Genomic DNA, 55,545 nt, shown 5'->3' with positions numbered 1-55,545 from the left:
CGTTTGCAGCGGATCCTCCCACAGACTGGTGTAAATGGTCCATGTTTACTTCTTCATCGGCTCCAGCAAATCTGGAAACTCTGCTGATGAAGTCCAGGTTACAGGTTCCTAATACCGCCACATCCACGCCTTTGTACATGATAAACTCCGGATTTGAGTAGAATGAGAATTGGAAGAAATTAAGGAAAGAATAGGGTTTAAAGTAATCCGGACCTTGTTATTCTGGCAGCATACCCACAAATTTCTTGATACGGGTTAGGATGCTGCGTTTATCGGGCTCCACTGGCCGGTATTCTTTACCCAGGATATCAGCAGCCAGTTGCATTATGGAGTTGCTGGTGGGGGAGGAACTGTTTATCTCCACCACAGAACGTCCCAGGGCCAGGGCCCGGTCCATCTCCCGGTCGTAGGGTATGATGGAGATCATGGGAATTTCTAAGAGGGATTCAATCTCCTGGGGGGAGAGCAAGAAATTGTCCTCGTACCACATGTTCAGTACGAAGCCCAGAATATCAAGATTCAATTCATTTAACAGTATGCGCAACTTTAATGCATCCGCCACGGAGGGCATGGTAGAATTGGTTACCAGAATTATTTCTGAATCAGCGGGAAGGGCTTCTAAGATGTTAGAATCTATTCCGGCCGGTAAGTCCAGCACGAAGATGTTTCCATAATCGGCAATCTCGTTGATGATCTTGTTCCAGGAGATGTAGTTGGTGTTTATATTTTTTAGGGTTTCAAAGTGCATCCCGGTGGGAACCACCCTGATACCATAGTTCATTTCGTATACACAGTCTTCAATGGATTTGTCTCTGACTAAAACGTCGTGAAGGGTAACTTCGGGATTTAATAAGCCGGTGATGACGTCCATGTTGGCCATCACCAAATCCATATCCAACATTACCACTTCTTCGCCAAAAAGGCTCAGTGCCACTCCCAGGTTAAAGGCCAGGGAGGTTCTACCCACACCACCTTTACCAGAGGCCACTGCTATGAATCTTGCCATTCTAATCAGTACTTAATCTGTTAGTTAACGCCTTCTTCCCATTAATCCTTCCACTAATTTGGAGATAACGCCCTTCTTATCAGGTTCAATGGGCATGTACTCTTCACCAATAAGATCAGCACCTAACTGCATTATAGCATTGCTGGTAGGTGATTTAGGATTTTTAATTACCAGAGGCTCCCCGAATGCTGCGGCTCGGCTCACTTCCTGGTCTTCAGGGACCACCGATATAACCGGTACTTCCAGGATGGTTTCGATCTCGCTAATGGTTAGGAAGGTTTTATCATGCTGTTCCCGGTTTATAACCACTCCCACGATCTCCACGCCTAGTTTGTTGGCGATGATCTTGGTCTTCAGGGCATCACTGATGGATGGTACCTCCGGGGTGGTAACCAGGATCATTTCCTGGGCTGCGGCAATAGCGGCCAGAGCATCCTTCTCCAAACCAGCCGGAGCATCTATTAGGAGTATATCTGCATCTTCAATTAAAACTTCCAGAGCCTCTTCCAAACGGTCCAGTTTAACTTTACGGAGTCCTTCTAATGATATTCCAGCTGGAACAATCTTCACGCCTCCAGGGCCTTCATATATAGCTTCGTCGATGGTTGCTTCTCCAGATAACACATCCTGCAGGGTGACAGATTTTCCTTCCATCCCCAGTATGAGTTCCAGGTTAGCCATGGCCACATCAGCGTCCAGGACAATGACCTCTTCCCCATAGGTAGCCAGTGCCACCCCAAGATTAGCGGTAATAGTCGTTTTTCCTACTCCTCCCTTACCCGAAGCCACAGTTATAACTCTTGTCATCACATACCTCCTAGCTAATCTCTACATTAATTTCAAATTTATCCACCACTTCTGGATATTCTCGGAATATTTTTCTAATCTCCATATTACAAATACCTATTACTTGTCTTTTAAGATTATTAATTTCTTTCGACCCGCCCACGATTCGGGACAAAAATCCCTGGGACTGGTACTCCATGATCACATTAATGTTACCCCGAAGGTCGTTCCCGGCATTATCCAGGAATATCATCACTTCCGTGCCTTTAACTTTAGGCAATCCCATTATGGATTTTTTAATGCGGTTCATCAGGGTAAGTTCCACCTTTTCCACATCGTTATCCGAGAGATAACCACCAGTATAGGACTCCAGGACTTTTTCCACATCTTCCTCGTCAATGTCCTTGATACCGTATTTCTTCAACAGCTCGGAACGATCCATTGGTTCCTCATTTTCCGTTTCTGAAAATCCTTTCACTGTTGTTTCGCCAGGCTGAGCTTTATCCATGGAATCAGTGCCAGAATCATCCATATCTGAAGTTTCTGATAGGTTAGTATCTTCTGGATCGGTTTTAGCATCTTTCTCCATTTCGGGTTGAGAAATTTCAGTGCTGGGGGTGGAATTTTCGGTTAGCTCCTCCGATAATGATTCAACAGGTGTTTCTGGTGATGTTTCCATGGGGTTGGAAGTGCTCTCCGCCGGGGGAGTGGTTGTGGAGTTGCTGGGAGAGACCGGGGATTCCTCTCCTATTTTGTTTCCTATATCAGAAGAAGTTGTTTCATCCTCCACAGCTACTTCTTCGTTTAGGGCTTCCGAGGATGTTTCAGCCGTTACTGCCTTTTCAGCAGATTCCACAGCCGGGGATTCTTCAGCCGATGGGCCCTCTGAAGATTCCGGGACCGGATTATTCTCCGATGCTTCCTCAGTTTCAGGGGTTATGGGACGTTCATCTTCAGATCCCGTTTCCAGAGAAGGTTCTTCTGATTCTTTTGAAGCTTCTTCTTTTGCCGGTTCATTTTTATCCTTTTTGAGCTCTCCCAATACTTCCTCAATATCTGGAACCTTTTCCAGGAGATAGGGCTTGTTCAGGTCCATCAGATATGAAACCTGGGATGGTCGAATGTCGAAAACCTCCACCAGAGTTTTATAGTCTTCCATGGCCAGTTTTATTTTTTCAATAGCCTCTAATTTGGATAGGTTATCATAAGAAGCAGCAACCTGTTCTCCGTCCTTAAATAGCAGATATCCATCTTCAGATCCGGATGTTACCCTTATAAAGCCATTCTTTTTAGTCTGTGATAGTTCCTGTAAAAGCTGGGAAAATTCCAGCTGGTCAGCATAGGCCACCATAGATGGTTTGGTAATGGGCATGTCCATAGTTCTACTCTCCTTAATTTAAGTACGGGTCTTGCGGTTGTTAGTTTTTTACTTTCGGATTAGTTTAATCTCGGGAGGGGTGACGATGATCACACTTTTACCATTCTGACATAGGAGTATGGCTTCTCCACCCTTAGTATCTCTAAAAGACTTCAATTTTTCGGCTGCTATTTTAAAATCTTCTGGGTAATCCTTTTCCAGTAGGGTCATGTCCATGATTATGGGGTTCTTGGAATCAACCACTTGGGAAAGAGCATAGTCAAAGTCATCCAGATTGCTGGTTTTCATGAGGATAATCTCATAGAAAGAGTGTTCAGGGACAATTATAGTCTCATTTTCCTCTTTTTCCTCATCATTTTCTTCCATACCCAGGTTTTTCTTCAAAATGTCCATTACGTCCTTCATGTTTTTTCCCCTGTTTCATTAATAATCGCATCTAATAAACGTGACGCTCCCCTATTATAAACATCAGCGGTAGGGAGACCATATTCAGCCTCATATTCTGAAACCACTTCTTTATCTTCAACATTCCGCAAGTTCAGCGAGATTCCAACAACTCTGGTGGGTTCCATCGCCTCTATAGCCATGATCTCCTGTTTTATTCCCACAGGCTGGCGATAAGGATGGTTGGGCCGATGGCATACAATAGTGGCATCTGGTTGAGCCCCTACCAGTATGGCGGCTGAAAGTCCCCGGGGATGAGGGTTGCCCCTTTCTGTTAAACTGGACTGACCCTCCACCAATATGATATCAGGATTTTTTTGTTCTTCAAGTTTTCTCATGGCACCCATCACTGCCGATGCTACATCCATGACGGAAAGACTACCCGCCCGGAAGTTAAGATCTACTGGCTGTTCCAGACCCATTTCATCGGTAGATATGATTGCTGGATTCATTCCATTCTCTTTTGCGGTTTTACCAAGTAAACGGGTTGTGGTTCGTTTGCCACATTCCTGGGAGGTGCCACCCACAAAAATAACCGGCATCGTAGGCTTGTAAGTGAGTTTAGGAAGCGTTTCCGTGCAGCTCGGAGGTGAAGTTCCAAAAATACTATGTATAACATCCAGCCGGGGGCTGATCTCCATTATTTTAACGTTACGACTTTTGGCGAACTTCAGGAGGGCCTCGTTACGTTGCAGGGATAGTGATCGGAAGGAAGTTACCACATTCAGGCCCCGGTCAATGGCCTGCACCGCGTATTTCAACGCGGAGCCCTCGGCACCTATGGGCAGCATGATGGCCACACTTTTAGCCCCAGTTTCACTGGCCAGGGCCCCCAAATCTGATGCTATTATCTTGTTACAAAATTCCTGACCCTGTTTTTTGGGGTTATCATCAATAAAGCCCAGGGCGTTCACACCCTGGAAATTAGAAAATTTTTCGCCTCCGCCTCCACATCCTATTACTATGTACGGGTTGAGCTCCTGTAGTTCTTGAACAGAAGATACAAAATTCAAAAAATCACTCCTCTTATCTGGTGAACATGTGAATCATTACATTACCTATTTATTTAATAAATACTAAAGCAAGATATATATTTTGGTTAGCCTACTCAATTTATAGTGGAGGCATAGTATGATAGAAAGGATACTTAAAGACTTAGGCCGGATCAACGGGGTAAACGGATCACTAGTGGTTGGAAAAGATGGTCTGATTATTGAAAGTGAAGTACCATCAGATATAGACTCGGAACTGGTAGCAGCAATGGCATCCGCAGTGTTTGGTACTGCCGAACGTTCCGCTGAAGAGATGAAGCACGAGCCCCTTCAACAGGTAATGATTGAGGGAGAAAAAGGTAAAACTTTAATGATTGATTCTGGTGAAGGTATACTGGTAGTTATTACAGATATAAATATTAATTTAGGTTTAATCCGGATAGAAATGCGGCGTAGCGCCGAAAGAGTGGTGGACTTTTTAGGCTGATTAGTAGCCACCACTATCTGAAATAATACCCATTCTCTTTGAATAAGTTTCAAGATACTTTATAATCTCCTGGAGGAGGCTGCCTTGAGAAAGCCCTATGTAATCCTAATTGGAAGCGCATCCGGGATTGGTAAATCAACCATATCCTCAGAATTAGCCAAAGAGTTGGGTATTAAACACCTGATTGAAACCGATTTTATAAGAGAAATTGTGAGGGGTATCATTGGGCCGGAGTACGCCCCCGCCCTTCATAAATCCTCATTTGATGCCTACGTTACTCTGAAGGACAAACACCGTTATGAGGGTAATGGTGAGGCCCTGATCAGTGCTGGTTTTGAAGAACATGCTTCTTTTGTGATTCCCGCCATTGAAAAGGTTATTAAGAGGGCGGTCGATGATTTTGATGATGTGGTGATTGAGGGTGTGCATCTAGTTCCCGGGCTACTGAATATAAAGAAATTCCAGGAAGACGCTTCTATTCATTTTTTCATATTAACTGCCGACGAGGAAACCCACAAGGAGAGGTTTGTTAGAAGGGCTATGAAGATTAAAAGAGGCGGGAAACATCTGGAATACTTTAAAGAGAATCGTATAATCAATAATTATCTGGTGCAACAGGCTCGTGATCATCAGGTTCCGGTTATCAACAACCTGGATCTGGATAATACCAAAAAAAGGATGCTGACCATTATTCGTGAAAACTGCACCGAACTGGTGCTGCAGCACACCGTGGACCAATTGGAAGAGGTCACTAACATCGTACTTAATAAGTATGGCGGTCGGATCGTGGATGTTTCCTACTTTTTACCCGGCTTCGGAGAGCCCCTGAAGAGGAAGGTTAATGTGTACGATCCAGTGGAGGCGGAACGCTTCATAAACCTCATAAAGAAGAATCCAAAAAGGCGTAAAGACCTGCAGGGACTTTATGAGTTGTCAAATAACATTCATAGCAACCAGATCTGTGCCCCTGATGAGGAGAGTCTCCAGAACATTATAGTTGAACTGGAAGAGATGGGTCTGGTCTATCATCCCGAACCAAAAACTTAAGTTACAAGCTGTTAGACCTAATTTTCAACTTTAATCTATGGATATCTCAACTAGATTTATTTGAAAGGAGAGTTTGTATTTTGAATAAGATGATCTCAGATTGTCCCATCTGCGGTAATCTGAAATGTGTAGAGGTTACCACCAAAACCGATAATATTCCCTACTTTGGGGAGATAATGGAGTCCACACTACTGTGCCGGAAGTGTGGTTACAAGCACTCGGACACTATCTGTCTGGAACAGAAGGATCCGGTGCATTACACCCTAATAATAGGCAAGGAGGAGCTCAATACCCGGGTAATCAAGTCCCAATCAGCCACCCTCAGCATGCCAGAACTGGGACTTAAGGTGGAACCCGGCCCCAAATCACAGGGCTATGTTTCAAACGTGGAAGGGGTGTTGGAAAGGTTCGAAAAAGCCGTTGAAACCGCCCTGGCCTGGGCAGATGATCCTGTAGCCAGGGAAAATGCCCAGAGCATACTGGATGGCCTTCACCAGGTGAGATGCGGTGAAAGGCAGACTGAACTGGTGGTGGAGGATCCCTTCGGTCACAGCGCCATCCTACATCAGGATGCCAGAAAGAGAGGTTTAACCGAAGATGAGTTAAAAAATCTTAAAACGGGCTTTACTATTATTAATTCTAATTATGAGTAGAATTTATTCCAATTATGAGTAGAATTAAGTATTTTCTAGAATAGACTATTTTTTGAAATAAAAAAAAATGAAGGGATATTATTTGAAAATATCGTCTTCATCAGTGTCATCAGAGGCGTTAAGCCTTAGAGTCACCTTAACATCCATACTGAGAGCATCACAATCGGCTTTAATGGCGTCCAGATGTTTTAGGATTCTCTTCTTTTCCTCGTTGATCCTTTCTATGTTTTCGTAGGGGTAGATGGACTCTTTAAGCATTTCGTATTCAATGGTAGTGTAAGGGTACTGGTTGAGCTGGTCACAGACCTTCTTTAACACGTCTCCCAGGAACCGGTTCATCTCCACCTTCACCCGCTCCCGGATCATCTTATCGCTATCCAGGTTCTGCTTCATGAGACGTACCACTTCTGCCTTAGCGAAGGGCAGGCCTTCATCCTCTTCATCCCCTTCTATTTCTTCTTCTATTTCTTCTTCTAATTCTTGTTCATCTTGAAATTCTTCGGTAAATTCTTCGTTAAATTCATCTGCAGGTTCCTTGTTTTCTGTAACTTCCCTGGTAAATTCTTCTTCATTCTCTTGAAATTCTTCATTCCTTTCTGACTCATCCATCCTATCATTCTCCATGATACTACTCTGGAAATAACTTTATTTAAATACTGTGGTTAAAATGAAAGATTCAACTAAAAATTTTGATAGTTAATTCCCGTCCCATGATAATTATGATAGGTATCTATAAAATTTTAAAAATAGAATGCAAGATGCTCTTCAATGGAGTATGAGATAAGCAGAGTATCCTTAATTTCCATCGACTTCCAGGCTAAGGTTCAGGGAGGGGGCCGAGTGGGTAATGTATCCAGTGGATATAACGTCCGCTTCCAGCTTTGCATAGGCCAGTATGTTATTCGGATTTATTCCCCCGGAAACTTCCACTAGAACTTTATCCCGCAGATTGTTATCTTTAAGAGCAGATAAAACTGTTTCCACCTCTTCCGGAGACATGTTATCCAGTAAAACAATGTCGGCTCCGGCCTGAGCAGCTTCAAAAGCCTGATCTAGAGTGTCTGCTTCTACTTCTATCTTCTTGGTGAAACTGGCATGTTTACGGGCTCTTTCCACCGCCTCAGTTACGCTACCCACCAGGGCCAGGTGATTGTCCTTGATGAGTACCTGATCATCCAGACGATAGCGATGGGTGTCTCCTCCACCAACCCTTATGGCACTTTTTTCATAAAATTGGAGTCCAGGGGTAGTTTTACGGGTCCCAGCAACTATTATGGTGGGATTTACTTCCCGGACTACTCTAATTATACGGTCAGTTAGGGTGGCGATGCCAGACATGCGCATCAGCAGGTTAAGAACCGTTCTCTCCACGCTTAATATGGAACGGGCTTCACCCTCAAACTCCATTAAAACATCCTGGGGAGCTATCCGATCTCCATCCTGTTTTTTCAGGAAGGTTTGGACGGAAAACTCCTTGAAGATGGAAAGGGCCAGATCCAGGCCGGCAACTACACCCTCTTCCCGGGCAAGGATACGACCTTTAACTCTCATAGAGGAGGGTATCAGGGCCTGGGTGGTGAGGTCCTCGAATCCCATATCTTCATATACCAGACGGGCCAGGTCTTGTCGCATGATCATCCACACCAGTCATTATATTTTGTATAAAATCTCTAACTATTCTTCGCTCTATGTGTTTGAAGGTATTTGTACATCATAAATATCATTAAATACTATTTTTAGAGAATACCTTACAAACTTCTTAACTAATTTTATTTAAGCAAAAACTAATATTAAACTTTAATTTAAAAAAGCTGAATTTGGATAGTTATCAAACGCCACCATCATTAGAGCTTTATTAAGGAGGTCTTTTTTTGAATTGCGCTTTATGCTCAAAAAAAGATTGTTTGAGTGGAAAAGATTGTCTGGAAAATAAACAAGAAATAAAAAACCTTTATCAAGAACATGAAATTTCTGTTATTAAAACAGCGGCCCGCATAGAGGCCGAATATTACATGAAAAAAACACGGATAGAGGAAACAATTCTTTTCTCCATGAAGATGAATTATAAAAAAATAGGACTCGCATTCTGCGTTGGCTTAGAAAAAGAATCCAAAGAAATCTATAACATCTTCAGAGAATATTTTAAGGTATACTCTGCCTGTTGCAAAATCTGCGGTATTGATAAAACAGAATTCGAGTTAGAGAAAATTGATAAAAAGCGTGAAGAGGCCATGTGCAACCCTATGGGTCAGGCATCATTTTTTAACGAGAAAAAAACTGACCTTAATATTATTATCGGGCTTTGTATAGGTCATGACATATTATTCACCGAGTATTCCAATGCACCAGTAACTACTCTAGCCGTAAAAGACCGAATACTTGCCCATAATCCTTTAGGAGCAATATATTCCAATTACTATCGGGATAGATTTTAAATAATCCTTAACTATCCTTTGAAATTTCCAAAGGAATAATATTATAAAATTAATCCATATCACTAGTTAGCTGTTGGATACTTTAAAATAAGCGTGGCTTGGGTACTAAATAAAAACCCCTTTAGTCAATATCATACAATTCTAATCCTATACAGTGCAATATTAAATAGACTCAATAAGACGGGAATATATAATATAATAAGGAATATAAATTTTAAAGGCATAAAAGATGCAATATTTTCATAGCATCAAAAACCAGGTTTTATAGAGTTATCTTATAAATAACCAAACAAGGTGTTCATATCATGGAACTAGTCTTTCTGGGAACCTCATCAGCCATACCCACCAACTACCGCAACCACTCAGCCTTGGCCCTCAAGGCCTTTGGGGAGTTAATGCTCTTTGACTGCGGGGAGGGGACCCAGAGACAGATGACCCGTATCCGAATGAGTCCCATGAAGGTTAAACGCATATTTATCACCCACCTCCATGGTGACCACTTCCTGGGACTCCCGGGACTGATACAGTCCATGGCCTTCCGGGGACGTGAAAACCCCCTCTACATTTACGGCCCAGATGGTCTCAGAGACGTGGTGGAGAGTATTAAAAAACTGGGATATTTTGCCCTTTCCTTTCCCATCATCACCCAAGAACTGCAGACAGGAATTTTCCTGGAGGAGGAGGGCTACCGGATAAGTTGCTGTCCCGTGCAGCACTCGGTCTTAAACTTGGCCTACGCCGTTGAGGAAAAAAGATCCCCCAAGTTTATGCGGGATAAAGCCCTGGAACTGGGACTGACACCTGGGCCCGACTTTGGTAAACTGCAAAGAGGAACACCGGTTAAGGTGGGTGATCGTACCATTCAACCAGAAGAAGTGCTGGGAGAAGAACGTGAAGGCCGTAAAATAGTCTACTCCGGAGACACCCGGGCCTGTGTGGAGATGGTTAACCTGGCAAAAGAGGCGGATATGCTCATCCATGAGTCTACCTTTGACGGCAGCCAGGAAGAAAAGGCCCTAACCACTGGACATTCCACCTCCAGGAGTGCCGCCCGGGTGGCAGCTTTGGCCCAGGTAAAGAAGCTGATCTTAACCCATCTGAGCACCAGATACCGTGACGCCGATTTGTTGAAAAAAGAGGCCGCTGAAATATTTCCGGAAGTGATGGTGGCCGAAGATCTGATGAGTGTGCAGGTGAAGCGCCGTGCAGATTGATCCGCTATTACAGAAAGTGATCATCAGTGCCGTCACCCTGATCGGATCCTATATAATATATGAGATAATTTCCCACTTTTTGAAAAGGATTGGAAAACGTCTTGATACTGATTTAACGGTTATACAGGTTTTAAAGGAGATATTCAAGTACACCATCATTGCCCTGGCCATAACCCTAATTTTAAAGGTATGGGGACTTGATGTAGGCCCATTAATTCTCAGTTTGGGTATTGTGGGTATTGCGGTGGGTTTTGCTGCCAGGGATACCCTGTCCAACTTCATATCCGGAATGTTCATCCTGGCCGAGAAAAGCTTCCGGGTGGGGGATACCATCGAAATCTCAGGCCAGAGGGGTAAGATACAGAAGATGGGCTTCCGGGTCACCACCATGACCACCCCCGACAACAAGGTCATCACCGTACCTAACTCCGCCTTTTCAAAAACTCCCTACCTTAACTTCACCACCATGGACACCAGGAGGGTGGATTTGAAAATAAACATCTCCTACCCACTGGATCTGGAACAAATTACCCCCGCACTCTTAAAGGCGGCAGGAAGCCTTTCCTGGGCTCGTTCCAATCCTAAACCAAAGATTCTTATAAAAGAACTTAGTGATGTGGGTGTAAAGGCCACCCTAAGCGTTTGGACAAACAAACCTCAAAAAGTAGCTGAATATAGAACTCAGCTGGCAGAGAGGGTGAAAGGAATCCTGGTTGAAGGACTAGAAGATTCAGAAAATATTTAAATCTCCAAAATGATGTCCTGGTGAGTTAATGAAAAGGTACAGCATCTACTCCTTTTTGATCATAGTAGCCTGCGTGGTTCTATCGGTAGGAATAGTTATGGCAGCTTATAGCCAGTACCAGGAGCTTCAAACTGCCCAGAAAAGTATAAAGGACTATAAGGAAAGGATGAGTAACCCGGTTAACGCCCTGGATCCTACCTCCTCAGTGGCGGGGTATTTAAACTATGATCTCATCATTCCCAAACTGGGGATAAGCTGCAATATCCGGGGAGATACCGTAAACGCATACAACGCAGTTTATCATTATCCTGAGAGTGTTATGCCAGGTAAACCAGGAGAATGCGGATTTTTGGGTCACAGAACCACTTACTCCGGGCTTTTCACAAATATAAGTTCACTTAAAGTGGGTGATGAAGTTATAATTCGTGATTATATCCTGCAGAAGAAATACGTCTATCAGGTGACTTCCAATGGTGATGATATTCGCTGGAACTACAGGAGCAATCCGGTTCGATTTGCCCAGGAAGGTGAACCACGACTACTAATTATAACCTGTTATCCACCCGGCAAAAAACAAGCCGCCTACATAATGCACTGCAAGATGACTTCCATTAGTAGTCTGAATTAATTTTTCAATCCCTGTTTAAAGTGATTACATAGCACCTTTTTTTATTAATCCTAAAAATTTTTGTTGTCAATAGAAGACAATATATATAAGAAGAAACATTATTTTGGTGTGATGATAGTCCACTTTCTAGAATCTAACGAAAGACCCCATAGACTACACGAAGAAAATGGCATTATACACTTAATTCCCCAGTGTGAAAAACTGGATCATTATTCAAAGCCACGTGAATCTCTGAAAACATTTTTTTAATACGAGAAGGTGGGTGGGGTATCAACATCATCATATAAGTACTATGAATATCAAAATATTAAGAAATAATATCCACTGACACTTAGGGAGTGATTTTAAAAAATCTTTCCCGGAAACAGAAAAATAAAAATATACCTAGGGGATTTAAAATGGTGGAAATTGAAATCGACGAAGATGCATGTGTAGGGTGTGGTTCCTGTGTTGACGACTGCCCCAATGACGTGTATAAAATGAATGAGGAAACATGGAAAACCACAGTGGTTAATGCCGATGACTGTATGGCTTGCCTCTCCTGCCACGAGATCTGTCCATCCCAGGCCATGACCCACCGAAACATACATGTTGCCAAAAGACTGTACATTGACCGCAAGGTAAACGATGTCCTGGAGAAAATAATCTGAGGGGATCACCATGGATATGGAAATCGAAGAAATAAGGGGAACATTCAAACCAGAAATCATCCCCAAAGAAACTGGAGGCGACATTGGAGACTACGAAGAAGCACTACACGTGCTTATGAAGTTCGTAGGTTCCATGTCAAGTGCCCTGGAACAAGTGTCCGGAAGGGGGGCCAACGCCATTGTTTACCAGGCTGGAAAACGTATGGGCCATGATGCGGCCAAAATGATGGAAAAAACCGACGACTTGGAACAGGCCTTAAACGAAATGGGCGAAGTTTTAGGGGTGGAATTCTACTTTGAAATGTGGAAACCTGCGGGACAGGAAGGTTACACCATCGAAAAAGGAAATGAAACTGTGGTAAAAGTCCTGTTCATGGACTGCGTAGTAAGACAAACCCTGCGAAGAACCGGTCTACCTCAGAAAGGACCACTATGTTATCTGCTCTACGGATACATGGTTGGAGCGGTGGAAGAAGTGATGAGCATCAAGGGCAAACTGGATATAGACCATGTGGGTCCTAACGCCTGTCTTAAAACCCTGACCATCAAATGGGGTGGTAAATAATGGTAACCATTGCCTTAGAAACACTGGCCAGTTGTTCTGGCTGTGAAATATCAATTTTAGATTTACACGAAGACTTACCAAAACTTCTGGAGAAAGCCGAACTGGTTTACGCACCGGTTTTAATGGATGCCAAGGAATTACCGGATAATATCGACATCGCCATTGTATCCGGTTCAGTAAGGAACGTGGAAAACAAGGAAAGATTGGAGGAATTAAGAGCAAAATCTGACATCCTAATTGCCTACGGTACCTGCGCCTGCTATGGTGGGATAACCGGGATGGCTGACCTTTACACCCAGGATGAGGTAACTTCCCGTACCTATTCAGACAATCCCAGTACTGAATCCGCACCTTTACCCAATGAAGTGGTGCCGGAACTGTTAAGCATCGTCCACCCCGCTGCGGACTTCACTGAAATAGATGGATTCATACCCGGCTGTCCCCCCAAGGAACAATTAACCGGAGATATCCTGATACCACTCATCAATAATGAGGCACCTGATGTTCCTAAAAAGAGTGTTTGCGCCGACTGTCACCGGGAAATGGAACATGTGGAATACGATAAGATCCACCGTCGGGTGGAAGGATCACCCGAGGATGGTAAATGTTTCCTATCACAGGGATACGTCTGTTTGGGTTCAGTTACCCTGGGACGTTGCGGCGGACTATGTACCGATGCAGGTGTTCCCTGCCATGGTTGTGGGGGCCCTTCCTTGGATGTGCTAAGAGAACCCAGCCATGACATCTACAACGGAGTAATTAAGAGGATTGCTCACCTTTCCAAGATGCCCGAAAAGGACGTTGAAAAACAGATGTACGATTTGGGACACGTGGTATACGGATTTGTTATTGGAAGTACCATCATGGAGGATAAGCTGGTTTCAAAGATCCCCCAGCTTGTGAAAAAGTAGGTGATGATCATGAAGAATATAGAAATAAGTCCGGTTACACGTATTGAAGGACACGCCAAAATCACCGTGCAAGTGGATGACGGTGGAAATGTGGCTGATGCCCACTTCCACGTTATGGAGATCCGTGGATTTGAAAAGTTTCTGGAAGGTGCCGCTGTTGAAGAAGCACCACGTATCACTCCCCGTATCTGCGGTATATGCCAGACCGCCCACCACTTGACTGCCGCCAAAGCCACTGACCAGATATTTGGTCTGGAACCACCAGAGACTGCTAAAAAGTTAAGGGAACTGATGCTTCTGGGTCAGTACATACACTCCCACTCTCTTCACTTCTACTTCTTGGGTGCCCCAGATCTGGTGATGGGACCGGAATCAGACCCAGCCATGCGTAACGTTCTGGGAATCTTGAAGACCAACCCTGAACTGGCCTCCATGGCCATCCAAACCCGAAAGATCGGGCAGGAAATCACGGCAGTTGTGGGTGGAAAACCCATCAGCCCGGTAACCGCCGTGCCAGGAGGACAATCACGAGGACTATCCCCTGGACAACAGGCTGATTTACTTGCAAAGGCAAATACTGCAGTTGAACTTGTGGAAAAAGGAGTAGAAGTTGCTAAACCATTATTTGAACAGTACAGTGAAGCAATTGAACTTCTTGGACCAATCGAAACACATTTCGGAGCTCTGACTAATAATGGTGGAGATATCAGCTTCTACGACGGGGATGTGAAAGTCATAGACCCGGCCGGTAACACCGTGCACCAATTTGGATCCTCAGACTATCTGGACTACATCGAAGAGAAAGTCCAGCCCTGGTCCTATCTGAAGTTTCCCTACCTGAAGCAGATTGGATTCCCCCAAGGCAACTACCGAGTAGGACCTTTAGCCCGTCTTAACGTGATTAATTCCATCCCTACCGATAAAGCCTCGGAACTCTTCGCCGAATACAAGGAAAACTATGGAATAGCCCAGAATCCACTTCTCTATCACTATGCTCGGCTGATCGAGTTGATGTACGCCTCCGAAAGGGCGGTGCAACTTTTAGAAGACGATTCCATTACCAGCACTGATATACGTCAGACCTTGACAGAACCACTGATGACCAAACAGGAGGCCAAAGAATCAGGTGAAACCCGACGGGGAGTGGGAATGATCGAAGCCACCCGGGGTATACTTATCCACGACTACGAAACTGATGGCGCTGGTTTCATCACCCGGGCCAATCTGATCGTATCCACCGGCCAGAACAACCTGTCCATGGACATTGGGGTCCGGGAAACAGCCAAGAAAATGATTCATGGTGATGAGATCTCGGAAGGTCTTAAAAACCAGTTGGAGATGATTATCCGCGCCTACGACCCCTGCCTGAGTTGTGCCACCCACGCCATTGATGGCAGTTCACCATTGGAAGTGGAAATCTATGATCTGGAAGGGAAACTAATCAGTAAACAGATGATTTAAGGGGCTTACTTTTAGCTCTTCTTTTTCTTTTATTTTTATTCATTTGGCAACGGTGCCGGTTTCATTCCGGTATGTAAGTAATGTATTTATATGTACTGAATTGTAATCATATACATGGCCAAGAAGAGTGTCTACATCCGCCTGGAATCGGAGTACATACAGAAAATCGATGAAATGGCCCAAAAGCAGGATCGATCCCGATCATACATAATACGGCAGTTAGTAATAAAAGGGCTGGGGAAAGTTTAGTAATACTTTATAAATTTTTAGTAAGATCCTAATTGTTTGGGTTGTAATTTAGTTTAGAAATTTGAAGCCCCAATCCCCCAGTATTACTTTTTAAACTTTTTTTAAGATTGATTTGAATTACCTTTTTAAAAATTAACAGTAAAGTTTATGCTAGATCCCTACAAACTGGTTTTAACTACAGTCCCCATCTCCAGTTACATCCTAGTGAGGATTTACTTCAAATCCCAGATTTGGCTTAGAAAGATGTTTCCATAGCAATAAAAGTGATACCATGAACCAATTCCTACCAAATAAATTTGAACTAGAACATGTGTTCTTTGGTTCCAGTGGTGTTAACGTGCTGTCCCTGGAAGGAAATGAACTGTATTTCAGGTGGGAGCCGTCCTTCCAGGATTATGAACCCTTCCGAGAAGTTAGAATAGAACCTTTGCCTGAGGAATGGTCTCTTTTTTGGTTAGCATTGGATGAGATTGGATTCTGGGAATGGAAAAACTTGTATCAGCCTCCAGAGGATGTAATTGTGGATGGTCACATTTTTAATCTGGATATTGCGTTTAATGGTCGAGAACTGGTGACCAGTTGTTGGTGCAATGCTCCGGATCATATAGAAGAGTTCTACCAGGCCCTGCAAGACTTAACCGACCTGGATTTCCAGCATCCGGGCGGGGTGGATTAGATAAAATAAACCAAATAAAGCCCCGATTCTGGATTAAATCAAAAATAACTTGTATTTTCCAATGGACTTCTATTTTCCATGGAATACACTTCATCCACCATTAAGCACGTAGGGCAAGATTATTCAAAAAATATTTTAACATCAGGCCGGGTAAGATAAAATAAAAAACCTCCTGCTATTAAAAATCCTACTATCCCTTCAAAACTACCTAATACCAATCAGACTATATCTCCAACTCCATTAGCAATAAATATTATAATAGTTATCCGCCAGGCCCATTTTCGGCCTTTTAACAGCCCCCATCCAGCAATTAATACGATTAACCCTATAAAAACTAAAAAATATCCGAACATCATTCCTGCCAACGTATATCTAAATCCTGGTGGAACAGAATTATTTAATGCACATATACGTCTAAAGGAGTTCGAGGAAAGATTGTTGAAACTCCTACCATAAAGGCCATAAAAGCTGCAAAGAACAGGATTATTGCCACTACTGAAATACCTCTTGGTCTATTATCCATCTATCAATCAACACTGGTATTTATTTCACTTTGGTTATTTTAGTATTCTTAACATATGTTATAGGTAGAGTTTGGTGATCTAAGTGAGAATTATTCCCCTGGCCTTTGAAAGTATGGGTGTTCGTTCCATGGCCACCTATGTGGAGACGGATCAGAAGATACTAATCGACCCTGGAACTGCTTTAGGACCCAAAAGGTTTGGTTTTCCTCCCTGGAAGACGGAGTTGGAAGCATTATACAGAACCAGGGCTGAAATACAAAAACACGCCAGAAATACGGATATCGTCACCATCAGCCACTACCACCATGATCACTTCACCCCCTTCCAGCTGGGAAAGTATCTGGACTCCAGTCCCAGATATGCGGCCCAGATCTACGACAATAAACTTCTTTTCATAAAAGATCCCACCTCTAAAATTAATCAGAACCAGAAAAAAAGGGCCCGAAATCTTCTGAAGAATCTGGTTAATAGTAAAATTTCCTATGCCGATGGTAAGTCCTTCCAGGTGGGGGATACCAACCTCAAATTCTCTGATCCCCTTCCACACGGTCCCGAAGGCAGCAGGATGGGCTACCTCATCGCCCTCACCATCAGGTGTGATGACGAAACCTTTATGCACGCTTCAGACGTGCAGGGACCCATCTTTAAGGGAACCAGGGATTACATTCTCCAGGAAAAGCCCGACACCCTTATCCTCAGCGGTCCTCCCCTCTATCTGGTGGGCTTTGCCCTGGGAGAGAAGGATCTGGAGATGGCTCGTGAAAATCTAATTAAAATCGTTGACCAAGTGCCCCGGGTAGTGGTGGACCATCATCTTTTAAGGGATCTACGCTATGCCCAGTTCCTGGAGTCGGTGGTAAAGGAATCAGGAGGGGAGGTGTTGGTGGCCTCCCAACTAATTGGTGAGGAGCCATGCCTCTTAGAAGCCAGGAGGAAAGAGTTGTATTATCCTAAAAATAGGTGACGACTGGCAATCACATGATACTGGACCAGCATCTATTGGCCCTAATCACCAATTGCAAAAATTTTATTATACCACTCATTGAATAAGTGTTTAGGATAAAAATATATTCAAAACAAATTTAGTGATCTGATGAGTGAGTATGACATGGAAGAAGGGCTGGAAACCGTCCTGGATGAACTGAACCAGACCAAAGGGGTTGAAGGTGCAATTATCGTCAGTGCCGTTGGAGAAGTTCTTAAACACAACCTCAAATCCAGTGGGGACCTGGCTTTATTCGGGCCCATGGCCCAAGTTATTGACAGTTCCTCACAACGCCTATTGGGATCAGCCGGCCTGGGGGAAATGGAGAAGGTCCTTTTAGAGTCAAAAAAAGGAAAATCATTATTCCTACAGCTGAAAAAGGTTCACCTAATCATACTTATTGAGAAAAATGCCAACCTGGGCATGATTATGATGACCGCCCACCGGGTTTCTCCCCGAATTATTGAAATAACCCAGGATATGGAATTAGTTGAGGTGGAACCATCCGCCCCCGAAGTGACTGTTGAAGAGCCCGTGTTGGAATCTGTGGAAGAATACATCCCAGAGGAAGCATTAGTAAAAGAACCAGTCCCAGAAGTAACTTTAGTTGAGCCCGTAGTTGAAACTTCGGGTGAAATGGTAGAAGCAGAAGTTTCTGCAAAAGAGGTGTCTGAAGACGTTCTGAAAACAGATGGTGTTCCTGAAGAAGTTATTGCTGAAGCCCAGACCATCCCAGATGAAGAATCAGTTACCGAAGCTGAAATATCCACCGTAACTGAAGTTAAATCCTCAGATGAACAGGTGATAGAAGAAGAGGCTGAAGTAGAAAGTGCAAAACCCGTGGAGGAAAAACCATCCGGGGTTATACCTACCATTAAGCCACCCATATCACTACCCGACCTTCCGGAAAGTGTGGTAATACCTGATGATCCCCCGGGAAGAGCGGACCTAATCATTGAAATTTACGAGGCCCTGTTTCTGGCCATGGCCATTGGTGCCAGTAAGATCATGGGCGTGTCCCCGGCCCGGGGGCTTACTAAACAGTTTTTGCCCTCCAGTGAGTGTAAAGAACTTTTAGAGGGAGTTGATATTAAAAGCAACGCCGTCATTGACTTTGATGCCTTAAGAGCTAATACTGAAAAGATAAAGGTCGAGGACAGGGAAAGTGTTTTCCTTCGAGATTTCAGTCAAATCATAACGGTGATCACCGATAATTACGGTAAGGTAATGGGCTACGATGCCTTCCGGGGAATGGTGCGGTCTGAGTTCAAAGCTATAAATGATTCCTACGGAGAAGCCATGGATAAACTGGGCATCAAAGGAAAGATGCATCCCGAACTTCAGAAGCTATTATAGAAGTCCATTCTTATTTTAGAGATCAAATTATATTTTAAAGAACAGGTGAATTTAATGAGCGGACCATGGGTAGAGAAGTACCGGCCACAGAGTCTGGATGAAGTGGTGGGTCAGGAACACATCATTCAAAGATTGGAGAGATACGTTAAGGATAAGAGCATGCCAAACCTCATGTTCACCGGACCAGCCGGAGTGGGAAAAACCACCACGGCCCTGGCCCTGGCCAAGGCCATCCTGGGAGAGTACTGGAAGCAGAACTTCCTGGAACTCAATGCCTCGGATGCCCGTGGTATCGACACGGTTAGGAAGGATATTAAGAATTTCTGTAGATTAAAAGCGGTGGGTGCTCCTTTCCGGATAATCTTCCTGGATGAAGTGGATAATATGACCAAGGACGCCCAGCACGCCCTGAGACGGGAGATGGAAATGTACACCAAAACCTCATCCTTCATCTTATCCTGCAACTACTCCTCCAAGATCATTGATCCCATCCAGTCCCGCTGTGCCATCTTCCGCTTCGCCCCGGTTAAGGGCCATCATATCATAAAGCGCCTGGAGATCATCTGCCAGGCCGAGGATCTTAACTACACCCCGGGAGCACTGGAAAGTATTGTGTACTTCGCTGAAGGAGATATGCGTCGGGCGGTGAATATATTGCAGGCCTCATCCTCGGTGGGGGAGGAAATCACAGAAGAAAATATCCAGGAAGTTGTTTCCAAGGCCAAACCCCGGGATGTGCGGCGCATAATTAACATGGCTCTGGATGGAGACTTCATTGCTGCCCGGGACCTGTTAAGGGAAGTTATGGTGGTGCAGGGCACCAGTGGAGAGGATATGATCACCCAGATCTACCAGGAAGTGTCCCGCATGTCCATGGAGGGACTGATTGAAGAGAACCACTACATTTTCCTGGTGGACCACATTGGAACCTACGATTACCGTATCCGGGAGGGCAGTAATCCCCGTATACAACTGGAAGCTCTTTTAACTAAATTTTTACCAAAGGCAAAGGCAGATTAAATGTTGTGGACCGAGAAATACCGGCCCCAAACCTTTAAGGAAGTTCTGGGTAATTCCAAGGCCAAGGACCAGATCCAGGACTGGTTGGAGGGCTGGTTAGAGGGAGAACCCCAGAAGTGCCTGTTGTTAGTAGGACCTCCCGGTACGGGTAAGACCACCCTGGCTCATCTGGTGGCCGAGCACTTCACCGAATACTTGGAACTCAACGCCAGTGACAAGCGCTCCCAGGATGCACTGCAGCGCAGCGTGGGGGAAGCATCCGCATCCCAGTCCCTATTCGGTACTGGATTGAAGCTCATCATCCTGGACGAAGTGGATGGACTCCATGGTAACGAGGATCGGGGTGGGATACGTGCTATAAATCAGATCTTAAAGTCCAGCCACCACCCGGTGATCATGATGGCCAATGACCTCTACAGTAAACGGATCACCACCCTGAAGACTAAATGTCAGCTTATAAAGATTAACAAGATACACACCAACTCCATCATGGCCATGCTCAAGCGGATCTGCGTCAAAGAAGGAGTGGAATTTGAGGAACACGTCCTCCGCACCCTGGCCAAACGCTCCCGGGGGGATCTGAGATCGGCCATCAACGACCTGGAGATGATGGCCCGGGGGAGTGAATCTGTCACCTCCCAGGACCTGGAAGCCCTGGCTGAGAAGGACACTGTGCAGAACATCTTCGACTCAGTGCGCACCGTACTCAAGAGTAGAAATCCCCGGCGAGTTAAGGATGCTCTGCGCTTAGAAGCAGAACCAGGATTCATTCTGGAATTAATAGCCGAGAATGTGCCCCGGGAATATGAGAAACAGGAAGAGATAGAGAAGGCCTACGACATGATCGCCGAGGCGGACCTGTACCTGGGAAGGGCCTTTAACACCCGCCACTATGGCTACTGGAAATATGCCTACGATTTAATGGGCCCGGGGGTGGCCCTGTCCAAGAAGGAAACCTACCGGAAGTTCGCCCGTTACACCAACTCCACCATGTTTAGTTTTCTATCCAAGAACCGGGCCAAACGGGACTTGAGAGACCGGGTGGCAACCAAGATTGGTGCCAAACTCCACACCTCCCGGAAGGTGGCCATCGATCAGTTCCCTTACCTGGAGATGATGTTCCAGGATAATGAGCTAGCCTGGGAGCTGTCCCAGTACTTTGAGCTGGAGGATGCTGAGGTGAAACAGTTCCGCTCCCGGAAGATTCCCCAAAGTGTTAGGAAGGCTGCTGCCAAAGCAAAATCTTCCAGCAAAAAAGGATCGCCACCATCCAGGACTGGAAAAAAAGCCGGGTCAACTTCTGAAAAAATGGATTCTGCTGGAGATAAGGCCCAGAATACTGCCACTAAAAAGAAGTCTAAAAAGAAGTCTAAAGAGATTTCTAACAAAAAAAGTTCCGCTGAAAAACCCTCCACTGAAAAAGTTGGGGTGACTAAGCCTTCCGGTAAAAAAATCATCGCTGATGATAATTCTAAAACAGCCGAGAATGAGAAGGAAGATAAGAAAAAAGAAGCACAAACCTCTCTTTTCAGTTTTTAAGGGATTACTATGCTCTTAATCTTTTAACAGGGCAGTGTCCCCTTAAAATCTTTAATTGTTTAAAAATACTATTCTCAGTTAAAAAAATAAAATAAAGAAGTAGGAGTTGGAAATAGGGCATCTAAAAATAAATTATCTATTCTTCAGCGTCCATCATTTCGCCGTAAACTATTTCTATTTCACAGCCTTTAGGACCGCAGCAGAAGTGTTGTAGGTCAAATTTTACTTGCATTTTTTCACCTCGTAAACAGTTAGCCGTCACTTATTATGATATTATGATCATGCACCTGACGGTTACTAAAATATACGGTGTCTTGGTATATAAAAGTAACTCCCAAGGTCAGCGGAAAAACTTTTATGGTGATGGTTCCATATAGTGGTGCATGGAAGGATCACCCCTGGGATCTAGTCCCGAGATTTCCGAGATTAAAAGGATCCTGGAACACATGCAACGTGACGTTAAAAGGCTGATAGAGAAATGTAACCAGCAACAAATTGAGCTCCTGGTAGAAAGTTCCAAGAAAGACTTTTGTAATGCATTTAAGGAGTATATGCGCCATGATATCCAGGATAACCTGGAAAAATCCATGGTCTATCCCTGTCAAATGAGGGATGAGTGCCAGTCCAGATTTACCGATTTTCTGGAAAAAAACGCCAGTCTCATCGGACAAGGGGAGGTTACCCCGGAATTTATAGTTGAAAATCAGGCCGAATTATTGGAACTTGCCGAAGAAGCACCCTACGCCAGGTGTGATAAATGCTTCCAGGAGGTAGATACCCTTTTCCAAAAACAGGTACGCCTGATGCGTTCCTTAAGGATTTACAGCTCCCCGGAGGAAAAGCATGAAGATCTATCCTGCCTATCAGAGGAATACCTGGTTAAAAATGTGCTGGACCCCCTTTCCAACCAACAACGATTACAGATCTTGAAGTCCATGGCCACCCAGACTCAAACCTTCTCCAATCTCTCGGAGCTCACCGGACTTAAAGGCGGTAATCTGCTTTTTCACCTGCAGAAGCTCACCGAAACAGATCTTATATTGCAGCGTCATGAGAGGGGTGATTACATGATCACCGAGAAGGGATACAGCATTTTAATGGCACTCTCGGAGCTGAACTGTGTTCTGTCCAGTAAAAACCAGCCATAGTACCCATAAATCTAAAAAACGTCCCAAAGATTCTATTTTAATGCATATGGCCCTCATTAAAGACAATATTATCTGATTTTACTCATTATCTTTTAAAAATAAAGCTGATCTGTACATCTTTTCCCGAACATCGGGGATAAAGTTGGACAGGAACTGGACCATCTCGGCAGGGATCCCTTCTGACAAATCTTCGGTGCAGGGAATGTTTTCAGAACCAGTCCAGGACCATATCCAATCCCGGGGAATATTTATAAGAGGATAAATAAGTTCATACCCCTCTCCAGAGGTTCTACCTGACTCTAAGCGGATCCTCTCCCCGTGGAGCATCTTTTCCAGGAGAGCCTCCACCTCATAGTCCATGTCCAAGGCCAGGGCCACTTTATCCACATCCAGATAATCCAGTTCCTCCCAGGACCCTAACTTAATGATTTTAATACCATACTTCCGGGTGTATGGCTCTAAAACTGCGTGGAGGGTCAGGGTGGCACAACCATCATCCATAATCACGGCCACCCTATCCTTTGGCTTTAATTCAGCCTTGAGGTTACGAGAAGCCCGGGTGGCGATGCGCTGAAACATTTTAGACCGTATAACCGTGATTTCTGGGAATTTATGGTTAAAGATCTCTTCTTTATTCCGGGAGAACCGGGAGTAGCGTAAATTATTCACCACAATCCGATCATCCAGGATGCTGACAAAACGGCTGTCCACGCCAATTTTCTGAAGCAATCTGGCTAGTTCCTTATTCATTACCTCACCAGGATACCATCAACTCCATTGAAGAGTAGAAACTGATTTACTGGGACTTTGCCCCTGTATGTCAATGCAGACTGCCATTTGGTGCAGAGCTGCAACGAAAGAGATTTTTCTGGTTTTATATATAATATGGTTTAAGGTGTAAAACTCTATATAAAGATTGGATATGGGGGTAATTTAATGTTCAAGATTTTCGGTGGCAAGAAAAAGGAAGAAGAACGAGAAGTTCTGGAAATAGAGCCTGAAGGCCGGGTGGACTGCCTGTGCGACTTTACTTTCAACTTTCACTGGCAACATAATGGAGAAAAGATGGACCCCAGCTGGTTAATCCCGGGAACGGAAATCACCTTCGGTACCGTGGTGGAACACCTTAAACAGGGAGGTGATGTGCGGATAATAGCCGATGCGGGTCATCGTTTGTCCTCCAGTATGGGGGTGGATCTCCAGTACTTCGGTGGAACCGGGAAGGACATCCCGGTGGGAGATGTGTACGTGGAGGGGGATGTAGACAGTCGTATGGGTATCAGCATGACCCGTGGATCTATTTACGTCAAGGGCGAGGTTAAAGAACCCATGGGTAACCTGGTAGAGGTCAGATCTTCCCAGAAAAATTATCGGCAGTTCCGTTCCATCACCGACATTGCCACTAATGGCTTGCAGGGTGATAAACTGGTCGGGGCCCATTTGGAGGGTAAAAAGTTCACTATCCAGGATGGGACAGTTAAGGACACCGTCGGCGCCCGTCTGGATAGGGATCTGCAGATCATCTTTCAGGGTAACGTTGATCTCTCCACCGGGATACTCATGCGCCAGGGTTTGGTGCGTGTAAATGGAAATGCTGGTAAAAATACAGGAGCCCTTCTCAATGGAGGGACAGTGGTTATCAACGGTGATACTGATGACTTCACTGCCATAGATATGATCAAAGGCCACATAATAGTTAATGGAGATGCTGGTAAGTTTCTGGCCGCCAACAAGAAAAATGGATACGTTTTAGCCAAGAAGGGAAGTCCCATACCCCCGGCTACTGAAAAAAAATTGGAGATTTCCGATCATAATGTATTACTAACCATGGGATTCCGTCCCCAGAGTTTTAAGAAATTTGAGTAGCTCTTTTAGGCTTCCCAGGGGATATGATACTTTTCAAACTGTTTCTCGAGAATGATGACCAGTGCAAAGCCAATGACCGCAGCGATCAACACTGGCCACACGGAATCCATAGTAGTGCTGATTTTAGTGTAGGGTAATCGCAGGGTGCCGATCATAAGCCCCACTAAGAAGGCCATAGTTATGGATTTATGGTGATCTAAAAGGTAATCCAGTAGGCGTGAAAAAGAAAGAATACCTATCAAGGCCCCTAACATAAAAATGATGATCTCCACAATTTTAAGTTCATTCAGAGCATTAAGCATGTATTCATACTGATTTAGAAGTAGTAATATGAATGCTCCAGAAATACCGGGGAGTATCATGGCGCAGATGGCTATCATCCCTGAAAGGAAGATTATAGGCAGGGTATGGTTGGTCTGGATTGGATTTAAACCAACAAATAGTATGGCAAATACCAGCCCGATGATTAGGAAAGTTATATTCTTCAAGTTCAGTTCATCCACATGCTTGTAAACAAAACCCGCCGAGGCCAGTATCAGACCAAAAAAGAAGGCATACGTAGGGGCGGTGTACACCGTAAGGAGCATGGTCATCACCTTGGACATGGTTAAAACTGCCAGCCCAATACCCGCCAGTAAAGGGATAAACAAGTTAAAGTCCCACTTCCTTAATTCCTCCCTAGCCTTACTCCACTCCCCTTCTAAAGCATAAAACAGAAAGGTAAGGTTGATCTGGCTAATGGCGTGAATAAGTCTCTGATAAATTCCAGTGATAAGGGCCATGGTGCCTCCGGAGACTCCGGGTATCACATCGGCGGTTCCCATCAGAAGTCCCCTTAAAAATATTAACAAAGTTTCCCTGTAAATTCTGATTTTTCGCATTTTATAACCGTCCCTAACTGAGAAATTCCCATGAAATAAGCAGATATTTGAGAATTAAATTTGTAAACAATAGAGTAAATAATATAAATAGATAAACCCCCAGAACGTATATAATTATTTCTCAAAAGAGGTTTTTTGGTAATGTTCAGTTTAGTTGAATATGTAAGTAACCTGGCCATCTATCTCATCGAATCCCTGGGTTATTGGGGTGTTTTCCTGGGTATGACCATCGAAAGCGCCTGCATACCACTTCCCAGTGAAGTTATAATGCCCTTTGCAGGATACGTAGCCTGGGAGGGACAGATGACCCTGTGGGGCATCACCCTGGTGGGGGCTCTTGGTAACCTGACTGGCTCCCTCATTGCCTACTTCGTGGGCTGGTGGGGTGGAAGACCCTTTCTGGAAAAGTACGGGAAATATGTGCTAATCAGCCACAGTAAACTAACCCTGGCTGAGGAATGGTTCGACAAGTACGGGCACGAAGCAGTGCTAATCAGCCGAGTGCTGCCTGTTATTCGTACCTTCATCTCCCTGCCAGCAGGAATCGCCCATATGAACCTGCACAAGTTCATTTTCTACACCTTTGTAGGTTCCCTACCCTGGTGTCTGGCTTTGGGCTATGTCGGGTTCATTCTAGGCCCTAACTGGACCACCATACAGCAGTACTGGCACTACCTGGATATACTGGTGGTGGTGGGGGCGGTAGCCTTCCTGGCCTATGTTATCTATCACTATCGGGGCAAGAGTCACCTGGAATAAGTTCTTTTTATTATTCGTTAATTTTATATAGTAAGTCAACAACTAGTATGCGCTAAAACTTAGAGGTGTTAGAAAAAAATGAGAAAGTTCATGCTTACTTTAAGGTTATGGTTAGCAACCATAATCCTATTCGGTATCTTATATGCCATAATAGGCATAATCAGTACCTACTTCGGCCTTTCCAGCCCCCTATTCTTCGCCATCCTGGCCGTGGTGGTGGTCCTGGGCCAGTACCTGTTGGGACCCAAGATGGTAGAGGCGGTAATGCACGTACACTATGTATCCCCTGAGGAAGCCCCTCAACTTCACGCCATGGTGGAGGAGCTGGCCATGAATGCCAACATTCCCCAACCCAAAGTGGGTATCGCGGAAGTGAACCTTCCCAACGCCTTTGCCTTCGGTAGAAGCAAAAGAGACGGCAGGGTCTGTGTAACCCGGGGCATTTTAAACCTCCTTGATGAGGAGGAACTTAAAGCCGTCCTGGGACACGAGATCAGCCACATCCGCCATCAGGATATGGCGGTGATGACCCTCATCAGCGTGGTGCCCCTGATCTGTTACTACATATTCATCAGCACCCTCTTCAGTGACGGCGATAGTGACAGTGGCGCCGGCATAATTGGATTGGTGGCCCTGGCCGGGTACATCCTAGGTAACCTCCTGGTACTGTTCATATCCCGGGTCCGGGAATACTACGCCGACGAAGGAAGCGTGGAAATCGGCGCAAAACCTCACAAACTTGCCAGTGCACTCTATAAACTGGTATACGGAACCGCCACTATTGATAAGGACCAGATAAAACAGGTGGAAGGGGTTAAGGCCTTCTTCGTCAACGACATCTCCGATGCCCGTAACGAGATATCCAACCTGCAACAACTGGACCACAACCTGGACGGGGTTATCAGCCAGGAGGAACTAACTCAACTACGAGACACTCCCATCCGGATTGGCACCGGCAGTAAGATCATGGAGGTGCTGTCCACCCATCCCAACATGGTGAAACGAATCAAAAGGCTATCTGAAATGGGATAGCCCTAATTTTTTTTTAAAAATAGCTTTTTTTATTTTAAATCAAAAATAAAGAATAAGGAGGGATTAGTAAACCTTCACTACCCCTACCACATTTTCTTTGGGAAGCCAGGCATCCAGTGGTGTTTTCTCGATGGTCACCACTTCTTCCACTCCATTTACAACTCTGCTTTCGGTGCCTACAATCTCTGTCTCACGGTTGTCACTCTTGAGATAAACCTGGTCGCCATCGATTTCGGCCACCCTCTTTACGATAAGACCATAATCAGGATGTACAGCCACTACCAGGTCGTTAACCTGAAACTGGTCGGTTTTTAGCACGATTATGTCCTGACCATCCTGCAGGGTGGGTACCATGGAAGTTCCCTTCACCGTGGCCGGCATGGGCAACTGGTCTTCTCCAAACTGGGATACCAGTGTCACCTCGGCAGTGTAGCCGTAACTCTGAGCTATGCTCTCCATGTCGGCTTTAATACTCTCCACGGTGCTAGTTTCATCCTGAACATCCTCCAGGGCCTTATCTTTCATCTGGGATATCATATCCTCAGGTACATTTCCCAGGGGCAGGGGAGAGGTGGATCCTTTAACCGTTACATCGGTACCATTGGTCTCTACAGTTATGTTAACACTGGTGCTGGATGTGGCCCAGTAGGCTGCGACAGCCAGTAATAGCAATACCAGAATCCCTATAATGAGCCATGTCCTTGATTTCAAATATATCACCTTCTATTTATGAATACGTCTAAGATTTCACGGGTAGTTTTTATATCCAGTTGTCCAGGAGCTATTTCGCCCTCTAAAGATGCATAGGTAATTGGTGAGCCTAAAAGGGGTGCTACTACACGGGTGTAGCTTCCAAGTTTTCCCATGGCAATGGCGATGGTATTCTCACATCGGCAGACCACTTCCAGAACGGTGAGCGTGTCCTGCATCTTTTGGGGCATCACCGCCAGCTTGGCCAGGTCTCCCTCGGCTGTGGCCATTCTGGCAATCCTGAAAAGCTCATCCCGGGGGGGAGTCTCCTGGAAATTGTGGTAGGATATTATGGTTGATTTAGATGCTTTTATAATTTCGGATATATATTTATCCCTGGTCTGGAGTTCAACATCAACATAATCAGCCCATTCCGCCGCTGCCAGTAATACTTCTATTCTTTCAGTTTCTGATCCCTGGAAGAATCCACCTTCCCCTTTCATGCGGTTGGTGGCAATCAGAGGATGGGGTATCTGCTTTAAGAGATCACGAACCCCCTCCGGATCCAGTTCAGTAAGTGCGTCTAAACGTATTTCCACAAGATCCGCCCCACTTATCATGGCAGCAGCAGCAGACTTGATCATATCTGCACCATTTTCATGGAATATGGAAGCACATACATATCTGGGTTTTTGTAAAAATTCCTTCACTTCTCCCTTACTTGGATTCATGGTGGGGCATCCTAGGTTAGTTTTACCTGTTAATATTTTGTTGGAAGGAATAATTATAATTATAAACTAAAAATTATTTACCATGCCATAGTTTTAGTGAAAATCTATAAGAGCCACCAATCTTAATATAATCTAAAACAGATGACTGAATTTATCTACCCATAATTTAAAAAAACCCACTTCTTTAACCGCTCAAGAGGAGATAGGTGATAATTTGAAACTAACTTCCATTGGTGCCGATATTTCCCGAAACGATGTGCATTGCAGCCCGGAACTTGTTAAAAGCATAGAAGAGGATCTACCCCGGTTGATACGGGCCGGTGCCCAAAAGGCGGCCCTGACCAATGTAACCGGGGATGACCTGGTTATCAGTGCCTTTCTCGAGGATGAATATCTAGAGAAGGTTAACCAGACCATGGTGGAGATACTGAAGAAAAATGCCGAGGACCTGGGAGATATTGATGGAATATCCCCCACCCCAGAGGGTGCTGGAGAGGGCATATCCTACGCTGAAGCCCGGGTACGGCAGGACCGGTTTCCGGATGCAGTAATTTTATCCTTTGATACCTATGGTGGTGAGTCCTTCGTGCACCTGGTGGCCGAATCAGCCATGAAGGCCGCTGCAGGCATGGATGGGGTAACTGACATTGGTGGCGGTAGTGTGGATGGTGTTAGGAATATACCCGGAGTGGGCTACGTGTCGGATATGACCGACGACCCGGTGGTGGCGGTGACCATTGAGGACTTGGAGAGTGTCGGAGCAATAGCCGGAGCCATGGTGGGAGCTGCTCTGGGAAACAAGAACGTTTACCTGGTAAGAAGGGGTTCACCTTCCTACGTCATCCCCGGAAGCGTGATCCTGTCCGTCAGCGCCTACATGAACGGTAACGTAATGGACCTGGCTGGACCATTATCCCAGCGCATGAAAATATTGAAGGTGTAATTAATTAATAAATTAAAGAAAGACTAATTATAATTATATAATTGATAATCGGAAGGTGTTATGGGTGATAATTCTCGATGAAAATACCAAGTGTGTGGTGCAGGGCATAACCGGAAAGCAGGGCTCCTTCCACACCCAGAGCATGCTGGACTATGGCACCAACATCGTGGCCGGAACTTCCCCCGGGAAGGGTGGCCAGGACTTCCAGGGTGTGCCGGTGTACAACTCCATAGAGGAGATCAGGGAAGAAATGGAAGTCAATGCGTCCATAATATTCATCCCCGCAGCCTTCGCCAAGGACGCGGCCTTTGAAGCTTTATCACAGCTGGAAACCGTGGTGGTGATCACTGAACACATACCCATCCATGACACCCTGGAGATAGTGGCCTACGCCCGTAAAAATAATAAAATCCTGATCGGCCCTAACACTCCAGGTATTATAACCCCAGGGGTTGGTAAACTGGGAATCATGCCAGGTCACATCTTCAATCCGGGTGATGTGGGTATCGTGTCTCGCAGTGGCACCCTCACCTATGAAGTGGCCAGTCAGATCACCCAGGCCGGCATGGGCCAGAGCACCTGTCTGGGTATTGGTGGCGACCCAGTGGTTGGTCTGGACTACAGCGACGTCCTCCAGAGATTCCAGGATGACCCCGGAACCAGAGCCATGGTAATGATTGGAGAGATCGGAGGCAACGCTGAGGAGAAAGCGGCGGATTTTATCGCCCGGAACATCGATAAACCGGTGGTGGCCTACATCGCCGGAGTTACCGCTCCTCCAGGTAAGAGGATGGGACACGCCGGAGCCATAATAGAGGGGGAAAGTGGAACTGCTCTAAGTAAAAAGACCGCTCTGGAGAATGCCGGTGTGGAAGTGGCGGACCGACCCTCCCAGATATCGGAAATAATAAAAAAACTTCTATAAATCATCTTATTTTAAAAGTGAGTCGCATGCCTGAAAAAGATCATATCGTGAATAAACTCTTAAAAGGAGAGATCAAACTCCACCAGGTGGAAAACCACGCCGAGAGCGCGGAGGAAGCCACCCTGATACGCCTCTTATTTGCCCAGAAGATATCCGGGGCAAAAATGGAACATCTATCTCGTTACTCCATGGATATGGGGGAAGCCCTAAAACGCAACATCGAAAATCCCATTGGAGCTATCCAGATACCGGTAGGGATCGCTGGGCCCCTTACAGTTAAGGGAGAACATGCTCAGGGAGACTTTTACGTGCCATTGGCCACTTCGGAAGGAGCTCTGGTAGCATCAGTGAATCGGGGTTGTTCAGTTATCAAGGCCTCCGGAGGAGTTAAGGTAGGTATCGTGGCCGATAAGATGACCCGAGCTCCAGTGATAAAGGCATCAGGTCTGCAGGAAGCCCTGAAAGTCAGAACCTGGATTGAAGATAATTTTGAAGATTTAAAAGAAGTAGCAGAAAGCACCACCCATCACGGTAAACTGGTTAAGATCGATCCAGTGGTGGTGGTGGGTCGCTACCTGTATCCCCGTTTCGTTTACACCACCGGGGACAGTATGGGTATGAACATGGTAACCATGGCCACCGAAGCTGCCCTGGAAGTTCTAAGCCAAAAAACAGGAGCCCATGTGGTGGCCCTCGCGGGTAACCTCTGCGTGGATAAAAAACCATCCGCTATTAACCTCATCGAGGGACGGGGTAAGAGTCTGGTGGCCGAGGTCCTGGTCCCCCGGGAGGTGGTGGAGAAGAAACTGCACACCACCGTGGAGGCCATAGTGGAGGTTAACATCGCCAAAAATCTTGTTGGATCTGCTATATCAGGTAGTATGGGCTTTAACGCCCACTATGCCAATATGATCGGGGCTATATTCCTGGCCACCGGCCAGGACGAGGCCCACATAGTGGAGGGTAGTCTGGGGATAACCGTGGCCCAGGAAGATGAGGGGGATCTGTACTTCTCGGTGACCCTGCCCGATGTGCCCCTGGCCACCTTCGGAGGGGGAACCCGTCTGGAGACCGCCCGAGAGTGTCTGGAAATCATGGACGCCTATGGTTCGGGTAAGGTAGGAAAATTCGCAGAGATAGTAGCAGGAACCGTTCTGGCCGGGGAGCTTTCACTCTTAGGAGCCCTGGGAGCAGGTCACCTGGCCCGTGCCCACCGAGAACTAGGCAGAGGATAAACGACCCTATTTTTTTAACCTGGAGAAAAATCGATATGAACATCCACGAATTCATAGCAGAATACTTCAAGATGAGCCGTTACGTGGCTTTGGGAACTATGGACGGGATTCTGGCTGTTATGGGAGTAATCCTAGCCGCCAGTGGTGTGGCTGGAGTGGCTGGAAGCGAGATACCCAACTACGTAATTGGTTTAACTGGTTTAAGTGGGGGAATAGCCCTGGCCATGTCCAATGCCTTCGGATCATTCATTGGAGAAAGAGCCGAGGAGGTAAGGACCATCCGGGAACTGGAGCAGAAGATGATGCTGGAGGAGGGTAAGCTGGACGACACTCACATACACCAGGAGGCCAAAAAGCGTATCTACATGAGTATGTTCACCCACGGTTTTTCCAGTTTCACCGGTTCCTTCGTGCCGGTGGTGCCGTTTCTACTTATTTCAAGCCGCTTTTCAGCAACAATATGGACTATAAGCCTTTGCTTTGTGGCCCTGGTGCTTTTGGGAATCTACCTGGGCCGGGTGTCCCGGGAAAGTCTGTTAAAAACCAGTGTGGAAATCCTTATTATCGGAGTGGTGATCAGTGTCATCAGTTTCCTCATTGGTGGCAGCCACTAAAAGAAAGCCGCTTATCAGCCGATAATTTTAAAAATCCAGTTCTATAGCGTACAGTCTCTCCACATTTTCCACGTGGATACGGTATGCGTCATCCTCACTGATTAAACCAGCATTTAAAAGCTTGCGAGTTCTTCTAGGCACGGTTTTAGGCCCCAGGACTGCCCCAGGCCGGGATAGGTCATCCAGGTAATCGGTTTCCATGAGAAAATTAGTTCCTTTTTTAAGTCCCGCCCGAATCACGTCTCCACTGGATATCAAGGAGGGGGTAAGTCCGTGGTTCTCCTCCGGCAGCACCAGGGGTCCGGAAAAGTGTTTGATGACTTTTTCCCGTTTGAGACCGGCCTGGTCGGCCAGCTGGGCAAATTCCAGAAATTCATCGGGACCGGCGCTTTCGGTATGAAGCTGCACTGGACAATCTGCCTCCCGGGCCAGTTCCATGGCATAGAGGAGCAGCCGATTATGGACCTCCATCTCCTCCGGGGAGACCTCATAGTGGGGTCGTCCTACTTCTCCCATGGCCACGGCCTGACCCTCCAGCACCAGTTTCTGGGCGGTTTCCAGGGCCTCCCGCATCAACTGTTCACCATCCCCCAGGGTGGTTCCTTCCCGTAAGAGGCGGCTGAGTTCCGCTGGATGTGAACCCACCACTGCAAAGGCTTGAACCTCAGTTTCACTGTTTATCCTGTCCACGTAGCCCACCACCAGTTCCATAGCCCTTTCAAAGTCACATCCCTCCCCTACGGTCCAGGTGGGCTTGTTGGGTATGATCATGGCGGTGCCACCGGATCGGTGGAATTTCTGGGCCACAGGCAGGGGTCCCTCCCCGTTGATGGGATCCACGTGTATATGATTGTCAGTGGCTGGGATCCGGGTTATGTTAAGATCCTCCTTTTACATTACGATAGCGATAGTAGCCGTAAAACCATCTTATCGACCACAGAAAATGGAAAATAGCCAGTGGAATATATGAGACAAAGTATAATACCATAATTAACCCGAGAACCACCTGGATAATCCCTATGATCAAGAAGGTGATGGGGTTTCTTAAAAAGAAAGATACAAAGCCAGTGATACCCAGGGCCTCCCCGGATAAGGATGTCACGGTCTGGACCGAGCCCCCAGCCAGGAACCAGAAAAAAGCGAATATGGCTACTAAAATTCTAAGCACCGATCGTCTGGTGGATAGTACTTTGTCCATCTCAGATGATAACTTTTCGTGCTCTTCTTCCTCCTCTACCTCATCCTTCCCATCTTCTTTCATAAAATCAGCCCCCACGATAATCTCTTAGTTTATATTTAGTGGTTTTTTTCTAAAAACTTATGCTTCACTAAGAAGATGCTTATATCACTCGGTAATTCAATAGATGATTTGCTAGATCTTGTTGCCCAAGGTCCTCATCAAGCTTCTTTCGAACACTTCCACCGGAGGGGTAACCCCGGTCCAGATACGGAAGGACTCCATCCCCTGGTATAACAGCATTTTAGTGCCGTTTAATGTTCTAGCACCGATACTTTCTGCTTCCTTCAGGAGATTGGTCTTTAGGGGGTTGTAGATAATATCGTTAACCACCAGTTCCGGGTGCATCTGTTGACCCCTAATCAGGGGGGGCTGGTCCTGGTGGGGATACATTCCCACTGAGGTGGTGTTTATAAGGATGTCCGTACTGGATAGTTCCACTTCCCCGAGACCTGTGGCCTCTGGGGAGAATTCCAGTTTACTCTGGATATCAAGGGCCAGTTGAACCGCCTTTTCCGGGGTGCGGTTGGCAATGACCAAATCTCCAATTCCATTTAAAATTAGCTGGAAGGCCAGGGCCCGGGCCGCTCCTCCGGCACCCATGATAAGCACCTTTTTATCTTTAACCGGGGTTATCTCCTCCAAAGCCTTCACCGCCCCCAAGCCATCGGTGTTGAAACCCTTAGCCTTGTCTTCGTTGAATTTAATGGTGTTCACCGCCCCGATAAGTTGGGCCGCCGGGTCCACTTCATCCAGGTAAGGTATCACCGCGGTTTTATGGGGTATGGTGACGTTCAAACCCCTTATTTCAAGAGACCTAGCCCCCTGAATGGCCTTCTCCAGGTTCTCACCACTTACATGGAAGGGGACATAGACGTAATCCATTTCCAGATGTTTAAAGGCAGCATTGTGCATGGGGGGTGAGAGGCTGTGTTCCACAGGATCTCCAATGATGCCTACCAGGAGGGTTTTGCCGGTTATCATTTAATCACCACCAGACAGATACTTCTCATTTAATTCAAGCTAACTAAGTAAGGAATTCAAATATTAGTGTTACAACTTCATTCTAACTTTATTATTTCTGTTATAAACTCTTTTATTTGGAGATTATGCTATTTGGGGTTTAAGCCTGACCATAGTTTATTACACCATCAAGGGTATAATCACAATCTTCAATTTCAAGTGACATGACAAAGTATTTTAAAGCGCCTTATTAGTCATAATCTTAGGTCTACTGTTCTCATTACTAAGGGACTTGTGAAGTATAATCGGTGTTTTAATCGCCACCATAATTGTGGGTTACATGGTCAGTGGCGGGGCAATGAATGGCGCTGTGAACAGAGCAATATCAGGTGTTATTGGAGGATTAATCCTGGGCATCCTGGCTGCACTTTTCGGCGGTATATTCGCCGGACTGGCCATAGGATTAGTTGCCGGCGCAGCTGTCGCGGTGGTGCTGGTAGTTATGTTTGGTATCCTCGGATTCATCGGCGGGGCCATCGTCGGATTTCTTAAAGGTCACCCTACAAGGAAACCAAATATGACCACCTATTAATTATTATTTTTTTTATTTTTTTAAAAAATCAATCAATTAGATTTAATTATTTCAATTGATTTAATTATTTCTATTTTTACGATTAAATTCCGTGAATTAAACCCGGTATCTGGATTCCAACACCTAACCTACTGGTTATATTTCATTTAATGCCATGGTAAAAATTAGAATTTAAAAAAAAATTTAATCTTAATCCTTCCTTTATATGGAAGATTTTATATTGATGATTTTAGAGAGTATTGGATGATAAGGGTTTAGGTTTTAATTAATGACCAAGTTAAACCGACTCTATAGTTTAAGTTTATTTAGGGGTGTTATGATGCCTGCCAAGCAGAGGTTCGTTTTAGACACAACGGCATTTACTGATAATCAGTTGAGGGATGATTATGGGAATGGTGAACTGGACCAGACCGTGGATGTACTTCTGGATCTAATTGCCAGTTCCAGGATAACGCTCAATATAAGCTGTCACATGCCCCCCGTAACTTATAAAGAGTTTTCGGATTATATGGCACGTTACGAGTGTCCAGAAAGTATTATGGTTAAGTCGGAGACCTGGATAGTTAAGAAAAGTCCGAATCGTTATGATACCAAGATTCCCTCGGAGATCTTCTACGAATACGTGCAGGACATGAGGGAACGTATGAACAAGGGCATGCGCATCTCGGAAAGTGCCCTATGGGAAGCAGCAGTGGAGTCCATGGTCATGATGTCCCGCGGAGAGAAGAAAAACCAGATAGAACTGGAAGTCCTGGGCAAGGCCATTAAGGACTTTCGTAAAAAGTACCGGGCCGCTCTGAGGAAAGGGACCCTGGATAGCGCCCCTGACCTGGATGTTCTCCTGCTGGCCAAGGAATTGAAAGCCGGAGTGGTGGCTGCCGATGAGGGTATTAAGGTCTGGGCTGAAAGACTGGGCCTGCGATTTTTGAGTGCCAAATCATTCCCCCAGATGCTGCGGGAATACCTGAAGTATTACGAGTAAGGAAATATTACCACTAAATGGAATAGTACAGTAACATACTAGTTTAGCTATAAGAACTAGATGGTATTACTCCAAATATAGGATTGGGATTTATTTTTAAATCTTAAGATTGGTTACCAACTTAATTTCATGGAGAATCTTAAATGGAACTACAAAAACCGCGTGGAACGCGTGATTTCCTCTTTGAGGAAATGAGAAAGAGAAAGTATGTGGAGGGAACCCTGAGAAGGATCTTCGAATTGTATGGTTACCAGGAGATCAAAACCCCCCTCTTTGAGGATCTATCACTTTTCACCCTCAAATCCGGTGAGGGGATCACAGAACAGATCTATCACTTCCAGGACAAGGGAGGTAGAGACCTGGCCCTCCGGCCTGAACTAACCGCCCCGGTAGCAAGATTATACCTTAACCAACTCCAGAAAGCTCCTAAACCCTTGAAAATGTACTATTTTGGTAGTTGCTTCCGCTACGAGCGGCCCCAGGCCGGGAGGTTCCGGCAGTTCTGGCAGATGGGATGTGAACTGATTGGGGGTAAGTCTCCGGATGCCGAGGGTGAAGTGATAGCCCTGGCCGCCCATTGTCTGGAGGAACTGGGACTGGAAGACTTCGAGATACACATTGGTAATCTGGGGATAATCAGGGGAATCCTTAACCAGGCGGAAGTTTCCAGCCCGGAACAAACCCAGATCATGGCCATCATAGATAAGGGAGAAGTTGAGGAGTTAATGAAGTTTTTAGAAGACATGACCATGGAAAACTCCTATAAAAACATGCTACGGGAACTTATTGGCCTGCAGGGACACCGTGAAGTTCTAGAGCAAGTTGAGGAAATGGTGATGAACAATTCCCAGGCCATTGGTGCCCTGCAAGAGCTTGAAGGACTCCTGGAGGTCTTGGATTCGGTTGGATTTTCCAACTACATCGTTAACCTGGGTATTGCCCGGGGTCTGGATTATTACAGTGGAACTGTTTTTGAGATATACGTCCACGGACTGGGTGCCCAGAAACAGATAAGTGGTGGGGGAACCTATAATTTAATAGAAATATTTGGTGGAGAGAAGGTGGAATCCACTGGATTTGCCTTTGGCTTCGATCGGGTCATGGAAGCCCTTCATCAGCAGGGCACCTACTTACCACTGGACAAAGTTGTGGAAGTTTTTGTGGCACCAGTATCCCCGGAAGTCAAATTAAAGTCATTCCAGATTGCTCGGAAGCTCCGGGAGGCGGGCATTCCCACCGAGACTGATCTGGCCGGTAAAAAGTTCAAGAAGTTACTGTCCCACGCCAACAACCTGAAGGTGAATTATGTGGTGTTGGTAGGTGCCCGGGACCTGGAACAGGGCCAGGTTACAGTTAAAGACATGGACAGTGGCCAGCAGGAACTGGTGGCCCTGGAAGATGTGGTGGATGTTCTCACAGAAAGGACTAGGGGATGATTTCATGGTAATGGATTTATCTGAATTTAATTTCCGACACTCTATGGGTGGGGAGGAACTGCTAATTGCCGTGGCCCAGGACCAGAAGACCGGGGAAGTGTTGATGGTAGCCTTCATGAACCGTGAGGCACTCAGTCTAACCCTGGAAACTGGCATCGCCCACTACTGGAGCACCAGCCGGAATAAGATCTGGCTTAAAGGGGAAAGCTCCGGACACCAACAGCAGGTGGAGGAGATCATGGTGGACTGTGACGCCGATGCCCTGGTTTTAAAAATTAAACAGGAAGGAGCGGCCTGCCATGAAGGATATTATTCCTGTTTTTTCAGGAAAGTAGATTCCGATGATGGCTTTAAACTTAAGATTATGAGAGATAAGGTCTTTGAACCAGAACAAATCTATGGAGAGGGGTAGTATTGAAAATTGTTCCTGATACCAGTGTCATCGTGGATGGGCGGATCACCCGTATAGTCCAGGACGAGGAATATAAGGGTTGTGAAGTTATAATCTCCGAGGCAGTGGTAGCTGAATTGGAAAACCAGGCAAATAAAGGAAGAGAAACTGGTTTTAATGGATTGGAAGAACTTAAGAATCTGCAGAAGTTGCACAGTGAGGGGCGGATACATGTCAGCTACGTGGGACGCCGGCCCACCCTGGATGAGATTTCCCTGGCCCGAGGGGGTGAAATAGATGCCATGATCCGCAGCACCGCCGGAGAATACCAGGCCACCCTCATGACCAGTGACCGGGTGCAGAAGGAAGTGGCTGAGGCCCAGGGACTGAAAGCGGTTTACCTGAAGCCGGAGATGCTGGAGTACCGGGACATCGAGGTCACTCGCTTTTTTGACAAGAACACCATGTCCGTTCACCTGCGGGAAAACGTGATCCCCATGGCTAAAAAGGGAACACCTGGCAATGTTAATCTGGTTAGAATAGGTTCCAGGCCACTTAGACGGTCAAAAATAGAGTCAATGGCTCGTGAAATAGTTGAGAGGGCCAAAAGTGACTTTAGAAGTTTCATAGAAATAGAGTGGGACGGTGCCACGGTGGTGCAGTTCCGGGAGTACCGGATATCCATTGCCCGGCCACCATTCTCGGATGGAGTGGAGATAACCATTGTCCGGCCGGTGGCCAAAGTATCCATGGACAGTTACAGTCTTCCTGATAAACTCATCGACCGTCTGCAGAACATGGCCAAGGGAGTGCTCATTGCCGGGCCCCCCGGTGCTGGTAAAACCACCTTCGCCCAGGCCGTGGCCGAGTTCTACCTTAAAAGCGGCTCCATAGTGAAGACCATGGAGTCCCCCCGGGACCTGCAGGTGGGAGATGAAATAACCCAGTACGCCCCCCTGGAGAAGGATATGGGCAAAACTGCAGATATACTGCTACTGGTGCGTCCGGATTACACCATATACGATGAGCTGCGTAAAACCAAGGACTTCCGTATCTTCGCTGATATGAGGATGGCCGGGGTGGGCATGGTGGGGGTGGTGCACGCCACTCGTCCCATCGATGCCATACAGCGCATCATCGGCCGGGTAGAGCTGGGTATGATACCCTCCATTATAGACACCACCATCTACATCGATGAGGGACAGGTCAAGGCCATCTACCAGGTGGCATTAACGGTGAAGGTGCCCAGCGGAATGGTGGAAGCGGATCTGGCCCGGCCGGTAATTGAAATCAGAGATTTTGAAACCGGAAATCTGGCCCATGAGATTTACACCTACGGGGAGCAGACCATCGTCATGGATGTGGGCCCGGAGAGAAGGGAGAAACCTCCAGTGCACCGTATCGCTGAGAAGGAGATCGAACGGGAGATCAAAAAGAGAGTCCCCCAGGCCAGGATAAAGGTGGATATGAAATCAGACCGGCGAGCCACGGTGTGGATCGATGAAGAGTACGTGGCCCAGCTTATAGGTAAACGTGGAAAGAACATAGAGGAAATAGAGAACCAGGTGGGTATCAGCATCGGTGTGGAGTCACTTCAGTCCCGGGAGATCCAGGATCAGGCCCCGGTGGAAGTGGATTTGGCTGGTAACTACGTGGTGCTCCAGTTTGGCAAAGAATCAGTGGGAACCCCCTTCGACATCCTGGTTAACAATGATTACCTGTTCACCGCCACCGTGGGCAAAAAGGGCCATATTAAGATAAAAAAGGATATAGAGTTGGCGGAGATCATCTTAGATGCTCTGCAGAAGAACAGACCCATAGGAGCCCGGGTGCGGAGAGATTAGGGTTTAAGAAAGGATAGTGTTAAGAATATAGCTATGGAGAACTCTTAGATGAAGATTGGTGTTTCAACCCTGGCCCTGTACCCGGAGAAACTGGAGAACATAATGGGTCGCCTGGAAGATCTTAAAGTGGATTTCTGCGAGATAATAAACGAATACCCCTACCACCAGGTGGAGAGTGATGACCTGGAGTCCTTTAATATAAAGACCACCATCCACGCCCCGCTGTCAGATATAAACCTGGCCTCCCATAACCAGGCCATTCGGAAAGCTTCCATACAACAGATGAAGCATTCCATGGACCTGGCCAGGAGTCTGGACGCTGAGGTGGTGGTGGTGCATCCCGGCCAGATGCCCATCCTGGGCAGGGACCTGGAGGAAGCAGTCCTAGGCTATAACCTGGAGTCACTGGCAGAATGTGCTCTCTATGCCACTGATTGTGGGGTTGCCATGTGCGTAGAGAACATGCCCTGCATTGATGGTCTTCTCTTCCAGGATCTCGATGAGCTGGACCGGCTGGTTAGAGACATAGATGCCCACATAACCCTGGACGTGGGACACGCTCATAACAATTCCATTCCCACCACAGAGATGCTCAAGTCTTCCCGTGTGAAACACGTGCACCTCTCGGATAATGACGGATCATTCGACCAGCACCATGCCCTGGGATCGGCTGAAATCGACTTCAAATCAATTATAGGCGACCTTCAGAAGCTGAAATACCGGGGAATCCTGGTGGTGGAGGTTAAAGGTGCCTCTGATGTAGAACCCAGTCTCAGTTACCTGCAAGGCCTCATGTAATCCGGTTCAGCGGCGGACCCTTCCGGGGCCAGGTATAATAATTTATAAAGCCCGAAGAAAAAGATTCTTTATTGACAGATTCATGGAAGTAATAGGTAAATTGGGGATATTAGTATGAAAGTGGGAATTATAGGCGGAACAGGCGATCAAGGCCTTGGAATTGCTCTTAGACTGGCCAAAGCCGGTGAAGAAATCATTATCGGATCCAGGGATGTTAAGAAGGCAGAGAATGCAGTTAGCCTGGTTAAGAACATGCTGGCTGATGATGAAACAAGGAATATAAGGGGGGCCACCAACCAGGAAGCCGCCCGGGAGGCGGATCTGGCGGTGCTCACCGTACCCCTGCAGGCCCAGATCATTACCCTGAGAGGGGTTCAGGAAGATCTTCAGGGCATGATAATGGTGGATGCCACTGTACCCCTGGACAGCTGCCTGGCAGGTCGGCCTAACCGTTACGTGGATGTGTGGGAGGGTTCGGCTGCCGAGAGATCACAGGCCATGCTGAAGGACCAGCAGGTGAAGGTGGTGTCAGCCTTTAACAATATCAGTGCAGCCAGCCTAACCAACGCCAATAACGATGTGGAGTGTGACTGCCTGGTATCAGGAGATGATCTTGAGGCCAAAAAGGTGGTGATGGAGCTGGCGGAGAAAATACCCGGTGTCCGGGCCATTGACTGCGGACCCCTGGAAAACGCTCGTATCGTGGAGAAAATAACCCCCCTCCTCATAAATTTAAACATCCGTAACCGGATTAAACTGGCCGGTATAAGGATAACGGGCCTTTAAATTTTAAAAAAGGAAGTTAAATATGGAAATACTGAAAAAAACTGCAGAATCGATAGCAAAACATTCCCTGGATGTCATCACCCGCATCGACCCTCAGAAGGTGAACCTGATGATAGACACTATAAAAAGCTCCCAGTCAGTGTTCATCGTAGGCAGTGGACGGTCAGAGTTGATCGGCAAAGCCTTTGCTATGCGCCTCATGCACCTGGGATTCCGGGTGCACGTGGTGGGTGATGTAACCACCCCCGCCATCACTGATAAAGACTGTCTGGTAGCTATTTCTGGATCAGGCGAAACGAAGACCGTCACTATAGCAGCAGAGACTTGCAAGGAAGTAGGAGCTAAAGTGGTGGCCATCACCACTAACCCCCAATCCACCCTGGGTGAGAGTTTGGATGTGCTGGTGAAGATGGATAGTAAGAGCAAGGTTCCCTGGAAACATCCCACTTCCCACACTTTAAAGGGGAATTATGATGACATGACCCCCATGGGTACCCTGTTTGAAGATGCCACCCATCTGTTCCTGGACGGTCTCATAGCTGAGTTCATGGCCCGTATGGGGCAGAAGGAAACCGACCTGCGCAGAAGACACGCCACCCTGGAGTAGGTTTTTCCTTAAAGTAGGGTAGTATGCACCCGGTGAATGATATGAATGGAAAACTACAAGGGGATATGGTAACGGTAGCCAGTCCGAGAGCCATCAAACTACATGAAAACAGCCATTTCGGACAGTTGATCCAGGAAGAATTACAATTACCACTTATAGAAGCACTGTTTCTGGCAGAAAAGGATAAGTTAACTTTGTCTACTGAGGGCAGAGAACTATCCCGGGATGAGTTCACCAATGTGGTGCGGGATAAAGGGCTTTTCACCAAGTACCTGGTTTTCAAGGACCTCAGAAACCGGGGTTACATTGTAAAAACCGGTTTTAAGTACGGATCAGAGTTTAGACTCTATGAAAGAGGAAGATCTCCAGGGAATGGTCACTCTGACTTCCTGGTAAAGGTCCTGACCGAGGATCAGCAGATAACCATCAACGATTTCTCCAGTTACGTCCGGGTAGCCCATGGAGTTAACAAGAAGCTCATGCTGGCAGTGGTGGATGATGAACAGGACATCACCTACTACAACGTGGAATGGACCCGGCCCTAGGGAGACAGTTATATTATATCCCGACCATAAGCTCTAATATTAAGATCAAGGTGATGAATCTGATAGACCCCTGGAGTTCAGCCCTAGTCGACTACGAAAAACTGATCCAACAATTTGGAATTAAACCCTTCCAGGAATTACTGGGAGATATTGAAGATCCTTCCCTCCTAATGAGGAGGGGGATCATATTCGGTCACCGAGATTTTGGCCGTATAATTAAGGCCCTGCGGGAGAAGAGCCCCTTTGCGGTGGTGACCGGGATGATGCCCAGTGGCCGGATGCACATTGGCCATAAGATGATCGTGGACCAGATCATCTGGTACCAGAAGATGGGAGCCGAGATATACATCCCCATCGCCGATATGGAGGCCTATTCCGCCCGGGGAGTGGAATTTGAGGAGTCCCGTAAGATAGCCCTGGAGGAGTACATCACCAACTACATCGCCCTGGGACTGGACTTTTCTCTAAAGAACATAAACACTTATCTGCAGTCTGAAAACCAGGATGTGAATTATCTAGCCTACCAGCTGGGTCGCAGGGTGAACTGGAATGAGATGAAGGCCATCTATGGTTTTAATGGATCAACCAACCTATCCCATCTCTACGTGCCCCTGATACAGGTGGCGGACATACTCCATCCCCAACTGGAGACCTATGGCGGCCCTAAACCCACCGTGGTTCCGGTGGGGCCGGATCAGGACCCCCACATACGTCTCACCCGTGACATTGCCGAACGATTCAAGAACCGGTTTAACTTCATAACCCCCTCCTCCACTTACCATCGTTTTATCACCGGACTCACTGGTGGTAAAATGTCCAGCAGCAAACCAAAAACCGCTATCTTTTTGACTGATAGCCCTGAGGTCGCGGAGAAGAAGATAAGAACCGCTAAGACTGGTGGCAGGGAAAGTCTGCAGGAGCAGAAGAAACTGGGAGGAGTCCCCACCGACTGTGTGGTATACGAAATGCTGCTCTACCACCTGGTGGATGATGATCAGGAGCTGGCAGAAATTTACAAGCAGTGCACCCAGGGCCAGATCATGTGTGGGGAGTGTAAGATGCAGGCCGCCAGTAAGGTCCGGGAGTTATTTGAACACCTCACCCGGAAGCGGGAGCAGGCCCGGGATGAAGCACTTAAAGTGCTGGAAGGATAAATTATATAATTAGTCGTCTGAAATGGGAGGAGGTCTAAATGGCACGGGAAAGATATGAAAGTTATATAGGTGGACTGTACCGTAGGAATGAGCGATTCCTGATTATCTCCGCAGTAATATTTTTTGCATCCATGTTCATTGGATATGCACTGTCCGGGCTACTGGAATGGGTCATGGGTAGCGTTCTGGACAACATGAAAAGGCAGGTTAGCCAGGGCGAGCTGCAACTGACCACCTTCTCCATATTCATGAACAACCTGAAAGTGGCCTTCTTCCTCTATGGGGGAGGACTGATCTTCGGTATCGTTACTGTATTTTTCCTGTTCTATAACGGCGTCTTCATAGGTTACGCCGCTGCCCAGTATCAACTGGTGGATTTCATTGTATACACCATCCCCCATGGTATCTTCGAAATTGTGGGGATCATAATAGCGGGTGCCGCTGGTTTCAAACTGGCCGGAGTGATTGTAGATATCTTAAAGGGACTCCGGCACATACAACCGGAGATGTCCCGTGCCAACCAGTTCAGCTATTTGTTAAATGTTTACTACGATGATTTTAAGGAATCTCTGGTGCTTCTGGCCATCGCCATTATCCTGTTACTGATAGGTGCCTTCATAGAGGCTAACTTCACCCTTACCTGGGCCAACTACGTTACCGGGGCCACCACCCAAACTGCCAGTGAAAATCCTCTAAACAGCATGTTCAGAGTATCTTAAAATTAAAAAAAAGGTGATTTATAATGATGATATGCATATCCTGTGGTGCAGAATACGATAATCAGGAGATAATATATACCTGCAGGGAGTGTGGGTCTATACTGGAGGTTGTATGCCAGCCCCAGGTTTCCCGGGACATTTTTGAGTGTAGAAAATCCACCATGTGGAAGTACAAGGAATTCATGCCCGTGGATCATTCCCTCATAGTCAGCCTGGAAGAGGGAGGAACCCCTTTTTGCCGCTGCCAGAAGCTGGGAGATGATCTGGGTGTGGAACTCTACGTGAAGGTGGAAGGATCCAACCCCACCGGCAGCTTCAAAGATCGGGGTATGAGTGTGGGCATAACCAAAGCCCGGGAGTTAGGTGTGGATACAGTGGGATGCGCCTCCACCGGGAATACTTCGGCTTCTCTGGCTGCCTACGCTGCCCGGGCTGGTTTGAGGTGTATCGTGCTTTTACCCTCGGGTAAGGTGGCCCTGGGGAAGCTGGCCCAGGCCATGTTCCACGGTGCTGAGGTTATATCGGTGCGGGGCAACTTTGACGAGGCTCTGGAGGCCGTGACGGCCCTGGCCCTGGAGGGACAGCTTTATCTGTTAAACTCCGTTAACCCCTTCCGTCTGGAGGGACAGAAATCAATTGGATTCGAGATTGTGGATGATCTGGGCTGGAAATCTCCGGATCGGATCATACTACCGGTGGGTAATGCCGGTAACATATCCGCCATCTGGAAGGGAATCACTGAGTTTCATGAGGCGGGTTTTATTTCGGACCTGCCCCGTATGACTGGTATTCAGGCCGAAGGCGCCGCTCCCATAGCCCGGGCAGTTGAACAGGGTTGGGAGGATATTGTGCCAGTGGAGAACCCGGAGACGGTGGCTACAGCCATACGCATCGGGGCTCCGGTGAGTGCTAAAAAGGCTCTGCGGGCCATTTATGAGTCGGATGGTATGGCGGAGACCGTTACTGATGAAGAGATCCTGGACGCCCAGAAACTGTTGGCCAGGAGGGAAGGGATCGGGGTAGAACCCGCCTCAGCTGCATCCATCGCTGGCCTTAGGAAGCTGGTTGAATCAGGTCAGATAGATAAGGGCGAACAGATCGTCTGCATAGTAACCGGACATCTATTAAAAGACCCTAATACTGCAATCAATGCCTGTAAGGAGCCTATCGAAGTTGATGCTGATATAAGTGCACTGTCCCGAATTATAAATCAGTCCTGAACGATTTGGCCCTAGATTTTTCCTCTGGCAAATCTGGTGGATCTCTATATTCTAAATTTTTACACCCCACCCATAATGTCACGATTGGTAACTAGATGACCCAAGATCATATAAATCATGTTGTGGTGACCCCATACCATATGAATGACCGAATAATCACTGTAATTAGGGATAAATATATATAAGAGTACAACTACAGTGTATATTAACAAATCTACAAAATTGAGGTGAATAATATGGAATTACCAATAGCTCCCATTGGAAGAATAATAAAGAACGCCGGTGCCGAAAGAGTTTCTGACGACGCTAGAGAAGCCCTAGCTAAAGCATTAGAAGAAATGGGCGAAGAAATAGCATTAGACGCTGTTAAACTAGCTAAACACGCCGGACGTAAAACTGTTAAAGCAGCCGATATTGAAATGGTCGTCAAAAGGATGTAAGTGACCTTACAACCTTTTAATATCTTTTTTTATCTCTTTAACCCACTATTTTTTTTAATTTCTTACATCATCACTGACTATTTTTCAGCAACCATATAAAAATCCTAGTTTGACCCCTGGGATATCCAGGCAGGCCCCACTCCAGGGAGAGAGGGGTCTAAATGATAAGTATATATACCAATTCCAACTAACTTTTTGATATCTAATTTTAGATTCGAAGTGCTTTTTTGTGAGTTTAAAAATTAGAATTCATCATTGACGGTCATTTAACTGATCCGGCATGAGCTCTTACAACCCCCCTGGGGCGTGTAAGTTTGGATCTGCCGATGGATGGTTGAAACCAGATGAAAAAGGAGGTAAATAAATGGCAAAAGCAATGTATGTGAAATTTGATGTACCAAAAGAACTAGCCGACAAAGCCTATGAGGCCCTGGAGATAGCCCGGGATACTGGTAAGATTACCAAGGGAACCAACGAGGTAACCAAGGCCATGGAACGAGGCGACGCACTACTGGTATTAATAGCAGAGGATATTGATCCACCAGAAATAGCAGCTCACATGCCAGTACTGGCTGAAGAAAAAGAAATACCTTATGTATACATCCCTACCAAGGATGAACTAGGTGAAGCAGCCGGATTAAACGTGGGAACTGCATCTGCAGGCATTATTGACGCTGGCGAAGCCGCCGAGCTCATCAAAGATGTGGCAGAAAAGGTGGAAGAACTCAAGAAATAAATTAAACTGTTTCTAGAGAGAGGTTACCACCTTTCTCATCTTACGAAGGTGATTATATGGAAGATGGAACTCCTGCCGAAGTAATAGAAGTACTAAAAAGAACAGGCATGACTGGGGAAGTTATGCAGGTGAAGTGCAGGATACTGGACGGAAGGGATAAGGGCCGAATACTCACCAGGAACGTTATGGGAGCCATTAAAGAAGGCGATATCCTGATGCTCTTGGACACCATCCGGGAAGCCAAGGAAATACGCACCCCATAGAGGTTAAGGTGTTATTATGAGAACGTGTTCATTCTGCGGAGAAGAAATTAACGAAGGTACTGGAAAGATGTACATCAAAAAAGACGGTACTGTGTTCTTTTTCTGCAGCAGTAAATGTGAGAAAAACCGGATTAAACTGGGAAGAGTTCCCAGAAAGGTCAAATGGGTCAAACAATGAAGGAAAAAAGCTTCGTAATGTTAAAGCCTGATGCAGTACTGCGTCGACTGACCGGTAAGATCCTAACCCGTTTCGAACAACGAGGCCTGGAGATAGTGGCTGCCAAGATGCTGGTCATCCCCCGGGAACTGGCCCAGCAGCACTACGCCGAACATGAAGAAAAACCCTTCTTCGCTGATCTGGTGGATTACATAACCTCCGGCCCAGTTCTGGCTACGGTAATTGAGGGAGAAGAATGCATCACTCTCATCCGTAAGATGGTGGGAGCTACTAATCCTAAAGAAGCTGATACAGGAACCATCAGGGGTGATTATGCCATCGACACTGGTCGGAACATAATACACGCTTCTGATTCTCCAGCCTCAGCAGAAAGGGAAGTTAAGCTCTTTTTCAAGGCTGATGAATTATGTGATTGCTCCTTCCCAGACCGGGAATGGATCTACGAAGAACCTTAATTTAAAACCTTAGAGCCATAATTTTTTGTGCTCTTTCCTTTTAAGGGGCGCTTTTAGTAAGAGGGTTGAAAATTTGAAGATCAGATCACCAATAGTATCCGTTCTGGGCCATGTGGACCACGGAAAAACCACTCTCCTAGATTTTATCAGGGGAAGTTTCATTGCTCAGAAGGAAGCAGGGGGCATAACCCAACACATCGGGGCCACTGAGATTCCCATGGAAGCTATTGAATCCATCTGCAGCCAGTTCATCCAGAAACTGGAGATCCGGGAAAGTTTACCCGGCCTGTTCTTCATTGACACTCCCGGCCATGAGGCCTTCACCACCCTCCGTAAAAGGGGTGGGGCCCTGGCTGACCTGGCGGTGCTGATGGTGGACCTCAACGAGGGTTTCAAACCCCAGACCTACGAGGCCCTTAACATCCTCAAAATGTACCAGACCCCCTTCGTGGTGGGTGCCAACAAGATGGACCGGATACCCGGCTGGCAGACCCACGAAAAAGAGCCTTTCAGTCAGACTTACAGTAAACAGAACCCCCAAGTGCAGACCGCTCTGGACAACAAGGTCTACGAGTTGGTGGGAATCCTCCACCAGGAGGGTTTTGAATCCGAACGTTTTGACCGGGTGCGAGACTTCGCCCGGCAGGTGAGTATTATCCCCATCAGTGCCAAGACCGGGGAGGGAATTGCCGAACTTCTAACCATGCTACTGGGACTGGCCCAGCAGTACCTCCAGGAGCAGCTGCAGATTGAAGCAGACGCCCCGGCCAAGGGGACTATCCTGGAAATTAAAGAAGAAGTGGGACTGGGAACCACCATTGACGCTGTTATATACGATGGAGTACTGAAAAAGGATGATAAAATCGCCCTGACTACCAGGGACGATGTGCTGGTCACCAAGATAAGGTCCCTTCTAAAGCCCAACCCCCTAGAGGAGATAAGAGACACCAAAAAACGATTCCAGAAGGTGGACGAGGTGGTGGCCGCTGCCGGTATCAAGATCGTGGCCCCCAACATTGAGAACGTAGTCTCCGGCTCCCCCCTGCGAGTGGCCCGGGGAGACCTGGAGGAGGTTAAAGAACACATACTCCAGGAGATGGAAGAGATAAAAATCCAGACCGACGAAGTGGGAGTGGTGGTCAAGGCGGATACCCTGGGATCCCTGGAGGCCCTCTTAAACATCCTCAAAGACATGGAAATACCCATCCGCTCCGCGGATATTGGTGATGTTTCCCGTAGGGATGTCATCGACACCTCCATAGTCAAGGATGAAGAACCCCTCTACGGAGTGCTCATCGCCTTCAACGTCAAAGTACTGCCCTCAGCTGCCGAGGAATTAAAAAACAGGAAAGTAAAACTCTTCGCTGCCGACGTCATCTACCAGCTCACCGAGGAATACCAGGAATGGCTGGACGCCGCTGAAGAAAGGCGTAAAAAAGAGTGGCTGGAGGCCATCATCAAACCAGCCCGGATCCGGATCATACCTAAACTAGTATTCAGGCAGAGTAAACCGGCCATCGCCGGGGTAGAAATCCTCTCCGGGACCATCAAGAAGGGCTACGGCCTGATGAGTAAAGACGGAGTCAGGGTGGGTAGTGTGGAAAGCATGCAGGATAAGGGAGATAACCTGGCCGCCGCTTCCAAGGGTGTTAAAGTGGCCATGGCCATAAAAGACGGAGTATTTGGCCGTAACCTGGAGGAAGGAGACGAGCTATACGTGGACATCCCTGAGAACCATTATCAGATCCTGGAAGAAGAGTTGAAGGGTAAGCTAAACGAAGATGAACTCCAAATTCTAGAGGAGATTGTGGAGATAAAGAGGAAGGCAGATCCTAACTGGGGAATGTGAGTTAGATTCATTAATAAAAGCATAAAAACCGATAAATAATATAATATATAAAGCAGAGTTAAGATGGAGGAGATAGATTGGCATTTAAACTGGTTGTTTCAGAAGGTAAAAGCAGTCATCAAATGGAAGTGGAGGCTGCTTTATCCAAGAAGCTCATAGGATTGAAGATTGGTGAAGAATTCGACGCTTCTATGGTAGGCCTAGAAGGCTACCAACTGCGCATAACTGGAGGAAGTGATAAAAACGGCTTCCCCATGAAAAGGGATGTGGATGGACCACGCCGGATAAGAAGCCTGCTCACCAGCGGTGTAGGATTCAGACCCACCCGAAAAGGTCAGAGGAAACGAAAAACCGTCCGGGGAAACACCCTGTCTGATGACATCGTGCAGGTCAACACCGTAGTGGTTAAGAAAGGTAAAAAGAGCATCACTGAACTCCTGGAAGGCAGTGAAGAATAAAATTACAAAAAGGTGTAGTCCGTGAAAGTACAGTCTGAAATTAATATCGGGTTGGTAGGACACGTGGACCATGGTAAAACCACCCTCACCAAGGCCCTGTCTGGAATATGGACCGATACCCATAGTGAAGAAACTAAAAGGGGCATATCTATACGGCTGGGCTATGCGGACATCACCTTCCGCCGGTGCATGGAGTGCCCCATACCCCAGTGTTACACCACCTCCCTGGTCTGTGAACACTGTGGCAGTGAAACCCAAACCATCCGGAAGGTTTCCTTCGTGGATTCTCCGGGACACGAGACTCTAATGGCCACCATGCTCTCTGGAGCAGCTATAATGGACGGTGCCATCCTGGTCATCGCCGCCAACGAGCCCTGTCCCCAGCCCCAAACCAAGGAGCATCTCATGGCCCTGGACGTTATTGGGGTCACCGACGTCATCGTGGTGCAGAACAAGATCGACATCATCTCCCGGGAAAGAGCCCTGGAGAGTTACCAGGAGATCAAGGAATTCGTGAAGGGTACCTGTGCCGAGGACGCCCCCATCATACCGGTCTCTGCCCAGCAGGGCGCTAACATTGACATACTCATTGAAACCATACAGCATCAGATCAGAACCCCCCGCAGATCCCTCCGTAAAGCTCCACGCATACACGTGGCCCGGTCCTTTGATATAAACCGACCTGGCTGCACCCCTGAAAATATTCAGGGAGGAGTGATTGGCGGATCCCTCATCCAGGGGAAGTTGAAGTTGGGAGATGAGATAGAGATAAAACCGGGAATTCAGATTAAAAATAAGGGCAGATTGGAATGGATGAGTCTTATATCCACCATCACCGGACTGGTAGCCGGTGGAGAGCAGGTGGAGGAAGTGGGGCCTGGGGGCCTCATTGGAGTGGGAACCAACCTGGATCCCTCCCTCACCAAGGCCGACTCCCTTTCCGGTTCCGTAGCCGGCAAACCCGGATCTTTACCGGACATCCTGCACCAGTTCGCCATGAAAACCCATCTACTGGAACGGGTGGTCGGTACCAAAGAAGAGAAGGCCGTGGAGCCCATAAAGTCCTCCGAACCATTGATGATTAATATTGGAACCACCACCACCATTGGCGTGGTTACCAGCGCCCGTAAGAATGAGGTGGATGTCCAACTCAAACTACCAGTCTGTGCCGAGGCCGGTCAGAGAGTGGCCCTCAGCCGGAGGGTGGGTGCCCGGTGGAGGTTAATTGGTTATGGTATCATCAAATAGGGAAGCCCTGGTGGATGCCAATTTTTTATGACCACCACCCAGTTCCCGGTGGATGTGGTGGTCGAACTGGAAAACATCCTACCATCCTATAAGCTCACAGTTCCCTCCTACGTGCTGGAGGAATTGAAGAACATTAAAAGAAAATCCCGGGGTAAAAATCGAATAGCAGCCTCAGTGGCCATTAAAATAGCCGAGAATCCCCCCTTCGAGGTGCGGGAGATGGAGCTGGGCCGGGGCGAAAGGGTGGATGATGCACTCCTGCGACAATCCCGGGTGCTGTGCACCAACGACCGGGAGTTACGACGAAAGGCCAGGAAGAAGAAGATAACCGTGGTATATCTTCGTCAGAAAAGATATCTGAGTATAGATGGGCATTTAAGCCCGGAATAAAAAAGTTAATATCATTAATTCACGTCATCATAATTGGAGGAAAATGCATGAATCTCTGGAAGGACCTGGAAAGCGGACCATCCGCCCCGGAAGTTGTATACGCAGTTATTGAAATACCCAAAGGATCCCGGAACAAGTACGAATATGATAAGGATATGGAGGCCTTTGCCCTGGATCGGGTGCTCTACTCACCGGTACATTACCCGGCGGAGTACGGTATAATTCCCCAGACCCTATACGATGACGGAGACCCCATGGACATCATGGTGCTCATGGAACAGCCCACCTTCCCCGGTTGTATAATTGAGAGCCGGGCCATAGGTATGATGAGGATGATCGATGGTGGTGACCAGGATGATAAGATCCTGGCGGTGCCCACCCAGGACCCCCTCTACCAAGAGGTTCAGGACCTTGATGATGTGGCTCCCCACCTTTTAAAGGAAATAGCACAGTTTTTCCAGGACTACAAAACCCTGGAAGGAAAAGAGACCGAAGTCCTGGGCTGGGTAAATAAAGAAGAAGCCCTTAAGGCCATAGAACACTCCATCCAGCTTTATAAAAAAATGTGAAGCCATATGTTCATGATTAAATCATAATAAGTTATTAGAGGGATTTGTTTGTATTTAGTATCCAAAATTGAGGACACGGTGCGGGTCCCACCCCACCGGTTCGAGGAGCCCCTGCGGGAAGTGGCCGCCGAGATCCTTAACGAAAACTACATGGGAAAAATTGACAAGAAAATGGGTCTGATGGTCACCGTCAAGGAGATCGAGGACATCGGTGTGGGCCGGGTCATCATGGGAGACGGAGCCGCCTACCATGATGTGGTGTTCACCGCCCTGTTCTACAAACCGGAACTCCACGAGATCGTGGTGGGAGAGGTTATAGAAGTCACCGACTTCGGTGCCTTTGTGCGTATAGGCCCTATGGATGGCTTGGTACACGTTTCCCAGGTCACCGACGATTACATTAACTACGATGCCAAGAGAGGTGCCCTTCTGGGTAAGGAATCCAAGAAAAGCCTGGAGGAAGGAAACCATGTCCGGGCCCGGATCGTGGCTTTGAGCCTTAAAGAAAGATCCTCCGAAACCAAGATCGGTCTCACCATGAGACAACCCGGACTAGGTAGACTGGAATGGATCCAGGAAGAGAAAGATAAAGCTAAAAAGAAGAGGAAGAGTTAAATGGTTACCAAAGCCTGTACCAGGTGTCACCGTATTGTGGAGGGTGACCTGTGCGAAGTATGCAACCTGGTTACCTCCAAGAACTGGAGTGGTTTTCTGATTATAGTAGACCCTGAGAAGTCACAGATATCCCGGGACCTCAAAATCCAAGAGGCAGGAGAATATGCCCTGAGGGTTCGTTAGTGTTAGTCCTTAAAAAAGCCTTAAGATCAGAGTTTAAAAAACCTATAGGTACCCTTTATCCATCCCTGGATGATGCCCAGGATTTTCTGGCCTCACAAAAACCGGATACCCTCCTGGTTTCGGTGGGTGATGTCACCACCCGGAACCTACAGGAGCGGGGACTGATCCCCCACTTGGGGATCATCGACAACCAGGTGGAAAGAAAACCAGCCCAACACGACATAGTCTACGATAATGTAACCCTGAAGGCGGACAACCCCGCTGGTTCGGTGACCCGTGAGTTGTGGAATACCGTGAAGCAGGGATTTCAGTTGATAAAGGCCGGATACCGCGTTCTGATCCTGGTTACAGGTGAAGAAGATCTGGCGGTTATACCCGGTGTAATTCTAGCCCCACCCGGATCACTGGTATTTTATGGCCAGCCCGGAGAGGGTGTGGTGATCTGTGAAGTTGACCGTGTGCGAGATAAAGTAATTAAGATGAAAGAGATGTTAGAGGAGGAATAAGATGGAAATTGATATTAAAGAGAAAGTTGAAAATCCACTTCTAAACCGGACAGAGATAAGTTTTGACTGTCTGTATCAAGGAGAAGCTACTCCAAAAGTTTTAGATGTTAAAAACCGACTGGTTGCAGTTTTAAATGTGGATAAGGATCTTCTGGTAGTGGATAAGATGAAGCCCAGCTACGGTGAAGGCCGCTCAGAAGGCTACGCCAAGCTGTACGACTCTCTTGACAATCTTTCCCGGGTGGAAAGGGACCACGTAGTGGCCAAGAATCAGGAAAAAGCTACAGAAGAAAGTGAAGAAGAATAAAAAACCCTTGAGGATTTAACATGAAAAAGTACCAGCTTTACGAAGTTAAAGATAACAAACTCGTCCGTAAAAATCCGGAGTGTGTGCGATGCTCCCACGGAGTCTTCATGGCTGACCATGGAGACCGCTACACCTGCGGTAAATGCGGATACACCCAATGGAAAGGTAAAGAAAAGAAATAGGTTGGATTAGTTTTGAACTTGAGGTCCGGAAGGTTTAAGGGCAGGATGACCAGCGACGCGGCTAGTTACACTTCGTCCCTGGAATTTGACCATCGGATTTTCGGGGCTGATATAAAGTGCAACCTGGCCCACACCCTCATGCTCCAGGAGGAGGGTATCATCTCCCCGGAGGATGCCCAGGCCATTATAAAGGCCTTAAAAACGCTGGAGGAGGATGGTCTAGAGGCCCTGGAGCTGGACCCTTCCGTGGAAGATATCCATATGGCAGTGGAGAACTACGTTACCCGCAGGATTGGAGAAAAAGCGGGTTTCATGCACACCGCCAAGTCCCGTAACGACCAGGTGGCCACCGACCTCAGAATAGCCCTCAAAGAAGAGATACTAGTCATAATGGAGGGCCTAGTTACTTTTATTCAGGATATAGTGGAGATGGCCCAGGGAAATCTGGAGACGCTCATGGTGGGCTACACCCACTTGCAGCACGCCCAACCCACCACCTTCGCCCACCACCTTTTATCCTACTCCCAGGCACTTAAAAGGGATTACCAAAGACTGGAGGATGCCTACAAAAGGGTTGATCTTTGCCCCCTGGGCGCGGCAGCCCTGACCACCACTAGTTTTCCCATCAACCGGGAGCGCACCGCCCAGCTTCTGGGATTCTCCCAGATCCTGGAGAACTCCCTGGACGCGGTGAGCAGCCGGGACTTCATCACCGAAACCGTAGCGGCCCTGGCCCTTCTGGGTATCACCCTCAGCCGCATCTGCGAGGAACTCATCATCTGGAGCAGCTACGAGTTTGGTCTGCTGGAAATTGGGGATGAATATTCCTCCACCAGCTCCATAATGCCCCAGAAGAAGAACCCCGACGTGGCGGAGGTGGCCCGGGCCAAAGCCACGAGCATCCAGGGGGAACTGGTCACCATCCTCTCGGTAACCAAGGCCCTGCCCCAGAGCTACAACCGGGACTTGCAGGAAGTAACTCCCCATCTGTGGAAGGCCACGGACACCGCCCGGGACACCCTGCAACTGGTGCATGAGATGCTGTCCTCGGTGAAGTTCAACCAAAAACGGGGAGCGGAATTAGCCGCTGCCAACTTCTCCACTGCCACGGAACTGGCTGACCTCATGGTCCGGGAGAAACAGCTGCCCTTCCGGGTGGCCCACCAGATCGTGGGCCGGGTGGTGAGTACCGCCCTGGAAGAAGGCTTGAGGCCGGATGAGATCACCTCCCATTTTCTAGACCAGATCTCCCTGGAAGTAATCGGTGAGGCCTTAGATATAGGGGAGGAACTGGTAGAGAAGGCACTGAACCCCCTG

The 55,545-nt window shown here is 47.0% G+C and carries 68 protein-coding genes (2 of these 68 cut by a window edge); 53 read left to right on the top strand and 15 right to left on the bottom strand.

The genetic code is table 11. The features are described from left to right. The 6 genes from FGU46_RS08440 to FGU46_RS08415 all read right to left on the bottom strand — a co-directional run. On the bottom strand, nt 1-139 hold the start of the coding sequence (locus FGU46_RS08440; protein WP_286474047.1) for a carbohydrate kinase family protein. It extends 713 nt beyond the left edge of the window; only the first 139 of its 852 coding nucleotides appear in the window; its start codon is at nt 137-139; the stop codon falls past the left edge of the window. A gap of 78 nt (nt 140-217) precedes the next feature. Beyond that, complete coding sequence (minD, locus tag FGU46_RS08435; protein WP_286474044.1) at nt 218-1,006, bottom strand: cell division ATPase MinD; 789 nt, start codon at nt 1,004-1,006, stop codon at nt 218-220. Nucleotides 1,007-1,030: 24 nt separating this feature from the next. After that, nucleotides 1,031-1,813: a cell division ATPase MinD gene (minD, locus tag FGU46_RS08430; protein ID WP_286474042.1), complete on the bottom strand. Its 783-nt coding sequence runs from the start codon at nt 1,811-1,813 to the stop codon at nt 1,031-1,033. A 10-nt stretch (nt 1,814-1,823) separates the two neighbouring features. After that, nucleotides 1,824-3,170, bottom strand: coding sequence for a DUF2226 domain-containing protein (locus FGU46_RS08425; RefSeq protein ID WP_286474039.1), 1,347 nt, complete (start codon nt 3,168-3,170; stop codon nt 1,824-1,826). 48 nt (nt 3,171-3,218) lie between these two features. Then, nucleotides 3,219-3,575, bottom strand: a complete 357-nt coding sequence (locus FGU46_RS08420; RefSeq protein ID WP_286474037.1) for a cell division protein SepF — start codon at nt 3,573-3,575, stop codon at nt 3,219-3,221. Then, entirely contained in the window at nt 3,572-4,627 is a 1,056-nt protein-coding gene (locus tag FGU46_RS08415) for a DUF1611 domain-containing protein (RefSeq protein ID WP_286474033.1), read from the bottom strand. The genes FGU46_RS08420 and FGU46_RS08415 overlap by 4 nt, the downstream gene beginning before the upstream one ends. Nucleotides 4,628-4,745: 118 nt before the next feature. Between FGU46_RS08415 and FGU46_RS08410 the strand changes: the two genes are divergently transcribed. From FGU46_RS08410 to FGU46_RS08400, 3 genes are all read left to right on the top strand, one after another. Beyond that, nucleotides 4,746-5,093 (top strand): roadblock/LC7 domain-containing protein, encoded by a 348-nt coding sequence (locus tag FGU46_RS08410; protein WP_286474030.1) that lies wholly within the window; start codon nt 4,746-4,748, stop codon nt 5,091-5,093. 84 nt (nt 5,094-5,177) lie between these two features. After that, on the top strand, nt 5,178-6,140 hold the full coding sequence (locus FGU46_RS08405) for a 3H domain-containing protein (RefSeq protein WP_286474027.1): 963 nt from the start codon (nt 5,178-5,180) through the stop codon (nt 6,138-6,140). 89 nt (nt 6,141-6,229) lie between these two features. Next, nucleotides 6,230-6,793, top strand: coding sequence for a ZPR1 zinc finger domain-containing protein (locus FGU46_RS08400; protein ID WP_353619903.1), 564 nt, complete (start codon nt 6,230-6,232; stop codon nt 6,791-6,793). Between the two features lie 78 nt (nt 6,794-6,871). Here FGU46_RS08400 and FGU46_RS08395 read toward each other — a convergent pair whose 3' ends face one another. Both FGU46_RS08395 and nadC read right to left on the bottom strand, forming a co-directional pair. Further along, nucleotides 6,872-7,402, bottom strand: coding sequence for a hypothetical protein (locus FGU46_RS08395; protein WP_286474022.1), 531 nt, complete (start codon nt 7,400-7,402; stop codon nt 6,872-6,874). A gap of 186 nt (nt 7,403-7,588) precedes the next feature. Then, a complete protein-coding gene (gene nadC / locus FGU46_RS08390) occupies nt 7,589-8,425 on the bottom strand; it encodes a carboxylating nicotinate-nucleotide diphosphorylase (RefSeq protein ID WP_286474020.1) in 837 nt (278 codons plus the stop codon). A 272-nt stretch (nt 8,426-8,697) separates the two neighbouring features. On the opposite strand from nadC, the gene FGU46_RS08385 reads away from it, so the two are divergent. The 15 genes from FGU46_RS08385 (at nt 8,698) to FGU46_RS08315 (ending at nt 22,899) form a co-directional block, all read left to right on the top strand. Then, nucleotides 8,698-9,228 carry a DUF1847 domain-containing protein gene (locus tag FGU46_RS08385; RefSeq protein WP_286474018.1) on the top strand — a complete coding sequence of 177 codons (531 nt, stop codon included), beginning with the start codon at nt 8,698-8,700 and terminating at the stop codon, nt 9,226-9,228. Nucleotides 9,229-9,533: 305 nt separating this feature from the next. Next, nucleotides 9,534-10,442 carry a ribonuclease Z gene (gene rnz / locus FGU46_RS08380; RefSeq protein ID WP_286474015.1) on the top strand — a complete coding sequence of 303 codons (909 nt, stop codon included), beginning with the start codon at nt 9,534-9,536 and terminating at the stop codon, nt 10,440-10,442. Next, nucleotides 10,432-11,187, top strand: coding sequence for a mechanosensitive ion channel family protein (locus FGU46_RS08375; protein WP_286474012.1), 756 nt, complete (start codon nt 10,432-10,434; stop codon nt 11,185-11,187). The genes rnz and FGU46_RS08375 overlap by 11 nt, the downstream gene beginning before the upstream one ends. A gap of 28 nt (nt 11,188-11,215) precedes the next feature. Then, on the top strand, nt 11,216-11,815 hold the full coding sequence (locus FGU46_RS08370) for a class E sortase (protein ID WP_286474009.1): 600 nt from the start codon (nt 11,216-11,218) through the stop codon (nt 11,813-11,815). Between the two features lie 398 nt (nt 11,816-12,213). Further along, on the top strand, nt 12,214-12,465 hold the full coding sequence (locus tag FGU46_RS08365) for a 4Fe-4S dicluster domain-containing protein (RefSeq protein ID WP_286474006.1): 252 nt from the start codon (nt 12,214-12,216) through the stop codon (nt 12,463-12,465). Between the two features lie 10 nt (nt 12,466-12,475). Next, the gene (locus tag FGU46_RS08360) at nt 12,476-13,030 is read left to right on the top strand and encodes a hydrocarbon binding protein (contains V4R domain) (protein ID WP_286474003.1); all 555 of its coding nucleotides are present in this window, start codon (nt 12,476-12,478) and stop codon (nt 13,028-13,030) included. Then, nucleotides 13,030-13,941 (top strand): NADH-quinone oxidoreductase subunit B family protein, encoded by a 912-nt coding sequence (locus FGU46_RS08355; protein WP_286474000.1) that lies wholly within the window; start codon nt 13,030-13,032, stop codon nt 13,939-13,941. Before FGU46_RS08360 ends, FGU46_RS08355 begins: the two co-directional genes overlap by 1 nt. Nucleotides 13,942-13,950: 9 nt before the next feature. After that, complete coding sequence (locus FGU46_RS08350; protein WP_286473997.1) at nt 13,951-15,402, top strand: Ni/Fe hydrogenase subunit alpha; 1,452 nt, start codon at nt 13,951-13,953, stop codon at nt 15,400-15,402. Nucleotides 15,403-15,516: 114 nt separating this feature from the next. Further along, nucleotides 15,517-15,651, top strand: a complete 135-nt coding sequence (locus FGU46_RS08345) for a ribbon-helix-helix protein, CopG family (RefSeq protein WP_286473994.1) — start codon at nt 15,517-15,519, stop codon at nt 15,649-15,651. A 271-nt stretch (nt 15,652-15,922) separates the two neighbouring features. Next, on the top strand, nt 15,923-16,327 hold the full coding sequence (locus FGU46_RS08340; RefSeq protein ID WP_286473992.1) for a hypothetical protein: 405 nt from the start codon (nt 15,923-15,925) through the stop codon (nt 16,325-16,327). A gap of 606 nt (nt 16,328-16,933) precedes the next feature. Next, nucleotides 16,934-17,815 carry an MBL fold metallo-hydrolase gene (locus FGU46_RS08335; RefSeq protein WP_286473989.1) on the top strand — a complete coding sequence of 294 codons (882 nt, stop codon included), beginning with the start codon at nt 16,934-16,936 and terminating at the stop codon, nt 17,813-17,815. Between the two features lie 129 nt (nt 17,816-17,944). Further along, nucleotides 17,945-19,192 carry a roadblock/LC7 domain-containing protein gene (locus FGU46_RS08330; protein ID WP_286473986.1) on the top strand — a complete coding sequence of 416 codons (1,248 nt, stop codon included), beginning with the start codon at nt 17,945-17,947 and terminating at the stop codon, nt 19,190-19,192. Nucleotides 19,193-19,246: 54 nt separating this feature from the next. Then, on the top strand, nt 19,247-20,212 hold the full coding sequence (locus FGU46_RS08325; RefSeq protein WP_286473983.1) for a replication factor C small subunit: 966 nt from the start codon (nt 19,247-19,249) through the stop codon (nt 20,210-20,212). Next, nucleotides 20,213-21,751: a replication factor C large subunit gene (locus FGU46_RS08320; protein WP_286473981.1), complete on the top strand. Its 1,539-nt coding sequence runs from the start codon at nt 20,213-20,215 to the stop codon at nt 21,749-21,751. Between the two features lie 383 nt (nt 21,752-22,134). After that, complete coding sequence (locus FGU46_RS08315; RefSeq protein ID WP_286473979.1) at nt 22,135-22,899, top strand: winged helix-turn-helix domain-containing protein; 765 nt, start codon at nt 22,135-22,137, stop codon at nt 22,897-22,899. A 78-nt stretch (nt 22,900-22,977) separates the two neighbouring features. On the opposite strand, the gene FGU46_RS08310 is transcribed toward FGU46_RS08315, so the two are convergent. Then, a complete protein-coding gene (locus tag FGU46_RS08310; RefSeq protein WP_286473976.1) occupies nt 22,978-23,649 on the bottom strand; it encodes an ATPase in 672 nt (223 codons plus the stop codon). Between the two features lie 186 nt (nt 23,650-23,835). Between FGU46_RS08310 and FGU46_RS08305 the strand changes: the two genes are divergently transcribed. Continuing rightward, nucleotides 23,836-24,765, top strand: coding sequence for a hypothetical protein (locus FGU46_RS08305; RefSeq protein WP_286473974.1), 930 nt, complete (start codon nt 23,836-23,838; stop codon nt 24,763-24,765). Between the two features lie 5 nt (nt 24,766-24,770). Here the strand turns inward: FGU46_RS08305 and FGU46_RS08300 are convergent, their stop codons facing one another. Further along, nucleotides 24,771-25,646 carry a DUF368 domain-containing protein gene (locus FGU46_RS08300; protein ID WP_286473971.1) on the bottom strand — a complete coding sequence of 292 codons (876 nt, stop codon included), beginning with the start codon at nt 25,644-25,646 and terminating at the stop codon, nt 24,771-24,773. A gap of 141 nt (nt 25,647-25,787) precedes the next feature. On the opposite strand from FGU46_RS08300, the gene FGU46_RS08295 reads away from it, so the two are divergent. After that, the gene (locus FGU46_RS08295; protein ID WP_286473968.1) at nt 25,788-26,405 is read left to right on the top strand and encodes a DedA family protein; all 618 of its coding nucleotides are present in this window, start codon (nt 25,788-25,790) and stop codon (nt 26,403-26,405) included. A 78-nt stretch (nt 26,406-26,483) separates the two neighbouring features. After that, on the top strand, nt 26,484-27,437 hold the full coding sequence (locus FGU46_RS08290) for a zinc metalloprotease HtpX (RefSeq protein ID WP_286473965.1): 954 nt from the start codon (nt 26,484-26,486) through the stop codon (nt 27,435-27,437). A gap of 63 nt (nt 27,438-27,500) precedes the next feature. Here FGU46_RS08290 and FGU46_RS08285 read toward each other — a convergent pair whose 3' ends face one another. Further along, entirely contained in the window at nt 27,501-28,157 is a 657-nt protein-coding gene (locus FGU46_RS08285; RefSeq protein ID WP_286473963.1) for a S24/S26 family peptidase, read from the bottom strand. Continuing rightward, nucleotides 28,154-28,858, bottom strand: coding sequence for a type I 3-dehydroquinate dehydratase (gene aroD, locus FGU46_RS08280; protein ID WP_286473961.1), 705 nt, complete (start codon nt 28,856-28,858; stop codon nt 28,154-28,156). Before aroD ends, FGU46_RS08285 begins: the two co-directional genes overlap by 4 nt. Nucleotides 28,859-29,072: 214 nt before the next feature. Here aroD and FGU46_RS08275 point away from each other — a divergent pair, with 214 nt between their 5' ends. The 4 genes from FGU46_RS08275 (at nt 29,073) to FGU46_RS08260 (ending at nt 32,575) form a co-directional block, all read left to right on the top strand. After that, nucleotides 29,073-29,801 (top strand): hypothetical protein, encoded by a 729-nt coding sequence (locus FGU46_RS08275; protein WP_286473959.1) that lies wholly within the window; start codon nt 29,073-29,075, stop codon nt 29,799-29,801. Between the two features lie 64 nt (nt 29,802-29,865). Further along, nucleotides 29,866-30,726 carry a succinate--CoA ligase subunit alpha gene (sucD, locus tag FGU46_RS08270; RefSeq protein WP_286473957.1) on the top strand — a complete coding sequence of 287 codons (861 nt, stop codon included), beginning with the start codon at nt 29,866-29,868 and terminating at the stop codon, nt 30,724-30,726. 26 nt (nt 30,727-30,752) lie between these two features. Further along, nucleotides 30,753-31,961: a hydroxymethylglutaryl-CoA reductase (NADPH) gene (gene hmgA / locus FGU46_RS08265; protein ID WP_286473954.1), complete on the top strand. Its 1,209-nt coding sequence runs from the start codon at nt 30,753-30,755 to the stop codon at nt 31,959-31,961. 35 nt (nt 31,962-31,996) lie between these two features. Then, nucleotides 31,997-32,575 (top strand): TIGR00267 family protein, encoded by a 579-nt coding sequence (locus FGU46_RS08260; protein WP_286473952.1) that lies wholly within the window; start codon nt 31,997-31,999, stop codon nt 32,573-32,575. Nucleotides 32,576-32,602: 27 nt separating this feature from the next. Here FGU46_RS08260 and FGU46_RS08255 read toward each other — a convergent pair whose 3' ends face one another. The 3 genes from FGU46_RS08255 to FGU46_RS08245 all read right to left on the bottom strand — a co-directional run bounded on the left by FGU46_RS08255 (nt 32,603) and on the right by FGU46_RS08245 (nt 34,796). After that, nucleotides 32,603-33,442, bottom strand: a complete 840-nt coding sequence (locus FGU46_RS08255; protein WP_286478420.1) for a TatD family hydrolase — start codon at nt 33,440-33,442, stop codon at nt 32,603-32,605. A gap of 10 nt (nt 33,443-33,452) precedes the next feature. Further along, a complete protein-coding gene (locus FGU46_RS08250) occupies nt 33,453-33,836 on the bottom strand; it encodes a hypothetical protein (protein WP_286473951.1) in 384 nt (127 codons plus the stop codon). A 111-nt stretch (nt 33,837-33,947) separates the two neighbouring features. Next, the gene (locus FGU46_RS08245; RefSeq protein WP_286473949.1) at nt 33,948-34,796 is read right to left on the bottom strand and encodes a shikimate dehydrogenase; all 849 of its coding nucleotides are present in this window, start codon (nt 34,794-34,796) and stop codon (nt 33,948-33,950) included. Between the two features lie 280 nt (nt 34,797-35,076). Between FGU46_RS08245 and FGU46_RS08240 the strand changes: the two genes are divergently transcribed. The 28 genes from FGU46_RS08240 to argH all read left to right on the top strand — a co-directional run. After that, the gene (locus tag FGU46_RS08240) at nt 35,077-35,367 is read left to right on the top strand and encodes a DUF5518 domain-containing protein (protein WP_353619902.1); all 291 of its coding nucleotides are present in this window, start codon (nt 35,077-35,079) and stop codon (nt 35,365-35,367) included. A 319-nt stretch (nt 35,368-35,686) separates the two neighbouring features. Then, a complete protein-coding gene (locus tag FGU46_RS08235; RefSeq protein ID WP_286478416.1) occupies nt 35,687-36,349 on the top strand; it encodes an RNA ligase partner protein in 663 nt (220 codons plus the stop codon). A 143-nt stretch (nt 36,350-36,492) separates the two neighbouring features. Continuing rightward, the gene (hisS, locus tag FGU46_RS08230; protein ID WP_286473947.1) at nt 36,493-37,785 is read left to right on the top strand and encodes a histidine--tRNA ligase; all 1,293 of its coding nucleotides are present in this window, start codon (nt 36,493-36,495) and stop codon (nt 37,783-37,785) included. Nucleotides 37,786-37,795: 10 nt separating this feature from the next. Then, on the top strand, nt 37,796-38,197 hold the full coding sequence (gene hisI / locus FGU46_RS08225) for a phosphoribosyl-AMP cyclohydrolase (protein WP_286478414.1): 402 nt from the start codon (nt 37,796-37,798) through the stop codon (nt 38,195-38,197). Nucleotides 38,198-38,199: 2 nt separating this feature from the next. Beyond that, nucleotides 38,200-40,020 carry a PINc/VapC family ATPase gene (locus tag FGU46_RS08220; RefSeq protein ID WP_286473945.1) on the top strand — a complete coding sequence of 607 codons (1,821 nt, stop codon included), beginning with the start codon at nt 38,200-38,202 and terminating at the stop codon, nt 40,018-40,020. Nucleotides 40,021-40,068: 48 nt separating this feature from the next. After that, entirely contained in the window at nt 40,069-40,818 is a 750-nt protein-coding gene (locus FGU46_RS08215) for a sugar phosphate isomerase/epimerase family protein (protein WP_286473943.1), read from the top strand. Between the two features lie 114 nt (nt 40,819-40,932). Next, entirely contained in the window at nt 40,933-41,604 is a 672-nt protein-coding gene (gene npdG, locus FGU46_RS08210) for an NADPH-dependent F420 reductase (RefSeq protein ID WP_286473941.1), read from the top strand. A 22-nt stretch (nt 41,605-41,626) separates the two neighbouring features. Then, a complete protein-coding gene (hxlB, locus tag FGU46_RS08205; RefSeq protein ID WP_286473939.1) occupies nt 41,627-42,211 on the top strand; it encodes a 6-phospho-3-hexuloisomerase in 585 nt (194 codons plus the stop codon). 41 nt (nt 42,212-42,252) lie between these two features. After that, complete coding sequence (gene endA / locus FGU46_RS08200; RefSeq protein ID WP_286473936.1) at nt 42,253-42,756, top strand: tRNA-intron lyase; 504 nt, start codon at nt 42,253-42,255, stop codon at nt 42,754-42,756. A 59-nt stretch (nt 42,757-42,815) separates the two neighbouring features. Next, nucleotides 42,816-43,910 carry a tryptophan--tRNA ligase gene (locus FGU46_RS08195; protein ID WP_286478412.1) on the top strand — a complete coding sequence of 365 codons (1,095 nt, stop codon included), beginning with the start codon at nt 42,816-42,818 and terminating at the stop codon, nt 43,908-43,910. 38 nt (nt 43,911-43,948) lie between these two features. After that, nucleotides 43,949-44,629, top strand: coding sequence for a stage II sporulation protein M (locus FGU46_RS08190; RefSeq protein ID WP_286473933.1), 681 nt, complete (start codon nt 43,949-43,951; stop codon nt 44,627-44,629). A gap of 23 nt (nt 44,630-44,652) precedes the next feature. After that, on the top strand, nt 44,653-45,849 hold the full coding sequence (gene thrC, locus FGU46_RS08185) for a threonine synthase (protein ID WP_286473930.1): 1,197 nt from the start codon (nt 44,653-44,655) through the stop codon (nt 45,847-45,849). A 236-nt stretch (nt 45,850-46,085) separates the two neighbouring features. Further along, nucleotides 46,086-46,289, top strand: coding sequence for a histone family protein (locus FGU46_RS08180; protein WP_286473923.1), 204 nt, complete (start codon nt 46,086-46,088; stop codon nt 46,287-46,289). 364 nt (nt 46,290-46,653) lie between these two features. After that, nucleotides 46,654-47,025 carry a 50S ribosomal protein L7Ae gene (gene rpl7ae, locus FGU46_RS08175; protein ID WP_286473921.1) on the top strand — a complete coding sequence of 124 codons (372 nt, stop codon included), beginning with the start codon at nt 46,654-46,656 and terminating at the stop codon, nt 47,023-47,025. Nucleotides 47,026-47,081: 56 nt separating this feature from the next. Next, nucleotides 47,082-47,288 carry a 30S ribosomal protein S28e gene (locus FGU46_RS08170; protein ID WP_112124000.1) on the top strand — a complete coding sequence of 69 codons (207 nt, stop codon included), beginning with the start codon at nt 47,082-47,084 and terminating at the stop codon, nt 47,286-47,288. Between the two features lie 16 nt (nt 47,289-47,304). Then, the gene (locus tag FGU46_RS08165) at nt 47,305-47,466 is read left to right on the top strand and encodes a 50S ribosomal protein L24e (protein ID WP_286473906.1); all 162 of its coding nucleotides are present in this window, start codon (nt 47,305-47,307) and stop codon (nt 47,464-47,466) included. Next, a complete protein-coding gene (gene ndk / locus FGU46_RS08160) occupies nt 47,463-47,921 on the top strand; it encodes a nucleoside-diphosphate kinase (RefSeq protein WP_286473904.1) in 459 nt (152 codons plus the stop codon). Before FGU46_RS08165 ends, ndk begins: the two co-directional genes overlap by 4 nt. A gap of 73 nt (nt 47,922-47,994) precedes the next feature. Further along, nucleotides 47,995-49,770, top strand: a complete 1,776-nt coding sequence (gene infB / locus FGU46_RS08155) for a translation initiation factor IF-2 (RefSeq protein ID WP_286473900.1) — start codon at nt 47,995-47,997, stop codon at nt 49,768-49,770. Nucleotides 49,771-49,847: 77 nt separating this feature from the next. Beyond that, the gene (locus FGU46_RS08150; protein WP_286473898.1) at nt 49,848-50,228 is read left to right on the top strand and encodes a 30S ribosomal protein S6e; all 381 of its coding nucleotides are present in this window, start codon (nt 49,848-49,850) and stop codon (nt 50,226-50,228) included. Between the two features lie 21 nt (nt 50,229-50,249). Next, a complete protein-coding gene (locus FGU46_RS08145; RefSeq protein ID WP_286473894.1) occupies nt 50,250-51,476 on the top strand; it encodes a translation initiation factor IF-2 subunit gamma in 1,227 nt (408 codons plus the stop codon). 27 nt (nt 51,477-51,503) lie between these two features. After that, the gene (locus tag FGU46_RS08140; protein ID WP_286473892.1) at nt 51,504-51,866 is read left to right on the top strand and encodes a type II toxin-antitoxin system VapC family toxin; all 363 of its coding nucleotides are present in this window, start codon (nt 51,504-51,506) and stop codon (nt 51,864-51,866) included. Between the two features lie 47 nt (nt 51,867-51,913). Further along, on the top strand, nt 51,914-52,435 hold the full coding sequence (locus FGU46_RS08135) for an inorganic diphosphatase (protein ID WP_286473890.1): 522 nt from the start codon (nt 51,914-51,916) through the stop codon (nt 52,433-52,435). Nucleotides 52,436-52,483: 48 nt separating this feature from the next. Then, nucleotides 52,484-53,050: a DNA-directed RNA polymerase gene (rpoE, locus tag FGU46_RS08130; RefSeq protein ID WP_286473887.1), complete on the top strand. Its 567-nt coding sequence runs from the start codon at nt 52,484-52,486 to the stop codon at nt 53,048-53,050. Then, nucleotides 53,051-53,233 (top strand): transcription elongation factor subunit Spt4, encoded by a 183-nt coding sequence (gene spt4, locus FGU46_RS08125; RefSeq protein ID WP_286473883.1) that lies wholly within the window; start codon nt 53,051-53,053, stop codon nt 53,231-53,233. Further along, nucleotides 53,233-53,739 carry a GTP-dependent dephospho-CoA kinase family protein gene (locus tag FGU46_RS08120; protein ID WP_286473880.1) on the top strand — a complete coding sequence of 169 codons (507 nt, stop codon included), beginning with the start codon at nt 53,233-53,235 and terminating at the stop codon, nt 53,737-53,739. The genes spt4 and FGU46_RS08120 overlap by 1 nt, the downstream gene beginning before the upstream one ends. Before the next feature lies 1 nt (nt 53,740). Next, complete coding sequence (locus tag FGU46_RS08115) at nt 53,741-54,046, top strand: 30S ribosomal protein S24e (protein ID WP_286473877.1); 306 nt, start codon at nt 53,741-53,743, stop codon at nt 54,044-54,046. Nucleotides 54,047-54,066: 20 nt separating this feature from the next. Further along, nucleotides 54,067-54,228 carry a 30S ribosomal protein S27ae gene (locus FGU46_RS08110; protein ID WP_286473873.1) on the top strand — a complete coding sequence of 54 codons (162 nt, stop codon included), beginning with the start codon at nt 54,067-54,069 and terminating at the stop codon, nt 54,226-54,228. Nucleotides 54,229-54,240: 12 nt separating this feature from the next. Beyond that, nucleotides 54,241-55,545 carry the 5' portion of an argininosuccinate lyase gene (argH, locus tag FGU46_RS08105; RefSeq protein ID WP_286473868.1) on the top strand. 96 nt of this gene lie beyond the right edge of the window, so the window shows 1,305 of its 1,401 coding nt (coding positions 1-1,305); the start codon lies at nt 54,241-54,243; its stop codon lies off the right edge, out of view.

It is taken from the genome of Methanobacterium sp. CWC-01 (assembly GCF_030323845.1).
GTDB classification, from domain to species: domain Archaea; phylum Methanobacteriota; class Methanobacteria; order Methanobacteriales; family Methanobacteriaceae; genus Methanobacterium; species Methanobacterium aridiramus.
This window is presented reverse-complemented; position numbering and strand designations above follow the sequence as displayed.

What these genes read in the sequence shown, in the direction of transcription:
- FGU46_RS08350 (WP_286473997.1), top strand. Translation starts at nt 13,951, where the DNA reads ATGAAGAATATAGAAATAAGTCCGGTTACACGTATTGAAGGACACGCC.
- FGU46_RS08215 (WP_286473943.1), top strand. Translation starts at nt 40,069, where the DNA reads ATGAAGATTGGTGTTTCAACCCTGGCCCTGTACCCGGAGAAACTGGAG.
- FGU46_RS08115 (WP_286473877.1), top strand. Translation starts at nt 53,741, where the DNA reads ATGGAAATTGATATTAAAGAGAAAGTTGAAAATCCACTTCTAAACCGG.
- FGU46_RS08345 (WP_286473994.1), top strand. Translation starts at nt 15,517, where the DNA reads ATGGCCAAGAAGAGTGTCTACATCCGCCTGGAATCGGAGTACATACAG.
- FGU46_RS08295 (WP_286473968.1), top strand. Translation starts at nt 25,788, where the DNA reads ATGTTCAGTTTAGTTGAATATGTAAGTAACCTGGCCATCTATCTCATC.
- FGU46_RS08290 (WP_286473965.1), top strand. Translation starts at nt 26,484, where the DNA reads ATGAGAAAGTTCATGCTTACTTTAAGGTTATGGTTAGCAACCATAATC.
- nadC (WP_286474020.1), bottom strand. Translation starts at nt 8,425, where the DNA reads ATGCGACAAGACCTGGCCCGTCTGGTATATGAAGATATGGGATTCGAG.
- spt4 (WP_286473883.1), top strand. Translation starts at nt 53,051, where the DNA reads ATGGTTACCAAAGCCTGTACCAGGTGTCACCGTATTGTGGAGGGTGAC.
- FGU46_RS08250 (WP_286473951.1), bottom strand. Translation starts at nt 33,836, where the DNA reads ATGAAAGAAGATGGGAAGGATGAGGTAGAGGAGGAAGAAGAGCACGAA.
- FGU46_RS08395 (WP_286474022.1), bottom strand. Translation starts at nt 7,402, where the DNA reads ATGGATGAGTCAGAAAGGAATGAAGAATTTCAAGAGAATGAAGAAGAA.
- minD (WP_286474044.1), bottom strand. Translation starts at nt 1,006, where the DNA reads ATGGCAAGATTCATAGCAGTGGCCTCTGGTAAAGGTGGTGTGGGTAGA.
- FGU46_RS08260 (WP_286473952.1), top strand. Translation starts at nt 31,997, where the DNA reads ATGAACATCCACGAATTCATAGCAGAATACTTCAAGATGAGCCGTTAC.
- endA (WP_286473936.1), top strand. Translation starts at nt 42,253, where the DNA reads ATGAATGGAAAACTACAAGGGGATATGGTAACGGTAGCCAGTCCGAGA.
- FGU46_RS08360 (WP_286474003.1), top strand. Translation starts at nt 12,476, where the DNA reads ATGGATATGGAAATCGAAGAAATAAGGGGAACATTCAAACCAGAAATC.
- FGU46_RS08410 (WP_286474030.1), top strand. Translation starts at nt 4,746, where the DNA reads ATGATAGAAAGGATACTTAAAGACTTAGGCCGGATCAACGGGGTAAAC.
- FGU46_RS08190 (WP_286473933.1), top strand. Translation starts at nt 43,949, where the DNA reads ATGGCACGGGAAAGATATGAAAGTTATATAGGTGGACTGTACCGTAGG.
- FGU46_RS08370 (WP_286474009.1), top strand. Translation starts at nt 11,216, where the DNA reads ATGAAAAGGTACAGCATCTACTCCTTTTTGATCATAGTAGCCTGCGTG.
- FGU46_RS08400 (WP_353619903.1), top strand. Translation starts at nt 6,230, where the DNA reads ATGATCTCAGATTGTCCCATCTGCGGTAATCTGAAATGTGTAGAGGTT.
- FGU46_RS08355 (WP_286474000.1), top strand. Translation starts at nt 13,030, where the DNA reads ATGGTAACCATTGCCTTAGAAACACTGGCCAGTTGTTCTGGCTGTGAA.
- FGU46_RS08170 (WP_112124000.1), top strand. Translation starts at nt 47,082, where the DNA reads ATGGAAGATGGAACTCCTGCCGAAGTAATAGAAGTACTAAAAAGAACA.
- rpl7ae (WP_286473921.1), top strand. Translation starts at nt 46,654, where the DNA reads ATGGCAAAAGCAATGTATGTGAAATTTGATGTACCAAAAGAACTAGCC.
- FGU46_RS08110 (WP_286473873.1), top strand. Translation starts at nt 54,067, where the DNA reads ATGAAAAAGTACCAGCTTTACGAAGTTAAAGATAACAAACTCGTCCGT.
- rnz (WP_286474015.1), top strand. Translation starts at nt 9,534, where the DNA reads ATGGAACTAGTCTTTCTGGGAACCTCATCAGCCATACCCACCAACTAC.
- hisI (WP_286478414.1), top strand. Translation starts at nt 37,796, where the DNA reads ATGGATTTATCTGAATTTAATTTCCGACACTCTATGGGTGGGGAGGAA.
- thrC (WP_286473930.1), top strand. Translation starts at nt 44,653, where the DNA reads ATGATGATATGCATATCCTGTGGTGCAGAATACGATAATCAGGAGATA.
- npdG (WP_286473941.1), top strand. Translation starts at nt 40,933, where the DNA reads ATGAAAGTGGGAATTATAGGCGGAACAGGCGATCAAGGCCTTGGAATT.
- hmgA (WP_286473954.1), top strand. Translation starts at nt 30,753, where the DNA reads ATGCCTGAAAAAGATCATATCGTGAATAAACTCTTAAAAGGAGAGATC.
- FGU46_RS08245 (WP_286473949.1), bottom strand. Translation starts at nt 34,796, where the DNA reads ATGATAACCGGCAAAACCCTCCTGGTAGGCATCATTGGAGATCCTGTG.
- FGU46_RS08310 (WP_286473976.1), bottom strand. Translation starts at nt 23,649, where the DNA reads ATGAATAAGGAACTAGCCAGATTGCTTCAGAAAATTGGCGTGGACAGC.
- FGU46_RS08140 (WP_286473892.1), top strand. Translation starts at nt 51,504, where the DNA reads ATGACCACCACCCAGTTCCCGGTGGATGTGGTGGTCGAACTGGAAAAC.
- FGU46_RS08420 (WP_286474037.1), bottom strand. Translation starts at nt 3,575, where the DNA reads ATGAAGGACGTAATGGACATTTTGAAGAAAAACCTGGGTATGGAAGAA.
- minD (WP_286474042.1), bottom strand. Translation starts at nt 1,813, where the DNA reads ATGACAAGAGTTATAACTGTGGCTTCGGGTAAGGGAGGAGTAGGAAAA.
- FGU46_RS08300 (WP_286473971.1), bottom strand. Translation starts at nt 25,646, where the DNA reads ATGCGAAAAATCAGAATTTACAGGGAAACTTTGTTAATATTTTTAAGG.
- aroD (WP_286473961.1), bottom strand. Translation starts at nt 28,858, where the DNA reads ATGAATCCAAGTAAGGGAGAAGTGAAGGAATTTTTACAAAAACCCAGA.
- FGU46_RS08340 (WP_286473992.1), top strand. Translation starts at nt 15,923, where the DNA reads ATGAACCAATTCCTACCAAATAAATTTGAACTAGAACATGTGTTCTTT.
- FGU46_RS08330 (WP_286473986.1), top strand. Translation starts at nt 17,945, where the DNA reads ATGAGTGAGTATGACATGGAAGAAGGGCTGGAAACCGTCCTGGATGAA.
- FGU46_RS08305 (WP_286473974.1), top strand. Translation starts at nt 23,836, where the DNA reads ATGTTCAAGATTTTCGGTGGCAAGAAAAAGGAAGAAGAACGAGAAGTT.
- FGU46_RS08325 (WP_286473983.1), top strand. Translation starts at nt 19,247, where the DNA reads ATGAGCGGACCATGGGTAGAGAAGTACCGGCCACAGAGTCTGGATGAA.
- FGU46_RS08180 (WP_286473923.1), top strand. Translation starts at nt 46,086, where the DNA reads ATGGAATTACCAATAGCTCCCATTGGAAGAATAATAAAGAACGCCGGT.
- hxlB (WP_286473939.1), top strand. Translation starts at nt 41,627, where the DNA reads ATGGAAATACTGAAAAAAACTGCAGAATCGATAGCAAAACATTCCCTG.
- FGU46_RS08135 (WP_286473890.1), top strand. Translation starts at nt 51,914, where the DNA reads ATGAATCTCTGGAAGGACCTGGAAAGCGGACCATCCGCCCCGGAAGTT.
- FGU46_RS08320 (WP_286473981.1), top strand. Translation starts at nt 20,213, where the DNA reads ATGTTGTGGACCGAGAAATACCGGCCCCAAACCTTTAAGGAAGTTCTG.
- FGU46_RS08165 (WP_286473906.1), top strand. Translation starts at nt 47,305, where the DNA reads ATGAGAACGTGTTCATTCTGCGGAGAAGAAATTAACGAAGGTACTGGA.
- ndk (WP_286473904.1), top strand. Translation starts at nt 47,463, where the DNA reads ATGAAGGAAAAAAGCTTCGTAATGTTAAAGCCTGATGCAGTACTGCGT.
- FGU46_RS08315 (WP_286473979.1), top strand. Translation starts at nt 22,135, where the DNA reads ATGGAAGGATCACCCCTGGGATCTAGTCCCGAGATTTCCGAGATTAAA.
- FGU46_RS08425 (WP_286474039.1), bottom strand. Translation starts at nt 3,170, where the DNA reads ATGGACATGCCCATTACCAAACCATCTATGGTGGCCTATGCTGACCAG.
- FGU46_RS08365 (WP_286474006.1), top strand. Translation starts at nt 12,214, where the DNA reads ATGGTGGAAATTGAAATCGACGAAGATGCATGTGTAGGGTGTGGTTCC.
- FGU46_RS08235 (WP_286478416.1), top strand. Translation starts at nt 35,687, where the DNA reads ATGCCTGCCAAGCAGAGGTTCGTTTTAGACACAACGGCATTTACTGAT.
- hisS (WP_286473947.1), top strand. Translation starts at nt 36,493, where the DNA reads ATGGAACTACAAAAACCGCGTGGAACGCGTGATTTCCTCTTTGAGGAA.